This window comes from Hyphomonas beringensis, from assembly GCF_000682755.1.
GTDB classification, from domain to species: Bacteria; Pseudomonadota; Alphaproteobacteria; order Caulobacterales; family Hyphomonadaceae; genus Hyphomonas; species Hyphomonas beringensis.
The window spans coordinates 1-49,406 of record NZ_AWFF01000039.1 but is presented as its reverse complement, the minus strand read 5'-3'; the positions used below and the strand labels follow the sequence as shown (position 1 = coordinate 49,406).

The following is a 49,406-nucleotide window of genomic DNA, read 5'->3' as shown; positions in this document are numbered from 1 at the left end:
CCGGCTTTCGCCGGGGTGAGCGGACATGAGGCTGCTGCCATCAAGCGCCACTGTGAGGGCCTTGCTTGGCTCCCATTTGAACTGGTCCTGCTGTTTCTGTTTGGCGAGTGCGGCTTCGCGTTCAGCCTTAGTGTCGCCAATGTGCACGAGCACGACGCGCCCGTTGGGAGTCAGTCCGTAGAGAAAGTTCGCCCGCGCCCCTTTCGCCCACAGCACATAGAGACGGAGCATCACCATCTGGATCCAGATCCAGAAGCTATACTGCTCCAGCTCTGGCGGCAGCTGGCAGGAGATGGGGGCGAACAGGCGATCCATGGGACATAGTATATCCCGGCACAGAGGGGTGTCGGAAAACTATTTTCCGGTTTCAATATCTGCACCAGAACGCGGACCAAAAAATGTGGGAAACGCCCCTGCCCCTATCGGTCATGAGGGCGCTTCGGTGGAGCACCCCGCCTAGCCCTTTGGCACGCCGGCGACCGTGGCGGCGAGTTCTTCCGGGGCGACATCCTTGTCGGAGCGGGCGATGACGCTGAACGAAGCATCGGCCTCAAGGATGACGGATTCGGCCTCTTCCACATTGGTGAGGCCATTCTCGCGGAGGGCCGAGAGCACTTCCGGTTTTGTAAGGCGTTCCTGACGAATATTCTCGTCCAGGAATTCCCCCTTGTAAACGAGGAGGCGCGGCTGGGCCTTCACGATTCCGGCAAAAGCCTGGCTGCGGGCCAGAATGAAGGTGAGGATCCACTGGATCAGCAATAACAGGCCGATGGCGAACAGGGCCTCAAGAATGGTGAGGGACGAACTCGTCACGCCGGCTGCGGCGATCGACCCCAGCGCCACACTGACCACCCAGTCGAAATTGTTCATCTGTGAGGTCGAGCGCTTTCCGGCGAGGCGGATGAAGGCGATGATACTGAGATAGATGATCGGCGCGGCCATGGCGATGCGGGCCATATCCTGCCAGCCATCATAGAAGACATCAGAGACATTCATTTTGGAGCCTTTTCCCGGTCGTCTGGCGACACGTCAGGTGTGCGAACGCGCAGACCTTCCCCACGCCCGTTTCTGCCCAATCAACAAGGCGTGAGCGGTCCGGTTCCACGTTTGGCGGAATTGATTTCCCCTGCCCTTTTTCGGAGACGGCACCGCCATTATGAAACCTGGTTAATCAATGCCTTGAAACTGCCCCGACCTCTTCCATATCCCGGTCGTAATTCTTACTTATGTTATTCCGTGATGACATTCATGCGGATTACCGGGGGCGACGTCGCCGCAAAGCGGGACTAAACGTCTCAAGGAAACCTGATAGTCGGAACGACTGCCGCAAAGCGGGGTTGGTCTGCAAAGGAGGAACAAGGATATGGCGAACAAGATTTCCGCCAGCGCAAACATCACGCTCAGCCCCGAACAGGGCCTGAGCCGGTACCTCACCGAAATTCGCAAGTTCCCGATGCTTGAGAAGAATGAGGAATTCATGCTCGCACGGCGCTGGCGCGAGGATGAAGATACGCAAGCGGCTGAAAAGATGGTGACCTCTCACCTGCGTCTCGTTGCGAAGATCGCAATGGGCTATCGCGGTTATGGCCTGCCGATGGCCGAGGTGATCTCCGAAGGCAATGTGGGCCTGATGCAGGCCGTCAAGAAATTCGACCCGGACAAGGGCTTCCGCCTGGCAACGTATGCCATGTGGTGGATCCGCGCCGCGATCCAGGAATACATCCTGCGCAGCTGGAGCCTCGTGAAGCTCGGCACCACCGCCGCGCAGAAGAAACTGTTCTTCAATCTGCGCCGCCTGAAAGGCGAAATGAAGGCTCTGGACGAGGGTGATCTTCGCCCTGAACAGGCTCGACTTATCGCTGAGAAGTTGAACGTCACCGAAGCCGAAGTGTTCTCGATGAATGGCCGGATGTCCGGCTCCGATGCCTCGCTCAACGTGCCGATGGGCACGGATGGCGACATGGAGTGGCAGGACTGGCTGGCCGATGACGAGCCGAACCAGGCCAGCGAGTTCGCCGACCAGCAGGAATTCGATGCCCGCATGGAATTGCTAACTTCGGCGATGGAAGACCTGAACGAGCGTGAGCGTCACATTCTGACCGAGCGCCGCCTGTCGGAAGAGCCGAAGACCCTGGAAGAACTCTCCGAGGTCTACAATGTCTCCCGCGAACGGATCCGCCAGATCGAAGTGCGCGCGTTCGAGAAGCTGCAAAAGGCCATGAAGCGCATGGCCAAGGATCAGGGCCTGCCGGTCAATCCCGGCGCAGCAATGAACTGATCACTGATTATCGCTGGCATGGGGTCTGACCGGTCCCATGCCTGCCTTTCCCGGCCTGGAATTTACGGCCCCACCCGGCGTCTAATCGATAGCGGGCTCTGCCTCAAAACCTCCGATCACGATATCCCTGATTTTCCAGAGGTCTTTTGAATCTGACCATATGGTCAGTAGACAGCCATAGCCGGTGGACAGGTCATCCGGAGTCGCCTCAACAGGGTCTACCGTGAACTGAGAGAGGCAGATGATGTCTCCGGAGCGCGCCGAAACCGGAGTGGTTTCACAGACATTTGCGCCCTCCGCACGCGCCGCAAAAGTCGGCTGCTGGACATAGGTACATACAGGCGAACTGAGTGATTGGGCCTCTTGCGGGCTGATGCCTTCACGGAAGGTCTGCATCGTGTCCAGATTGACTTTCTGCAGCATGGGCTCAGCCGCCCCGACCTCCCTCTCCCCGCTCAGAACCCCGTTCACCTCTGACTGCAGAGCGGCAACATGTTGCAGAGCGCGCGCATGATAGCTGAACCGCCATACCGCCAGCGCAAGCACCGATACGACGAGTACGACAACCACAATGGCTGCCGGATGGTCCCGTAATAGATTTGTCGCCTGCTTCATGGGGCCCCATAGCGCCAGTGAACATTCATCATGCAGCGCTTGTACGCGGAATCCTCTATCTTTGATAGACAGGGATTTTACTTAAATTGAATTTCTCTCGCCATGGACGAATAATCAGCATTTATGACTGTTTCGCCCGGGAACTGGCCGGCAGGGATCTCGTTTATTGGTCATGACTGAAAGGAGGCCCCCAATGGCACTCAAGACGTATATGACACTCATGCTTGCTGGCGCTGTCGGCTCCGGCCTTGTCGCCTTTGCTGACCCGCCGCGCCACGCGAAAGGCGAGGCTCTACCGCCGGGACTGGCGAAACAGGGCAAGGTTCCGCCCGGCCATGCAAAGAAGATGTGGAAGAAAGGCGAATATCTGCCGGTCGACTATCGCGATGACTATTTCGAGGACTGGCGCAGCTATGATCTGGAACCGGCCCCACCGGGCTATCGCTGGGTGGTCGTGGATCAGGACGCCTATCTCACACAGGTCGCGACCGGCCTGGTGGCAGATGCGGTGATCAATCTGCTGAACTAGATGCGCCCTCAGAGACATTGACGCCCCGGAGGACCGTAAATCCTGCCGGGGCGTTTTTTATTCTGTGTCCGTCTCTGCGGGGGCGGAGGGATCTTCCGCCTGAGTGTCGGCCGGATCGGCCTGGTCGGCCAGGACACTCTCATCCGAGAACCAGACATTTAAGCCCAAGACTTTCCAGACTGCGTCATCCTTGACCCAGTCGATCGTGACGATACCGGGCGACTGCTCCGTCTCGATCGTCAGGGTACAATCGGCGAAAGTACCAGACTTGTCCTTGTCAATATCTGCCGAGGTTCGCATGTTGCAGCCTGGCACGCCGTACTCCGTCACCTGACCAAAACTCCGGATGTAACGATCCACCTCGTCGATCTCTGCCTGAGTCACGTCCAGGCGCCGGGAATAGATAGGATCATCAGGGGGCGGCACCCCTTCCTCCATCACACGCTCAGCGAAATCACGGCTTGCTTCGGAGCGATCGCTGAGCGCCTGGAACAGTGAGACCCCACCCCGGACGCAGGTTCCCAGCAAGACAAGTGCGAGTACAATGCCCCCAACAATCCACCATAGCTTGCGTGACTTGCGTTCTGGCGGGGCATACTGGTAGTCCGCTGCGCCGGGTTTGTTCTCTGTCATGATGGCCCCACCCGTAATATTCAGTACAAGAGATGACAGGATAGAGGGATGACGATGCAATTGGCAATAGAAGTTGACCGGGCCGATGATCCGAGGTTGCAAGCCTATACATCCATCCGCGAGAAGGACCTGACCTCAGGCCATGGCGCGCGCTTCATCATTGAGGGCAAGGTAACACTGGAAACTGCCCTGCGACGCGGACGGTTCAAACTGGGAAGCCTTTTCCTGGCCAAAAGCCGTCTGGAGCCGCTCGCCGATTTGCTGGCGCAAGTTCCGCAGGATGTGCCGATCTATGTGGCACCACAGGACGTGATGGATGCCGTGGCCGGGTTCCCGATGCATCGCGGTGTGCTGGCCTGCGGCATCAAGGGGGACATCCCCTCCCCTGCAGAGTTCCTGTCGCAAGGCATCAGAGCGGCCGCTCCGTCCACCCTGTTGATGCTGTCGGACCTCTCCAATCATGACAATGTCGGCGCATGCTTTCGCAATGCCGCCGCCTTTGGGGCGGATGCCGTACTAATGGATGCGCAATGCTGTGACCCGCTCTATCGCAAAGCGATACGCGTTTCGTCCGGCGCGAGCCTGTGGCTGCCCTATGCCCATGGCGGTACGGGCATGGACATGGTGAACGCCGCCAAGGCCGAAGGCTATGAGGTGTGGGCGATGACGCCGCGCGCCGGGGCACGGATGCTGGGGACACTGAGGATTCCGGAGAAGCTCGCTATCCTGCTCGGCGCGGAAGGCCCCGGCCTGCCGGACGCATTGATATCCGCAGCAAGGCCGGTGCGCATTCCCATGTCATCAGGCTTTGACAGCGTGAATGTGGCAACCGCCGGGGCGATCACACTGGCACATGTATTTGGGCAGAGAACTTAGCCCACCCGCCTAGAAAACGCGGGGACGTTCCGTCTTTTCGACGTGGAGACCGCACTCGGTCTTCTGTTGACCGGCCCAGCGGCCCGCACGCGGGTCTTCCGGGTTGTCGGACGGCTTCGTGCATGGCCAGCAGCCAATGGACGGATATCCTTGGGCGACCAGCGGGTGACGCGGCAGATTGCGCTGACGGATCAGGATCTCGACATCTTCCGGTGTCCAGTTGGCCAGCGGGTTCACCTTGTAGCGACCATTGGCAAATTCGAAGACCGGCAGGGTCATCCGCGCGCCACCATGGAACCGCTTGCGGCCCGTGATCCAGGCTTCAAAGCCTGCAAGGGCGGGCTCCAGCGGGCGCACCTTGCGCAGGGCGCAGCAGGCATCCGGATCGGATTTCCAGAGATTGTTTTTAGGGTCCAGAACCTTGCGTTCGGTCTCGCTTGGCGGGATCTCGCGCACACCGGTCAGGCCCAGCTTCTCGATCAGCTCGTCCTTATAGTCCAGCGTCTGCGGGAAATGCATGCCGGTTTCGAGGAAAATGATCGGCAGATCCGGCTTCACATCAGCGATCAGGGCCAGCATGGCGACGCTTTCCGCACCAAAGCTGGAGACATAGGTGAGACCTTCCGGCCATTCACGGATCATGGCCGCCCGCAGAACCGTTTGAGCAGAAGCATCGCGCAGCTCGCCATTCAGGCGTGCCAGACGAGCCTCTGTCGCTTCGCTCTTGCGGATTGCGCTATCACCATATGGCATAAAGTTCAGCCTTTGTGTCTCTTGCGGTAAACCGGCACCTGGCCAGCCGCGGCAGGCTGGTAGACTTCGGTGTATTCGTTCAATGCTTCCACTACTTCATGTAAGTCAGCACGCGCTGTCTCGTAAGCATCAAAGCCTGAACGGTTCATATAGAATATCTGATCCCTAAGGACGTGTCCCACAGCGCGCAACTCACCAGCATAGTTGAAACGCCGACGTAGCAGCTGAGCCTGCGAATATCCACGCCCATCAGTGTATTTAGGGAAACTGATTTCTATCAGCTGAAGACGGTCCAGAAACTCTTCCAACTCATGCGGGTCGTCTTCCGGGTCCAATCGCACGCCGATATCAGTGTTGCGGGCGAGCAGAATCTCCCGCTCGCTGCGGAATCTGGCCAGCGACACGGTAATGCAGCCCCCTGGCGAGAGGTCCGCCTCATCAGGGACATAGGCCCAGATATCGTCAATCTCGGCGCCGTGTTTAATCAGCGGCATAAAGGGCCTCCTTGAAGGGGTCGTGGCCAAGGCGGGCCAGCGTCTCAATAAACAATTCGCTCTTGTCGGTGCGCAGATCGCGATAGGTATCGACGACCCGTTTCAGCGCGCCGGGCACGTCATCAGCTTTCAGGCCCGGGCCGGCAATGTCGCCAATGGCCGCCTTCTCGTCTGCGCGCCCGCCGAGGGTGATCTGGTAGAACTCCTCCCCTTTGCGGTCGACACCGAGAATGCCGATATGGCCGACATGGTGATGCCCGCAGGCATTGATGCAGCCGGAAATATTGATGTGCAGGCGGCCGATGTCTTCCTGATAGTCCGGATCGGCAAAAACCTCCTGCACCGCCTGCCCGACCGGAATGGAGCGGGCATTGGCGAGGTTGCAGTAATCCAGCCCCGGGCAGACGATCATGTCCGTGATCAGGCTTTCATTTGCCGTGGCAATGCCGGCAGCCTTCAGCTCGCGATAGATGGCCGGCAGGTCTTTCAGCGCAACATGAGGCAGGACCAGATTCTGCGCATGGCTGACGCGGATATCATCATGGGCGTAGGTTTCCGCCAGATGCGCCACAGTCATCATCTGCGCATCCGTGGCATCACCTGCGGCGCCGCCCACCGGCTTCAGACTGATCGTGACGGAGGCATGGCCCTCCACCTTGTGCGGATGCAGATTGATGCGGGCCCAGCGGGCAAACTCCTTGTCCTCTGCCTTCAGCGCCTCAAAGGCGGCATCGGGGCCAGAAGCAGGCGTCAGCTCAGGCGGGGCGAAATAGGCATGGATGCGTGCGATCTCTTCCGGTGGCAGGGCGATCTTCTCATGCTCGCGCTGGGCCGCATATTCCTCGCTGACCAGACGGCGGAATTCCTCCGCGCCAATCTCGCTGACCAGGATCTTGATGCGGGCCTTATACTTGTTGTCACGGCGGCCAAAGCGGTTGTAAACGCGCATGATGGCTTCGAGATAGTCGAGCAGCTCCGTCTCAGGAACAAATTCATTGACCAGGGCCGCGAGGTGCGGAGTGCGCCCCTGCCCGCCGCCGACATGGACCTCAAAGCCGACCACATCGCCACGCTGGCGCATGTGCAGGCCAATGTCATGGACGCGGATGGCGGCGCGGTCATGCTCTGCGCCCGTAACGGCGATCTTGAACTTGCGCGGCAGGAAGGCGAATTCCGGATGGAAAGTGCTCCACTGGCGAATGATCTCGCACCAGGGGCGCGGGTCCATGATCTCGTCTTTCGCAGCGCCGGCGAAATGGTCCGACGTAGTATTGCGGATGCAATTGCCGGAGGTCTGGATAGCGTGCATCTCCACCTCGGCCAGGCTCTCCAGCACATCGGGAATGTCTTTCAGGGCCACCCAGTTGAACTGGATATTCTGGCGCGTGGTGAAGTGGCCATAACCGCGATCATAATCGCGCGCGATGACCGCCAGACGGCGCAATTGGCGGCCATTCAGCTGGCCATAGGGAATGGCGACGCGCAACATATATGCGTGCAGCTGCAGGTATACGCCATTCTGCAGGCGCAGCGGCTTGAACTCATCCTCCAGCAATTCACCGGACAGGCGGCGGTTCACCTGCCCGCGGAATTGCGCGACCCGCTCGGACACGATCCGGGCGTCAAACTCATCATAACGATACATTACGCAGCCTCTTTTGCGTGCGGGATGCCGAGGGCCGCTTCAGTGCGGCTAACCCACCGCTCAACAGCGGCAAACTCGGAAATATTGAAGCCGCCCTCATGGGCAAGCCGTGTGTAGGCGACAAGGGCAATGTCTGCCAGCGTCATGTCGTCGCCGACGATCCAGTCCGTATACGTCAATTGCAGCTCCATGACACCGAGGGCGCGGCGGCCCTTGGCCATCAAGTTCGGATCAATCTCGTCATCGGACTTTTTGAGATAATGCTTCTGGAACCGGCGGACGGCAATGGCCGTCTCGTGGGAATATTGTTCCCAGAACAGCCAGCTCATCATCTGGGCGCGGCGGAACGGGGCCGACGGGATCAGATCGCTGCCGGCCTGCTCGGCGATGTACAGCATGATGGCATTGGATTGCGGCAAGGCGCGGCCATCGGGCCAGCGCGCCAATGGCACCTGGCCGACCGGGTTCACTGTCAGGAAGTCTTCCGTCTGCGTTCCGCCCGACAGAATGTCGACCTCAACCCAGTCATAGGGAATGCCCAGCAAATCCGCCGTCCATTTCGGCTTCATGCAATTGCCGGATATGGAATCCCCGTACAGCGTCAGGCGTGTGATCTCGCGCGTCGGCATCAGGCGGATTCCCCATAGGCGACCGTCGGGCCATTGGCCCGGATCGTCTCGCGCAGGGTCTCACGGCCGGTAATCCCGCCGCTTTCCGTCACTTCCATGAAGTAAGGGTCAGTGACAACGCCTTCCTGCTTCAGCGCGTCAGCCAATCGGGCCTCGGCCTCATCGCCGGTGAAGGCCGCGATCTGACCCACTTCCTTGGTCCATGACCCATCCGCCGCCATCCAGACCGTCTGGCCGGTCGCGGTTTCCCAAGCGGTGACCGCCTTCGGAGTTTCAGGTTTCAGCTTTGGGCGGACGGACGTCATGCGTAAATCTCCTGCGTGTAGCCGCCTGACAGGCCCACTGCCCCACTGGCGAAAGGCAGACCTGCCACTTCCCCGATGATCAGCAGGGCCGGTCCCTTGATTGCGTTTTGCTCGATCAGGTCTGGCAGTTCGGCCAGAATGCCAAAGACCTGGATTTCCGTAGACAGAGTGCCGTTCTCAATAACAGCGACGGGCGTATCGGGCGCGCGGCCCGCTTCGATCAGCTTGTCGGCAATGGTCGGTGCGGTGCCCACGCCCATGAAGACGGTCACCGTCTGGTGGGGTCTTGCGAGGCTCTCCCAGTCGAGATCCGGCACGCCGCCTTTTTTCGCATGACCTGTCACGAAGGTGAGGCTTTGCGCATGATCGCGGTGCGTCAACGGCACGCCGGCGCTGGCGGCGCAGCCAAGCGCAGAGGAGATGCCCGGCACGACAAAGGCTTCAATCCCGGCAGCCTGGATGGCTTCCAGCTCTTCCCCGCCCCGGCCGAAGATGAACGGGTCGCCGCCTTTCAGGCGCACGACGCGCTTTCCTTCGCGCGCAGCGCGGATCAGCAATTCATGGATCTCTTCCTGCGGCACGGAATGATTGCCCTTGCTCTTGCCGACCGGCACGCGGTCTGCGTCGCGGCGGATCATGTCGACAATCTCCGCGCTCACGAGGCGGTCATAGAACACGATGTCAGCCTGCTGCAGAAGGCGCAGCGCCTTGACGGTCAGCAGTTCCGGATCGCCGGGGCCTGCGCCGACCAAATGCACGATGCCGGTGCGGCGGCTGCCCTTCATGGCATCCCGCATGGCTTGTTCGGCTGCGTCCAGCTCTCCGGCATAGGCCAGTTCTGCGGGCTTTCCATTCAGGGCATATTCCCAGAACTCGCGGCGAGCCTTGGCATCCGGAATGGCCGCCTTGACCTCAGGCCGCAGACGCCCGGCGAGTTCTGCCAGCTCTCCCGTCCGCGCCGGCAGAAGGCGTTCCAGCTTGCTGCGCACGGATTTGGCCAAAACCGGCGCCGAGCCATTGGAGCCGATCGCGGCAACAATCTCTCCCCGGTCCAGAATTGACGGGACTGTGAAGTCGCACAATTCCGGCCGGTCAACGACATTCAGCGGCACGCCATATTGCCGGGCCCACTCAATGGAGCGTTCGGTATTGGCGCACAAACGGCAGGCAACAATGGCAAAACGGGCGACATCCAGTGCCGGACCCGCTTCGGACTGCGGCGCAATGGTGATGCGGCCCGCGAACTCCTCGGCAAAGCCAGGTTCAATGTCCTTGCCGATGATCACGGTGATCTGGGCGGACGTCTTGGCAAGCAGGCGCACCTTGCGGCGGGCTTCTTCGCCACCGCCGAACACGACGACACGGGCGTCGTCCATGTTAAAGAAAGCCGGGAACTGGCGCATGGGTGCGACCTCTTTTTAGGCGAGCTGATCAATCAGGTGCCAAAATGGCTCTTGACGCGGCAGACGCAACAGTGAACCCCTACAGCGATCCTTTAGAGAAACTATTCATGCCCGATCCTACTGACCGTCTACCGCCCCTGAACGCCCTGAGAGCCTTTGAAGCGGCTGCACGGCGCCTGTCGTTTACACAGGCTGCCGAGGAGCTGAATGTCACGCCCGGCGCGATTTCACAACAGATAAGACAGTTGGAAGAATATGCCGGAACGCCGCTGTTCAAGCGTACGGGGCGTTCAGTTTTGCTGACAGATGCCGCGCAGGCCAGCCTGCCGCTGGTGCGTGAGGCATTTGAGAGAATTTCTGAAGCCGGCCGCATCATGCAGGCCCCTGCCCGCAAGGGCCGGGTCATGGTCTCCTGCGCGCCGTCTTTTGCCGCGAAATGGCTGGCCCCGCGCCTGGACGGCTTTCACCGCCAGCATGAGGATACCGAGGCCTGGATCTCTGCCGATATGGGCCTGACGGACTTCACAACCGCCGATGCCGACTTCGCTATCCGCTATGGCCGCGGCAATTATGAGGGGCTGAAATCAGAAAAGCTGATGGATGAGACCGTACTTCCGGTCTGCTCGCCTGCCCTGCTGGAAGGCTCGGATGCCCTTCGCAAGCCGAGCGATTTACGCCACCACACGCTGATCCATGATGAGAGCAATGAGAACGATCCGTCCTGTCCGGACTGGGCGAGCTGGCTGCGCGCGCGCAATGTGAAGGATGTCGACGGCACCCGGGGCCCGCGCTTCAATCAGGCGATCCTTGTGATCGAAGCCGCCGCAGCGGGCCGCGGGGTTGCCCTGGCCAAGCGCGCCATTGCCGCCGCTGACCTTGCCTCCGGCCGCCTCGTCGCGCCCTTTGCCGATGGGTCCCACCTGATCGATTTCGGCTACTGGATCGTGCACCCCAAAGGCCGTCACCTGACGCCGGACGTACGTGATTTCATCAAATGGCTGAAAGCGGAAGCGACCAATAGCGAAGTGGTCGGCGTCTAGGGCTCGTTGCCCTCCCAGTCGACAATCCAGTCTTCGGTATCTTCCTCGAACACGGTGTCTTCGGAAACTGTGCGGCCGCGAATGGAGTGGCCTTCCTCGTGAATGCGCTCACGGTCTCCGCACACGAGATAATGCCATGACGGCAGATCCTTGCCCTCATGGATCAGGCGATAGGCGCAGGTCTTCGGCATCCAGCGGATTTCTTCCACTTTTTGCGGCGTGAGGATGACGCAATCCTCGACAATCTTCTTGCGGTTCTCATAGTCTGCGCACTGGCAGGTGCCACTGTCGAACAGGCGGCAATGCAGGCGCGTATAGGCAATCTCGCCCGTATCCTCATCTTCCAGCTTCAGCAGGCAGCATTTGCCGCATCCATCACAGAGCGACTCCCATTCCTGCCGGTTCATCTGGTCGAGCGTCTTGGTTTTCCAGAACGGCTCGCTCATGCCTGAATAGCAGCCCATTCAGGCGTCTTCTCGATCAGCGCGCTGGCAAACCAGCAGGACGACGAGACCGTCTCCCCTGCTGCGATGATGTCTTCCATGGCGCGCTTGACCAGTCGCTTGCCGATGCCACGTCCGCCAAGTTCTCCCGGCACAATGGTATGGGTGATGTGCTTGTGGCCCGCCTGAGGGCGCTCATAAGTGAGGTACGCCTCAACGCCATCCTGATAGAGGCTGTAGCGCTGATGGGTTTCGTCATGCGTGATATCTGCGGTGCTCATGCCAGAACGTCCTGCCATTCGGTGTGTTTTTCGATTTGCGCCTTGGCGAAGGGGCAAAGCGGAATGATCTTGATGCCATCCCGCCGGGCATCCTCCACGGCGCGCCTGACGAGCGCGATGCCGACGCCAAGTCCCCCCAGCTCTTTCGGCACGCCGGTATGATCGATGATGATGCGGCTGGTGCCCGCTTTCGAATAGGTCATCTCGGCCTCATGGCCATTAACGACCGATACATAGCGCCCGCCGGTGTCACCATCCTCGCGTTTGATATTGATCTCGGTCATGCCGTGCCTCGTCGCCTGTCTTGCGCCTTATTTGGCCCCGGCCTGAATTCGGCGCAAGGAAAAGCCGCCCCGTGAAGGGCGGCTTTCGCAGTCTGGCCAATAAGGCCTAGTCTTTCAGGGCGTCTTTGACGTCACCGGCCGTGTCGCGAACTTCGCCTTCGGCCTTGTCCATCTTGCCTTCAGCCTGAAGCTTTTTGTTGTCGGTCATTTCACCGGCAGTTTCCTTGACTTCACCTTCAGCCTTCTTGGCAGCGCCTTTGATATGTTCCTTGTCCATATTTCATCTCCTTCTTGCTCTTTACTCGCCGCTTTCTAGCGCGGTCATACAATCAACGCGCGGAAACGCTGAACGATCCGATTAAATCCCGGAGAGGTTTCAGTTCTGCCATGAGGCCTGTTCAAACGGGGCCTTCGAGGATACCCCATCGCACATGACCCGCCTGCTGAAACACCCCACCATCGACTGGAAGGATGATGGCACCCCCGTCGCCCGGGAGGCCGGTGACGTTTACTTCACAGCAGGCGACGGCCTTGCCGAAACGCGCGCGGTGTTCCTGAAAGGCTGTGGCCTGCCAGAGGCCTGGGCCGGACGCGACCAGTTCACCATTGCCGAAACCGGCTTTGGCACGGGGCTGAACTTTCTGGCACTGGCAGAGCTGTGGGCGGCGCACCGCCCTCACCCTGCGGCCTGGCTGCACTTTGTCAGCTTCGAAGCCTATCCGATGACGCAGGAAGATGCAGCGCGGGCACTGGGCGAATGGCCGGAACTGTCCGAGCTGTCAGACCGGCTGCTGAAAATCTGGCCTGCGCCAGTCATCGGCGTGCGCCACCATGTCTGGGAAGACCTTGGCATCACGCTGACGCTTCACATGGGCGACATTCATGAGATGCTGCCGGCCAGCCGGTTCAAGGCAGATGCCTGGTTCCTGGACGGGTTCAGCCCCGCCAAGAATGAAGACATGTGGGCAGAGGATTTGTATGGCCTCATCGCGCAGAGGTCTACGCCCGGTGCTAGCATAGGCACATTTACCGTGGCCGGATCAGTCCGGCGCGGGCTGGCCAGTGCAGGCTTTGACGTGGCCAAGGCACCTGGGCATGGCCGCAAGCGGGAAAGGCTGGAAGCACGGCTGACCACGCCGCCTGCTCCGCATCCGGACGCTTATGGCCTGCGCGCGCCATATCCAGAGAATTCTTCTTCCGCTTTCCAAAGCATTGCCATTCTGGGCGCAGGGATTGCCGGGGCATCCGCCGCGCGGGCCCTGACTGCGCGCGGTGCGGATGTGACCGTATTCGACCGAGCCGGCCCCGCCAGCGGCGCAAGCGGCAATCCCATCGGCCTGATGATGCCGCGGCTGGATGCGGGCGACACCGTGCAAGCCCGGCTGTTGATCGATGCCTATCTGGCTGCACGCGAAGCCTATCGCGGGCTGGATGGCGCGCACGAGACAGATGTGCGGCAAATGCCGAAGGATGAGACCGAGCGCGCGCGATTTGAAAAACTGCTGGCCGATCCACCCCTGCCGCTGGAGGATCTGGAAGCCATTTCCGGCGGCGGACTGCTGCACAAGCGCGCCCTGATCGTGGAACCGCGCAAAGTGGTGACAGGTCTGCTTGAGGGCATCACATTGGGAACGGGTCCGGTGGATGTTTCTCTGGCAGAGCGCCGTGTGAATGGCCACCGCTATGACGCGATTGTTCTGGCCAATGCCATGGGCATGCTGGAACAGATCAACTGGCTGGGCCTCGAAGGCCGCCTGGGACAGGTCGAGCATCTGACCGGCGCGGCAGAGGTGGCGCCGGATGCGATGGCAAGTGGCCATTATGCGCTGGCCCTGCGCGACGAAAGATTATGGGGCGCGACGTTTGAGAAAATTCCGGCTGGCATAGCGCCAGAGGTTTCGGATGCGGCGCGAGACACCAATGCCGAGGCGCTGCGGCTTCTGTCCCCCTGGTGGAAGGGCGATGCAAAACGCCACCCCATCACCTCCCGCGCGGCCATCCGCGCGACAACGGCGGACCGCCTGCCCCTGATCGGCACTGTGACTGACCGGGATGCGGCGATTGAAACATTTGAGGGCGTACGAAAAGGACGCCCTGCCGATGCGGACGCCCCATTACTACCGGGTATTTTGATGGTGAACGGCTTTGGTGCGCGTGGCTTTACCTGGGGCCCATGGGCCGGGCAGATCATTGCCGCCCAGCTTCTCGGTGGACCATCACCCGCCAGCGTTCAGGCTCTGGAGGCCGTCAGCCCCATGCGCCTGATCCTGAGAGCCTTACGGCGCAGTGAAATCTGAGTTACCAAAGGCGCGGGCAATACTGAGACGTACACCCCCGTCTTCATGAGGAGAGAAGGTCATCTGGAGCCCGCCGAACTCCAGAGCCATGCTTCCTTGCGTGGCTGCGCCAATCGCGATCATCGTCAGAATGATCAGGGAGACACCTCCCAGCAGCCAGTTATTTGTCAGTAGCGTCCCCTTACGCATTTTTCCGGTCCTTCTCGTCGGATATTGAGGGTTATGTCTGGAAGCTGCGGCTGCCTCTAGTTACCGCGCTCCAGGTCCCGGAACTCTTTGCGCAGGCGCCACTCGTCAGATGTGACCTTGCGTTCGATATCCCGGAGACGTTCATCGAGATCCATGAATGTGTATTTCAAGTTCCCGAAGGTGACGCGCGGGCGGTCATTCACATTCCGCCAGAAGACATCTTCTTCCGGAGACATGGGGCGACCGCCCAAGGGCGTACGCGGCGTGATCATCCACAGAACGATGTAGAGGATGATCGCGAGCGGCCCCATGATGAAGAAAAATCCGAGCACGGCCAAAATGCGTACAAGGACAGGTTCCCAGCCGAAACGCTCGGCCAGGCCGCCACAGACACCGGCAATTACCTTGTCCTGGCGGGAGCGGTAGAACCGCTTGGGGTTAGGGGAACCGTACCTGTCTTGATAGGCAGGATCACGGTCAGGGCGGGGATGGCGGGACATAAGCTTAGGTCCTTAGTCGTCAAAAGTGGGTCTGGAAGAGCGGGGCGGACGGCGCTGGCCGTCCTGTTCGCTCTGCTCAAGGAGGGCTTCGAGGGTCTCGATCCGGCGCTCCATGGCGCGGGCCGATCTCCAGAGGTCCTCCATCATCCGCTCATCATCCGGCATCAGGGTTTTTTGCTGCCGCCACTTCGTAATGTAGTGGAAGATCATTCCCGGCAGGACAATGAAGAGCGAAACGATCGCAATGACTGGCAGAAACTCGTCCATCACGCGGCCTCTTCAACCGAAGAGCCCTGCTTGGTGCGAGCCTGGGCAATCAGCCCGGGGGCACACACCAGCGTCATGAAGCCAGTCAGGCAGGCGAGAGAAAACAGCATCTATCAACCCTCCACTTTCTTCGTGGACGCCTTCGCGGAAGACTTCGCACGCTTGGCTTTCAGGGCTTCAAGCTCCTTCTCGACGCTCTCGTCGCGCTCCAGGGCGGCGAACTCGGCGGCCAGATTTGGCTCATGACCCTTGATCGTGTCGGCATAGGCTTCCATCTCGTCGACCTTGCGCTCAATATTGTTATAGCGCGCGAGGGCTTCATCGACCTTGCCGTCATAGGTTTGCGACCGCATGCGGATCCGCTGTTCGGCGGCTTCGCGGCGCATCATCAGGGCACGATGCTTTGCCTTGGCCTCATCCAGCTTGGCTTGCAGCTTGGACAGATCGTCCTGGCGCTTTTCAAAGGCTTCTTCAGCCGCAGCCATCGCAGACTTGCGGCGTTCGATCTCGCCTTCGGCCTTCTGCTTGGCGCTCAGCGCGCCGCGGGCCAGATCTTCACGACCCTTGTCGATGGCCAGTTCTGCCTTGGCAGCCCACTCATCACGGGTTTTCGTGAAGTGAACGATCTCGCGTTCCATTTCTTTCTTGTCCGCCATGGCGCGGGCCGCTGCAGTGCGGACCTCAACCAGCGTATCTTCCATTTCCTGGATGATCAGGCGGGCGATTTTTTCAGGGTTTTCGGCACTGTCGAGCATCGCGTTGATGTTCGAGTTGATGATGTCGCCGAGACGGGAAAACAGACCCATTTTTAAAGTCCTTTCGTATCTGGGGGGAGGATTAGAAGAACAAGCCGCCGAGAAGCACACCGGCACCGAAAAACATCCAGCTTTCGGCTGGGCGTGTGGAAAGCCAGCGGCCAAAGCGGCCAGCATCCGAGCGGGTTTCTGAAGTGTTGTAACGGTCGTCCATTTCAGTTTCGTCCTTCTGGGTTGAGCAACGCCCTGTCGCTCTGAGCCCTTCTTTCATTTCAAGGACCGTGCCAGTTTCGAATTAATTTTATAAGTCATTGATTTTTATAGGTATATAAGTTTTCCGCGAGTGCGCATTAAAACTAATTTTGTCAATTCCACTAAATTTATGTGTGGATTTAGTTTCTATATTTAGCTATTTTGACGAAATGATTAGTGATAATACCCAACTCATTGGTGAAGCGCCGGCTTGGCTGAGTGCGCAGGAGCATGTTTCGCGTGTCGCGCCACTCGACAGGCCCATCCTCGTCATCGGAGAACGCGGGACCGGCAAGGAATTGATCGGGGAGCGCCTGCACTTCCTGTCGAAACGCTGGGACGGCCCCTTCATCAAGGTGAATTGCGCGGCCCTTTCCGAAACGCTGCTGGACTCAGAGCTCTTCGGCCATGAGCGCGGCGCATTCACGGGCGCTACCGAGATGCGGCGGGGCCGGTTTGAGCTGGCCGATGGCGGCACGATCTTTCTGGACGAAATCGCCACCGCGAGCGCGCAGGTGCAGGAAAAGCTGTTGCGCGTGATCGAATACGGCGAATTTCAGCGCGTGGGCGGCTCCAAAGTCCTCACCACGAATGTGCGCATCATTGCCGCCACGAATGCCGATCTGCCCTCCATGGTCGAGCGCGGCGAATTTCGGGCAGACCTGCTGGACCGACTGGCCTTTGACGTGATCACTCTGCCGCCACTGCGCGCGCGCCCCGGAGATGCAAGCCTGCTGGCCGATCATTTTGCGCGGCGTATGGCAATCGAAATGGCGCAGGACTTTCCGGGCTTCGCGCCCTCCGCCGTCGCCGCCATGGAAGCGCATGACTGGCCGGGCAATGTCCGGGAACTGCGCAATTTTGCCCAGCGGCTGGCGCACCGCTCGATGATGCTGTCGCCGGATGAACCGGTGCTGTTTGATCAAAGCGCGCTGGACCCGTTTGACTCGCCCTGGCGGCCCAAATCCGGGCGCGCCCCCAAGGCCTCGCCCGCCCTGAAAGCTGATCCGGACCGCATTCGCCAGGATGAAACCATTCCGGCAGACTTCCCGTCGCAAGTGGCCGCCTTTGAGATGCAATTGATTGATGAGGCCTTGAGCCTGTCAGAGGGCCATCAAGGCAAGGCGGCAGATTTTCTTGGCCTGACCTATCACCAGTTCAGGGGCCTCTTGAAGAAGCATGACTATGGCAAGAATCCCGGCAAGGCAGACCCTCCAGGCAAAGGGACACCTCTCAAGGGCCCCATTCGCGGCATGTAGGAAGATCAGCAGCACTCCGGCTTGCACATATCTCTCAGCTCACAGATCAACTTTGGAACATTCACGGGCTTTGGATGCACCAATATGTCAGAAAATTCCGGCGGCAGCTGCCACGCATAATTGCCTGACAAGAACATGAAGGGAATATCCTTATCCTTTAGAGCATTCGCAACCGGGAAGGACGCCGTGCCATACAGGTCAATATCCAGAATAGCCGAGCAGATGTCATGCGTCTCCAGTGCGGTAAGCGCGGCCTCTACACTGCCAGCCGGGCCTTTGACATCATAGCCCTGTCCCTCCATCTGGATCTTCAGATCATAGGCAATCAGGAAGTCATCTTCGACAATAAGCACTGAGCGCTTCATGCCACACCCTCCACCGGGAACTGAAAGCGAGCATTCAGCCCTTCCTCTGCATACTCGATATGGGCCTGCCCACCGAGTGAGTGGGACAGACTTTCTTCGATCAGCACACTGCCAAAGCCTTTCCGCTCTGGCGGAGAAGCTTTCGGGCCGCCTCTCTCGCGCCAATCCACGATGACTTCCGTACGGCCATCCTTGCCGAGTTTTGCACTCCAGCTGACAGACACACTGCCGGTCTCATTCGACCAAGCCCCGTATTTCACAGCGTTCGTCGCCAATTCGTGCAGGATCAGACCGAATGCATAGGATGCTTCCGGCCCCAGAATGATCGGCGGCCCGGACATGGTAACCCGCTCGGCCTGCGGGGACGTATAGGGAGAGACCTGCTCACTGACTAATTGCGCAACATTCGCAGAGCTTCGGGTCGTGGCAATAAGCAGGTCATGACAGGCCGCAATGGCCCGCAAGCGTCCTGAGAAAGACTCCCGGAACGCCTCAATCGAACTTTCCACATGCATTGTGTGAGAGGCGATCGCCTGAACCATGGCAAGAGAATTCTTCACGCGGTGGCTGAGTTCCCGTACAAGCATCTCGCGCTGCGATTCAGCCAATTTCCGCTCAGTAATATCAATGCCAGACGGAATGATCTCAGTCACACGGCCCGCCTCGTCAAAGCAGGGCGCAAGCTGAAAATCAACGGGAATGCGCTTGCCGTCTGCACCGCAAATCTCCACGTCGAAACGCATCTGTTCACCAGCGGCCGCCCGCATGACTGCGTCACGAATACTGGCTTGTACATCCGGATCATAGCTCCACCAGGCACATTCCCAGAATTTCTTGCCGACAACATCCTGGCGCTGAAGCCCCCCAGCCATCAGGGACGGCTTGTTTGACTCAAGAACAGTGCCGTCAGGCCTCAGCAGGCCGACCAGGGCGACGACATTGTCCAGAATTCTGCGTTGACGGTCCTGGCTTTCGCGCAGCCTGATCTCGGCATCCTTGTGCTCGGTAATATCCTGAAAAGACACCGCAAAGCCATCATCAACCTTTGCGGCAGTGATCCGTAGCCAGACTATGCCATGAGTTTGCCTAGGGTAACTGATTTCGCCCTGCCAGGTCTCGCCGGTTTCCACCACTTTCTTATAGGCATCAAACAGACCGAGACTGCGATTTGACGGCATCACCTCCAGCAGACGAGCACCGATAAGGTCCGCTTTGGATTGCCGCGAGATCATCTCCCCTGCCGGATTTACGAAATCCCAGACAAAGTCGACAATCTCGTTCGCTTGATCGCGCAGGCTGTGCAGGAGCATGAAGCCGTCGGGACTGGTCTGCTGGTAGCCACGAAACCTGGCTTCACTCTCATCCAGCGCTTGCCGAACACGCTTTTGCTCCGTGATGTCATCCAGTACGGAGATGAAATAGCGTACCTTACCCTCTGTATCACGTATGCAGCTGACGCTCAGATTCACCCAGACGATGTGGCCCGCTTTGTGAAAATAGCGCTTTTCCAGCTTGTAGCCTTCGCGTCGCCCCTCCCGCACCTCTTTCAGGAAATCCAGATTGGTATCCAGATCCTCCGGATGGGTGATATCCTGAAATCTCAGCGCCTCAAGCTCAGCCGGGGTATAGCCGAACATCTCGGCGACCCGCTTATTCATACGCAGCCATTGTCCTTCGGGTGAAATATAGGCGATGCCTACCGCCGCATTTTCGAAGGCATTCCGGTACAGGATGTCGCCTTCCTCCATCATGGGCGAAAAGCTCATATTGTGCGCGTAGGAAGAAGGCATATGCAGGAACAATCGTATGAAACTATCAGGAAACCGCATCCCCAAGTCTGGTAAAGCATGTCGGCAAGTAATTACCGCCATCCTAAAACATCCCCCGAACAGCATTTCGGGCTGCGTCTTACTGCGAAAAGCCAAGGATACAGGACAAATGCCGTGCGGGATGTCCCGTATTTCCCGTACAAAATTTAAGGTTCAGGAGAGCGGATATTCAGGGAGCAAGTCTTGAGACGTGGCCGGGCCAGCCCCAAGTCAAATACAAGGCCGATTAGATTCGCTTCCGGCCAAATTCTGGGTCATAATCAGACCCTTACAACAATGAAGGAGTCCGCCCGTGCAGATACAGATTACTGGCAAGCATATGGATCTCGGAGAAGCTCTGCGGAGCCGTATTGAAACCGGACTGGAGGCGGCCGTCAGTAAATACTTCACCCGAACGGGAGACGCCCGCGTTTTCGTATCCCAGCAGGGCCCGTTTGTTGAAGTAGACTGTAATGTACACCTGCCTTCCGGCATTATCCTTCAATCCACAGGCAAGGCGGAAGAGCCCTATGCCGCGCTGGAAGACAGCCTGAACAAGATGGAAAAGCGCGTGCGCCGCTACAAGCGCCGCCTTAAAGACCATCATTCCGGCACATCCGCGCCCATGCCCTCTGAACTGGCCTCGGAATCCGTGTTCAAGGTCAATGGCTATGACACCGATGAGGACGAGTCCCCCGAAGTGACCGATGATACGCCACTCACCGTAGCTGAAACCTCGGTTTCGATCCGGACGATGAGCGTTTCAGAGGCAGTTATGCAGCTTGAACTGCAGGAAGTTCCGGCAATCATGTTCAGAAATGCTGGCCATGAAGGCCTGAATATGGTCTACCGCCGCCCAGACGGGCATATTGGTTGGGTAGATCCGGAGAATGCCCGGAAGACCTAAGCCGGAAGACGGAAAGCAACTTCATGGCCACTGATCTGACGTCCCTGCTGGAAGGCGGGGTAATCATACCATCGTTCGAGGCGACCAGCCGGAAACAGGCCATTCATGCCCTGGCAGAAGCCTTGGCTGAAAAAGTGGGCCTCAGCGCGCGCCTGATCGAAGATGCCGTTATGGAGCGTGAACGCCTGGGATCAACGGGCGTGGGAGAAGGCGTTGCCATCCCCCACGCACGCCTGGAAGGCATCGAAACGCCCACAGGCGGCTATATGCGGCTGGTTCACGGCGTAGACTTTGAAGCCATTGATGAGCGTCCGTGCGACCTCATCTTCATGCTTCTGGCCCCGAAAACAGCTGGCGCAGACCATTTGCGGGCCCTGGCCCAGGTCAGCCGCGCCTTCCGCCAGAGCACTGTGCGTGATGCGCTGAGAGAGGCCTCGACGGAAGAACAGGTCCGCGCGATTGTCTGCCGCGAAGCTGCAGATACGCCAGCCTGACGCCGACCGTAATATCAGACACAAAGAAAAAGCCCGCCGGATCGAACCGGCGGGCTTTTTCTTTGTGTCACAAGGCATTAGCCTTTCTCCTCATCTCGGCAAACGCGAAACGACGTCGTGATATTCGGCCAGGGTTTCCTCGAAAATCTGTGCGACAGACTTCACCTGTGTGATCCGGCCCGCCACCTGACCGGTCAGCGCGATACCGGCTTCAAGGTCGCCGCCAAAATAGACATCCTGGGTATTGGCAAATTCTCCGAAAATATTCTCCACCCCCTCCTTCTGGATCCGGTCGGTCCGCTCTGTCCGAAGTGCGCGTAGCGCTGGCCCCGGTCCGGACCGGTTGAGGAAGACCGTATCGGTGGCCTCCGCCTTCACGATCGCCTCTTTCCAATTGGAGTGAACAGGGCTTTCCTCCGATGACAGGATACGCGTGCCCATCAGCACGGCCTCTGCACCCAGCGCGAAAGCCGCAGCCATGCTGCGCCCATCCGTAATGCCGCCAGCCGCGACAACCGGTACATCAACATGCTCACAGACCAGCGGGATCAGCACCATGGAGGCGACATCCTTCGGATTCTTGAAACCGCCCCCTTCCCCGCCTTCCACGATCAGACCGTCCACGCCCGCCTCAATCGCCCGCAGGGCGCCCTGCAGCGAGGGGACAACGTGGAACACGGTGAGGCCGGCTTCCTTCAACATGCCGGTATACTTCATCGGGTCGCCCGCAGACGTGGTGACGAATTTGATCCCCTGATCAATCACGAACTGGACGATATCGGGATCACGCACAAAAGCCTGCGCGACATTCACGCCGAACGGCTTGTCCGTTAGCGTCTTCATCTTCTTGATCTCTTCCCGCACGGCGTCCAACTCGCCCGAAGATGTCTCGATAATGCCCATGCCCCCGGCATTCGAGACGGCAGAGGAGAGCTGGGATCGGGCAATCCAGCCCATGGCGGCCTGAATGATCGGCTTTTCGATGCCGAGCATCTCTGTGATACGTGTCTTTACCGGGGCTGACGCCATGTGAACTCTCCCTTTTTTATGGGAGTAAAGGAAGGTCGATTGGCTGGCGCGGCAAGCCCTCGCCTTGCGTCAGTCTGACCGGGTCGTCAGAAAGTCATTGAGATCCGGCACACGGCCAAAGGCAATCTTTGCCCCGGCATAGCCGCCCGGCGGTTCCTTGCGCGGCCCCAGCGAGACAATACAGGCTCCATTGCGCGCATTCAGGGCGTCCATCGCATCCGTCACCCGTTCCCAGCGCGAACGGCTGGAGACCTGGTCGGCATGCTCAAACAGGTCCGCGCTGACCTCCCCTGGCCGGCTGATTGTGTGCAGCACGACAGACAGCTTCTTCAGCCGTCCACCGTCCAGTGCCTCCACCCCGACATCAAAGATCTCGCACGCCTTCTGCAGGAAGGTGTGATCATCCCGCGCCGGGAAGAAAGACATGTCCCCACCCCAGCGCCGACCGTCCTGTGCCCTGAGAGAGACATGGACACCCGCCGCCAGATAGGCCTCCCGCCGCAAACGCCGCGCCGCCTTGGCCGTCAGCAGGCGCAGGCAGTCCCGCGCCTTTACCGGATCGCGCCATTCCATCGACAGAACGCGGCCATGGCCAAACATGCGCCGCTCCGTCTCTGGACGCGACACCGCATAGCCACGCAACTGGGCCCAGAGCCGCTCGCCCTCCACACTGTTCCAGATGGCGCGCGCCTGTTTCGGCGAAAGATTCCACAATTGCTCCACCGTATGCACGCCAGCCTGAACCAGCCGTACATGCATGCGGCTGGAAATACCCGGCAGGTCTGTCAGCTCAAGATCAAACAAGGGGCCCGGCAAATCTTCCGGGCGCAGCATCACAAAGCCATCAGGCTTGTTCATCTCCGCGGCCACCTTGGCCAGGAACTGGTTCGGCGCAAGCCCGATAGAGGCCGTCAGGCAGGCCCCGATATTCTCGCTGAGCCCGCGGCGGATGGCCATTGCAATGTCCTGGCCTCGCGCCCGCTCGGCTCCCAGCAGGCTGCACTCCATCTCATCCACAGACCAGACCTTGCGTACCGGAACATGGCGATCGAGTTCCTCAAGAATCTTGTGGTGCAGGCGCACATATTCATCATGCCGGGCCAGCGGTAGGGCCACGTCGGGACATAATTGGCGCGCCTCCCGAACCGAGGTACCACGTCTCAAACCATGAGCTTTCGCCAGGTAGCATCGCGCGATAAGGGAAGTATGCTCAGAGGCAAGCGGCACAACGCCTACCGGACGCCCACGCAGCTCCGGCCGAAGCAATTTTTCAGCATTGGCAAAGAAAGCATCAAAATCGATGTATAGAGACTCAATCTCGGTCGGTTGGCGCATGCTGGTAACCAGGAAAACATATCTAGAACACAAAGAGAACATTTTAGCACTATGAGTCAAGCATCCATCTTCGTCCTGAAAGGACACCCCGCATGATCCTGAGAGCGCCTACGCCGGAAGAACTGCCCGGCCTGTCAGATTTGTGCCTCAGATCCCAAGCCAGCTGGGGCTATGACGGCAAGATGCTGCAGGCCTTCCGGAAAAGCCTGACCCTGAAACCTGAAGAGCTGGAAACAGACGCCCTGATGGTCGCCGAGGATAAACGCGGCGTGGCGGGCATGGTGCAGCTGTCCATGAATACTGAGACGCTGGCCCAGGTGAAGAAATTGTATGTGGCGCCAGACCGGCTGGGAGAGGGCACAGGCAAGCTGCTATATGTCTGGGCCTGCCGGACAGCGCAGGGAACTGGCGCAGAGGATTTGCTGATCGTCTCTGACCCGCAGGCGGCAGGCTTTTACGAGCATATGGGTGCAGTCCGCATCGACAAGACAGAACCGAGCCCCATTCCCGGCCGTGCCCTGCCCTGCCTGATCCATAAATTGCAGACCCCGACATGACAGATGTACGCATCCTGGTCGATGCCGATGCCTGCCCGGTCAAGGACGAAATCTACAAGGTGGCCCTGCGCCACAAGGTGCCCGTCGTGATCGTGGCCAATTCCTATATGCGCATTCCCGAGCACACGCTGATTTCGCGCAAGATGGTGACCGACAGTTTCGATGCCGCAGATGACTGGATCGCTGAACAAGCCGATGCGGCCAGTATCGTGATCACGGCGGACATCCTGTTGGCCGACCGCTGTCTGAAGGCAGGCGCGCGGGTACTGTCGCCGACCGGCAAGCCCTTTACGGACGCCTCAATCGGACCGGCTATTGCAGTTCGCGCGATCCATGCCGACCTGCGCGCAGGCCTGGGCGATGGCATTGCCCGCGGCCCGGCCCCCTTCTCCAAGGCAGACCGCTCGCGTTTCCTGTCCGCCCTCGACACCGCGCTCCAGGCTGCGCAACGCGACCAGGGCTGATCGTTTCGTCACTTCAGGCACTTGCCCTTAACGCCTGTCATGCTACAGCCTCGCCATGAACGGCATCAAATTACACAAGGGTGACCTGCCCGCAGGACTGGACTTCGGACCGGTCGTGGCAGTCGACACCGAAGCGATGGGGCTGAACCTTCGCCGCGACCATCTCACACTCGTGCAGATCTCCTCCGGAGACGGCAGCGCGCATCTGGTGCAGCTAAGCCGGGACTATGACTGCCCGAATCTGAAAAAGCTGCTGAGCGATCCGAACATCCTCAAGATCTTCCACTTTGCCCGCTTTGACGTGGCCATGATGAAACGCTGGATGGATGTCGATTGCGGCCCTGTCTGGTGCACCAAGATCGCCTCCAAGCTGGCGCGCACCTATACAGACCGGCATGGCCTGAAGGATGTGGCGCGCGAAATCGCTGGCGTGGACATGTCCAAGGCACAGCAAAGCTCAGACTGGGGTGCAGACGACCTGACAGATGCGCAGCTGCAATATGCAGCGTCTGACGTGCTGCACCTGCACAAGATCAAGGCTGGCCTGGAAGACATGCTGAAACGCGAAGGCCGGCTGGAACTGGCCGAAGCCTGTTTCGCCTTCCTGCCTATTCGCGCACGGCTCGATATTGCCGGCTGGGACGAAACAGACATTTTCGCCCATAGCTGACACTATTGTCATGCCTTCGCCGCTTTCGTTAGTGAGTGTAGGCCGCTAAACAGGTTTTTGAACTTTCACAGCAGGCACTCCCCGCAGGCATGGACGCCGTAAAGCACCACGATCCGGCATCATTATGGGCCCCGCGCCGCCAGTTAACCCTGGCGCAGGCGCGCCAACGGTCACAACGTGTCCGCTATCTGCGCCTGGCTTTCACGGCATGTGCCGCCATCGCGATCGGCCTGTTCCTCGGCTACATCATCCGCAGTGCCATCGCGAAGGACACCTCCCCTGTGCAGGTGTCCGAGGATGAAACCGTCACCATGCTGAACCCCCGCTTCTCAGGCCGGGATTCGACCGGACAGAGCTTCCAGATCACGGCAGACGCAGCACGGCGCCGCCGCGCGACAGGCTCTCTGGTAGATCTGGTCAATCCCGTTCTGATTGACGAAACCGGCAGCGAGATCAGCGCCCCGTCGGGCATGTATGACCGCGATTCCGGCATTCTGGAACTTTACGAGGATGTGCGCATCTCTGACGCGAACGGATATACGTTCATGACATCCGGCGCTCGCGTCTTTGTCGGCGAAGGCCGTGTCGAGGGCCTATCTCCCTTGCAAGGCAGAGGGCCTCTTGGCGATATCAGTTGCGACACGTATGAAGTTCTTGAAGATGGCAACCGCGTCGTCTGCAAGGGAAATGTCAAAACGGTGATCTATCCTGCTCCAAAGGAGACACCCGTAACAGGTGAAGGTGAAGCTGATGGCTCTCAATAAGGTTCTTGTTGCCCTGACGGCCCTGACAGCCATGGCCATGCCGGCCGCGGCGCAGATCTCCTCACAGGGCGGTCCGATCTATCTGAACTCCGAACGCACAGAAAGCCTGGAGCGGGAACGCAAGGTCCTGCTGATCGGCAATGTCGACATTCAGCAGGGCGATGCCCGTCTGCGCGCCGACACGGTGACGCTGATCTTCGCCGAGCGGGCCGCGGCCGAAGACAGCGCATCAGGCGGCCTGGGCGGCGGTTTCGGCCAGATCCAGACCATGCTGGCGGAAGGCAATGTGTTCTATATCACGCCGGAAATGAAGGCGAAGGGCAATCGCGGCAGCTATGATGCGGCCAGCGATACCATCACAATGACCGGCAATATTGCCCTCATGCGCGAGCGCGATGTGGCCGAGGGCGAAGTGCTGACCGTTGAAGTCGGCAAGCGCCGTACGACGCTGGATGGCGGCAATGGGCGCACCCGCATGGTGATCGAGCCAGAGAACAAATCCAGCGGAAACTGAACAAATTTAAGCAGGATCGTGAAGCCGATCTTAAGTATGTAAGAGTAAGCCCTTCTCCGGGTGGCAAAAATCCCGGAACATGAAGGAAGTAGTGTAGAGATGACCGAGTCGGCCGAAGGCCTTGTCGTTGAGAATATTGCCAAGTCTTTTGGCAAACGACAGGTCGTGCGCGACGTCTCTCTCAGCCTTCAGCGCGGGGAAGTTGTCGGCCTGCTCGGACCCAACGGGGCCGGCAAGACGACCTGCTTTTACATGATCATGGGCCTGATAGGCGCCGATTCGGGAAAAATCTCGATCGACGGTGAAGACGTAACCCGTCTGCCCATGTACCAGCGCGCACGCCTTGGCGTGGGCTATCTTCCGCAGGAAGCCTCGATCTTTCGGGGCATGAGCGTGGAAGAAAATGTATTGGCCGTTGCGGAACTGGTCGAAAAGGACCGCGCGGCGCGAATGGCACAGGTCGATAGCCTGCTCAGCGAATTGCATGTGGAACATCTGCGTGGCCAGGCGGCCACGTCCCTGTCCGGAGGCGAACGCCGCCGGGTGGAGATTGCCCGCGCGCTCGCATCCCGTCCGAGCTTCATGCTACTGGATGAACCGTTCACCGGTATCGACCCGCTCGCCATTTCCGACATTTCCGAACTTGTCCGCTATCTGAAGCAGCGCGGCCTGGGTGTTCTGATCACAGACCACCAGGTACGTGAGACGCTGCAGATCGTGGACCGGGCCTATGTGATGTATGAAGGCGAAGTCCTGTTCAACGGCACACCGCAAGATGTGCTGACGAATGAGGAAGTGCGCAGGGTCTATCTGGGTGAACAGTTCGCCGCTTGAGGAAAGGCGCGGGCTTAGAGAATGAAACAGTCACTCGACATGCGCCAGGGCCAGTCCCTGGTAATGACGCCGCAGCTTCAGCAGGCGATCAAACTGTTGCAACTCTCCAACCAGGAACTGACAGAGTTCGTGGAAGCCGAAATCGAGCGCAATCCCCTGCTGAACAAGGCAGAGGAAAATGATGGCGGCAACGGTGAGACAGATAGCTCCAGCAAGAACGACCAACTGTCCCTAGACGATTCCTCCGGCCTCGGAGAAGCGCGCGAACAACTGGATGCCCCCGGCGAGGATGTCTACGAACCGGGCACCGGATCTGACGCAGCCATGCCCGCCGGTAATAGCGGCCCTTCCGCCAAGGCCGACTGGTCTGGCGTTGGTGGCAACAGCTCGGGCGAAGATTTTGACTACACAGCCAATCTCAGCTCAGAAGTCTCCCTGCACGAACATCTGCACACACAATTGAATTTTGCCGGCCTGTCTGCGGCTGACCGCCTGATTGCGGCGCGCCTGATCGATGAAACAGACGATAGCGGCTATATGCGCGGCGAACTGGAGGATATCGCAGAGGCGCTTGGCGCAGATGTCGCGAACGTCGAAGCGGTCCTGGAAGTCTGCCAGGGTTTTGACCCGACAGGCGTCATGGCGCGCTCGATTCCCGAATGCCTCAGCCTGCAGCTGAAAGAGCGCGGCCGGTATGACCCAGCCATGCAGGCCATGGTCGAAAACCTGCAAATGGTCGCCAGGCATGACCTCAAGGCCCTCGCAGAGGTCTGCGGTGTCGGCAAGGAAGATCTGCTCGACATGATGTCAGAGCTGCGCCAATTGTCCCCCAAGCCGGGCTCCGGCTTTTCCAGCGATGCATCTGTCGCCGTGACACCGGATGTGTTCGTCCGGGAACTGCCGAATGGCACGTTCGCCGTGGAACTGAATTCAGACAATCTTCCCCGCGTGCTGATGGACAAGGCCTATTATGCCGAAGTCACAGCGCTGCCGATGCGGGAAAAGGAAAAGGAATTCATTTCAGAATGCGCGGCGTCTGCCACCTGGCTGGTCAAATCTCTAGATCAGCGTGCACGCACCATTCTGAAGGTGGCGAGTGAGATTGTGCGCCAGCAGGATGCCTTCTTTGCGCATGGGGTCGCCCATCTGCGGCCGCTGAACCTGAAACAGGTCGCAGATGCCATCGAGATGCACGAGTCGACCGTCAGTCGCGTTACAACCAACAAATACATGTCGACACCGCGCGGCTTGTTCGAGCTGAAATACTTCTTCTCAGCCGCCATCCCCGCGACAGGGGGCGGCGAAGCGCACTCGGCCGAGGCTGTCCGTTACCGGATCAAACAGCTGATTGATGGCGAAGATGCCGATGATGTGCTCTCCGACGACCAGATCGTGGAAATCCTCACCGGCTACGGCGTCGAAATCGCCCGCCGCACGGTCGCCAAATACCGCGAAAGCCTGCACATCCCCTCAAGCGTCCAACGCCGCCGGATTAATCGGGCGAGCGCCTGAGCCCACTTTACTCGATTGCAGATGTATCGGCCTGCGGCTCGAACATACGGTTCAGATAGGCCGCGAGGCGGACGCCGCCCTTGCTCATCTGCTCATTGAGGATCGGCCGGGCCATATAGGCATAGTCGTAGGACAGGATCTGGTTTTCCGGATAGATCGTATCCCGAATTGCCGCACTTTCATCTGCCCACTCTGCCGGACGGGCTGAAGCCCATTCAGACATCTGGTCCGGTGTGATCTTCTGTTCCAGCCATTTGGCCCATTCGGAGAAGGACAGCTCTTCATACTGAATTAGCTTCTCGTCCCACACTTCGTGCAGGTTTGAGATCTGGTCAAAAAAGACGACTTCCACCCAGTTGCCGCCCCGGTCTGTACCGTTGCCAGCATGAAGCGGCTGGTGAAGGTCCCCCACCAGATGAACGATGAAGCGCAGGGCCAATTGGCGGTCTTCCAGAGACGCATTGGGGTCCACGGCCAGGGCCCGGAACTTCTCCAGTGCGGTGATGGCATCGCCGCCTTCCGGCGCCGTGGTCTCCTCATAGGTCATGCCCTGCGGGATGGTGACATAGTGCCAGGGATTGGCTTCAGAGCGCCAGAATGTATCCGGATTGGAGCGCATGTAATCCGGCCAGTCGGCAGCCTCTGCCAAACCTTCAGCCCCGAGGATCTCTTCCACCGCTTCGGCAGCCGGTTCGCTCAGATAGGATTGCGCAACCTCGCCAATGATGCGGTGGCCGGTCTTGCCCCAAGCGGCCGCTGGAAGGGCCAGGGCGGCCCCAAGAATTGCACTGCAGATCAAACGGAGCATAGCGCCACCTCCAAACATCACATGTATGGCCAGAAAGGCTTATCTGGCGGTCACGTCAATTCCCTGACATGTGAAACTCTCGCGACTAAAGCCAGGCATCGAGGTCCAGCCGCTTTGGCAGGCTGGGTTGTGCGCCGGGCTTTGTGCAGGCAACCGCGCCCGCCACGACTGCGAAGTGCAACGCCTCTTCTGGCGACTTGCCCTCAATCAGGGCCACTGTCAGCGCCGAGGTAAAGGTGTCCCCTGCCCCGACAGAATCCAGGACGGTCACCTTGGGCGGCTCAGCCCGCGCGACTTCCTTGCCACCGCGCCACAGCGTTGCCCCTTCAGAGCCGAGCGAGATGGCGATCCATGCGTCCAGCCTGTGCAGGGCACCGCCATAGAAGGCCGCCTCTGTTTCATTTACGCTGATCAGGTCAGCGGCCGCCAGCAGCTCGTCTGGCACACCCATTGCCGGTGCCAGATTGAGGCTGACAAAGCCTGTCGCCTTGCGGGCGGCGGCCAGCAGCGTTTCCGGGCTGACTTCCAGCACGCCCATCATATGCTCGATGTCTAGGAATTCGATGTCCGCCGGGCGCAGGACGGTATTCGCGCCGGGGCATACAACGATCTGGTTTTCGCCGTCTGCTGACACAGCAATCAGGGCGACACCGGTCGTTTCACCATTCACATGCTGTACGCCGGACAGGTCCACATTGCCGGCCTGAAGCAGTTTGAGCGCTTCTTCCGCCATGTCGTCTGCGCCAACAGCGCCTGCCAGCCGCACCTCTGCGCCGAGCCGCCGGGCCGCGAGTGCTTGATTGGCCCCCTTCCCACCCGGATGGCGCGCGAGCTTTGCTCCGGTCACAGTCTCGCCCGGACGCGGCAGCTTGGGCCCGGTCGCCACGATATCCAGATTGATCGATCCGACGACGGTGATCATGCGGCCTCCACCAGACTTTTCAGAAGGTCAAAGAAACCATCCGCATCTGCCCGCGTCACCCATCTGTGCGGGCCTTCCGCGGTGCGGGAAACTTTGGTTTGCCCGAAGCGGACGCCGGAATTGGTCTCTACCGTGACGGCGACAGTCTTGCTGTCGAACAGCTCGGGTGCGAGCAGCCACGCAATGGTGGAGGGGTCGTGCATCGGCGTGCTCTTGCCCTTCCATTTCTGCTCCAGCGCATTCGCCGCTTCCAACAGTTTCACCAGAATGGCCGCGCGCTCTCCGGACATCGCGCGGAAGACATCCACTCTTTCCGGCAGAGCGCGCACCTGATGCGTCGCATCCAGCGACAGGATCGTGGCCGACACATCGGCACTGAGCACGATCTCTGCAGCATGCGGGTCTGCGAATACATTGAATTCGGAGAAAGGCGTGATGTTGCCGCCTTCGGTGTCCGCACCGGCCATGAGGATGAGTTGATCGATATTCCCGGCAATATCGGGCGCCATGACGATGGCGGTGGCCAGATTCGTCATCGGCCCGGTCACGACCACGGACAGCCCCTTTGGCCCGGCCGCACGCAATTGCTCGATCAGCACATTTACAGCATGGCCCGGTGCGAGCGGCGTCTTGGGATCAAACGGGTCGAGCCCCGCAATGCCGCTCTCACCATGGAATTCCTCCGCCGTGACGGGCGTGCGTACCAGAGGGCGTGGACATCCGGCATGAACGGAAACATCCGTGCGGCCCATCAGATCGCACATCATGCGCGCATTCCGGCTGGTCAGGTGCAACGGCACATTGCCGGCAACAGTGGTGATGGCCCGCACATCCAACGCAGGACTGGCCAACGCCATCATCAGCATGACGGCATCATCCACACCGGGATCACAATCTATGATGAGGGGTAATTTCGTCATATGGGTCGCCAGATCTTAAGTCTTTCACACTATACACAAGGCTATCCTGCCTAATGTTTAAGCAGGTGCTTGACCAGAGGATATCGCTTTTGCCCCAGATCGATGATGCCCTAATGGACCGACTGACAAAGGCCGCCATGGCTGCTCGGGAAAACGCCCATGCGCCCTATTCCAGCTTCAAGGTCGGGGCCGCTGTGCTGGACGAGCAGGGACGTATCTTTTCAGGCTGCAATGTCGAGAACGCCTCCTACCCGATGGGCACCTGCGCCGAGCCGTCTGCGCTAGGCGCCATGATCACAGCCGGGGGCAAACGCTGTTCCGTCGTCCTCGTCATAGGCGGTGAGGGCGGGCTCACCCCATGCGGCGGTTGTCGCCAGAAGATTGCGGAACTTGGTGGGCCGGACAGCCAGGTGCTCAGCCTCGCAGCAGATGGCAGCGGCCTGGAAAGCTGGACATTGGCAGAGCTGCTGCCGAGCGCCTTTGATCTGAAGCCTTAGGCTTTCTCAGCTGCGCGCCCAGCGGCCTTTGCCTGCAGATCTGCAATCGCATCCAGATATCGCTGACCCAGTTGAGGGCTCTCAACAGAAAGCCCCAGCGCCTCCAGTGCCATCTCTGCCGTCACCTTGGTTTTCCGGCGGCCTGTGAGACGCGCAACCATGCGACTATCTGCGATCAACTTGCCCTTGCTGTAAAACTCGTGCCGGAAGCAGATATAGCAATCTTCCCATCCGACCATCTGCGTACGCACTTCAAACTTCTGCGGGAACTTCATCATGCGATAGAAGGTAAGGGATTCATGCTGAATCACCGGTATCCAGCCGCGCTTACGGAAGGCTTTTAGTGCGCCTGTCCGCCCCATGAAATTCATGATGCCGAGGTCTGTGAAAGAGGAATAACGGGAGTTCGTCATATGACCCATCGGGTCCTGATCGCCCAGCCAGACAGCGGATTTGACGATGTGCACATCCAGCAGATTGGTGCGCTGGCTGGAGAAGAAGGCTGGCAGGAAAACGCGCAGGAAACGAAAGAACAAATTCATGCCGGGCATCCATCCCGTTTACCGTGTCTGCTTACAGACTGGCATGCTGTCTCTTTTCTCAGGATCATGTTCCTGTCCTCCCGGCCCGACTGGCAAAGCCCCCGCACTTAATGCCATGAATAGTGCAGCTCAGATGCCACCTCGCAAGAAGCACGCCATGATTCCGTAATGATTGCTACGCATCAAAGAAAAAGCCGGTACATTCTGTACCGGCTTGTAAGTTGGATGGAGAAGCACCAGAGCGTTGCTTCACAGATTCTATGCACCGGGCACCGAAAGGTTCATTTTTTGAAGGTTTTCAAGCGTTAACGCCCTCGACCGGTGCGTTAACCGTGCGCCGACCATAAAGGATCAAAAGCGCGACCAAGCCGATGGATGTGCCTTGGCTGGAAAAAAGCTCCAGCATGCCAGCAAAGAACCAGCTGGGAATGGATGTGCGCGTCTGTGCCTGAACGAGAATCTTGCCCTGTCCTGCGCCAAGCAGTTCTGCATTGGCTGTCTCGATCTTGGCCTGCAACTCATCCCGACGTTTTGCCAGCCCCAATTCGTTTTGCGCGTCACGATATGGCTTTTGATGTGTACGCCCGACCCTCTCAACCTCTGAGAGATAGCTTTCAAGCCCGTCCACAGTGCGCGTGCCAGCCGGAATGCCTTCAAGCTGGCGGCGCCAGTCGGCAATCTGACTTTCCAGGATTTCGCGATTGGAACTGGCCTGCACCTGCTCCAGCTCTGCAGCCTTGTTGTTGGCGGCGATATACATCTGCGTGCCGACGATGGATGTGCCTGCCCCCGCCAACGCGAAGAGAAGCGCGCGCACGCCCTCTTTCATGCGCCTGTTGGCCGTATGCCAGTAGAAGAAGGTAAAGCCACCAAAGGACACGACCGCCGCAATCACGCCCGTCCAGCCCCAGACTCCCGCCTGTAAAGGATCAGCAACGGAGCTTGAAAAGGCCTGGTAATTGGCAAAGCCACTGAGCCCCGCCGCCGACAGGCCAGCGCCAAGAAAGACGAGCGCCAGCAGCGTGATGATGATCTTCTCCCCCGTATGGCGTCCTTCCCGCGCGGCCTCTTTCGCACGCTTATGCTCCATCCTGATCTCTTCAGGTGTGCGAATGCGCTGGGCATCCTTCAACTGCAGCACTTTGGGCTCAGCCTTCTTCGCGACCGCCTGAACAGGCTTCGCCTTAACTGGTGTATAATCGGCATCGACGATACGGGTGACTTCCAGCGGTTTTGGCTCGGCGGAACTGACCGGCACAAGAGCGCCGCCCTCCAGGGCCCGGACCAGGTCCCGCAAACTGCCAGACTGGTGGCAATTGGCGCAGTGAAATGTCTCGGTTTCAAGATTGAGTGTGAGGCTGTTTTCGCCGGACTCACGGCAATCCTCTGTCAGCAGGCAGGGGCTTTTCAGCTCGGCCTCGTCCTGGCTGGACTCGATATCAAGCCCCAGAGTGTGGAGCCGTTGCAAATCGTACAGGCGACGGTCATCCGCCATTCAGCCCCTCCCGCCCGGTTGGCCTTAACTATTCACAGCCTTGTACACGTTTTGTACCCCACTCGTCACCCCCACGCCACACTTGTCCTCACAACTGCGTCAGAGACGCATTTGCATCCTTTACGGAGCCCCGCCTGCGGCCTTACATATTAAGCGTCCGCTCAGCGGAAATTTATGAAAACAAGATCCGCGCGGGGGCGCGGACATTGAGGAGACACCTGAATGACTCTGCCTCGCTCGCTTGCCATTCCGAAGACGTGGAAAACATTCAATTTTCCAAGCTTCTTCTCGGCTATTGGCTATCCGGCTCTGGGCATAGCCCTGTTCATCACCATGGTGCTGCTGGGCGCTCTCTTGTCCTCGCTGACTTTCCATTGGTGGTATGTGCCTGTCGCGATTGCCACGATTGCGGCCTCCATCTTTGTCTGCAATGCCGGAATTGGTCCGCTGCACCGCATTCTGCAGCACCGCGCTGGCGAACTGGCCGTGCCGGGCCAGGTGCTGACCATGATCAATCTTGTCATCGCCATGCAGGGCAATGTGAAGGATTGGGTCAATTACCACTCCCAGCACCATCGCTTCTCTGACAAGCCCGGTGACCCGCACAACCCGTTTGAGTCCAAGCGCTGGGCCTGGGTTGGCTGGATTCTGTTCCGGGACAAGAAGGATATGGACCGTCCGCTGGCCATGTGGCTGAAGAACCAGCCGGTCATTGTCTGGATGGACCGCTTCTATAACGAGATCAGCCTGGTTGTGCATCTGGTCATCCCGGCTGTGATCTATCTGATCGTATGGCTGGCAGGCGGCTCACTTCTGCTGACCGCGCTGATCCATGCCAGCGTCGTGATCGGCCGCGCCATCCAGTTCCACGCCACGGTCTATGGCATCAATGTTCTGGGCCATCTGAAAACGCCTCTCTGGGCAGACCATCTGATCGGCCTGCTGACCGGCGGCGAAGCCTTTCATGATCACCATCATGATCAGCCGATCAGCGCCCTGCATCGTCCGCGCCGCGGCATCTGGAACCGGATCGTCGATTATAATGGCACGATCCTGCTGGCCATGGAAAAGATTGGCTGGGTCCGCAACCTGAAGATCGCTCCGCAATTTGCCTAAGGGAAGCGGCCTTTAAACGCCCGTACAAGACCAACACATCAGCCCGGAAGACACGTCGTCTTCCGGGCTGATTGCGTTAAAATGAACAGTCGTTCAGTTTTGCCGGGTACGGATGGTCTCGAATTCGCAATTACCATCCTAACAACTTCTTAATGCCACATGTGCGCCCCAATCCCGGGGGAAATTAATCTGCATAAGGGCTGGGGCCTGACAGATGCAAGATACTACCGGGAAGGGACGCACCCATGAAATCTCTCATCGCAACACTCGCCGCAGGCGCCGCATCGATCGCCATGATCGGGCCGGCCGCCGCAAAAATTCCAGCACCGGAACCTGATAAAGATCCGGGAGCGGTACATTCCTATATTCTGCTCGACCGTACAGGCTCCATGAGCAATATCTGGGACGAGGCGCTCAACTCCGTCAACGCTTATGCCGCCAGCGTCGGCGAGGCCGATGAAGGAGAGACGGAAGGCAGCGATATCGAAACGGACGTGACGCTCGCCATCTTTGATTATCAGGACGGCATGCAATTCGACGTGCTGCGCAAACAGGTAAAAGCCGAAGACTGGAACAATGTCAGCAATGACGAGGCCAATCCACGGGGCATGACTCCGCTGTTCGACGCCATTGGCCGTATGGTCTCCCTCGCTGAAGCCGACAAGCCGAAAAAGGCCGTGATCGTCATCATGACGGATGGGCTTGAAAACTCTTCCCGCGAACTGACCAAGGAGGGCGCGAGGGCCGCGCTGGAACGCGCCGAAGCAAAGGGCTGGGAAGTTGTCTTCCTCGGGGCGGAATTTGCCCGCTTTGACGATGCCGAAGCTGTCGGCGTCTCTGCTTCAAAACGGATGGCCGTCGGCCAGGGCTCCATGCAGGACAGCATGTCCGCGCTAGCCAAGAAGTCCCGTGCTTACGGCAAGGGCGAGGAATCAGAAATCATCTTCAATGAGGAAGATCGCGCAATTGCTGACGAGGAAGGCGTTAAACAACGCAAGGGACAGTAAAGGGGACGACCGGGGGCTGGGTTCCCTATCATTCTCGTATCCCACCCCCATTTAAAGGCCTGCCCTCCCCTGGGGCGGGCCTTTCTTTTATCTGGCAAATGCCCTAGTCGGCATCGCCATGGAATACGGCCTCAATATTGTTCCCGTCCGGATCAAGCAGGAAGGCCGCATAATAGCCCGGGTGATGGTTCCTCAAGCCCGGCAAGCCATTGTCATAGCCGCCAGCCTCCAGTCCCGCCTCATACCAGCGGTCAACCATGTCACGCCCATTGGCCTTGAAGGCGATGTGGACATTTGACTGGCTTTCACCCTGGTCGATCCAGAGCTCAGCGGCGGAAAAATGGGTTTCATCCGAGATATATTCGATGCCGAGTGTATCGAGTACGGCCTGGTAAAAGCGCTGACTGGCCTCAAGATCCGACACACGGATGTGAATGTGATCGATCAATCTGCTTTCGCGCTTTTCCATGGGTGAACTCCTTTTATGCCCAGAAGCTACGCCTTATGAGCTGTTGGGGTTCCCGTCAGATGCAATCCGTACACATAACCTGGATTAAAAAAGCCCGCTCGGATGAGCGGGCTTTTCCATATTCATGAAATGGTAGTCAGATCAGCGCGGGGCCATCCGGATTGCGCCATCGAGGCGGACGTCTTCACCATTGAAGTAGCCGTTGCGGATCATCTCTGTTGCAAGTGACGCGTACTCTTCCGGATTGCCAAGACGGGCCGGGTTCGGAACGGAGGCAGCCAGGGCCTGTTTCACATTGTCCGGAGCGCCCTGCATCAGTGGCGTGTTGAAGATACCCGGCAGGATCGTGTTGACGCGGATCAGCTCACGCGACAGATCACGGGCGATCGGCAAGGTCATGCCGACAACGCCGCCCTTGGAGGCGGAATAAGCCGCCTGGCCCATCTGGCCATCTTCAGCAGCGACGGACGCCGTGCTCACGATGGCGCCACGCTCACCTTCAATCGGGTCCAGCGTCATCATGCCAGCCGCAGATTTCGCGATGCAGCGGAAAGTTCCGACCAGATTGATCTGGATAATCATGTCAAACTTGTCGAGCGGGAAATGTTTGATTTCACCGGTTTGCTTGTCGCGACTGGCGGTCTTGACCGCGTTGCCGGTGCCAGCGCAGTTGACGAGGATACGCTCCTGGCCAATGGCCGCACGGGCCTTTTCAAAGCCAGCGTCAACAGAGGCGTCATCGGTGACATTGACCTTGCAGAAAACACCGCCGAGTTCCTTGGCGAGCGCTTCGCCCTTCTCCTCGTTCAGGTCAAACAGAGCGACCTTAACGCCATATTCCTTGGCCAGTTTTGTTGCCGTCGCGGCACCGAGACCTGAAGCGCCGCCCGTGATAACGGCGGAGATATTCGAATTGAGTTCCATGGGCCGCTGCCCTCCCTAGTTTTCGTTGATACGCACTTGGTCTATAGTGCTGGGAGGAGGACGCAATGTCTGACGCAGCGGAAATTATCAACACAATCAAGGGTGCTGACGGACGTTTCACGCCGCAGTCCATTGAGCGAAACGAACGTACAGCCCAAGGGCTGGTCCCGAAGCTTCTGAAAGTTGCGGGAAAAATCCCTTTTGCCGATGATCTGGCTGCGGCCTATTTCGCCGCGCGCGACCCGGATACGCCGCTAAAGGCAAAGGGCGTGCTTTTCGCAGCGGCAGCTTACTTCGTTATGCCTGTGGACCTGATGCCGGACTTCATCGCCGGTCTCGGATTTACCGATGACGCGACCGTGCTTGCGACCGCGCTTGGCATTGTCGGCATGCATGTGAAGGATATCCATCGCGGCATGGCACGGCGCCTGTTGCGGCTGCCCGAACCTGTAAAACAGGGCGACTGAGCGGCGTGCCTACTGCTGCCTATGTCCTGCTGAGTTCCCTTGCGCTGGGCACGTTGTATGGCGCCGTCTTCAGCTGGCGCAGTCACAGCCTGCTCAAACTGATCATCAAGACGGCCTCCACCGCCCTGTTGGCCTTGTGGGCCTATATGGTCGGCGGGCCGTTGCTGGTCGTGGCGGGTCTGGGCCTCAGCTCGCTCGGCGATTTCTTCCTGGAAGCAGACGAAGGCGACAAATTTCTTCTGCCGGGCATGGGCGCGTTCTTTGCGGCGCATGTTGCCTATATCGCCCTCTTCTGGGCCCTGCCACAAGCAGACCAGAGCTGGCTGATCCTGGCGGCGCAATCCGGCCTCATACTGTGCGGCGTGCTGTTCATTCGCTGGCTCGCCCCCTGGCTGCCGCCCAAGATGCGCTTGCCGGTCTTTCTGTATGGCGGTGTCATCCTGATGATGGGCGCAGCCGCACTGAGGCTGGATCCTATCTTCCTGCCGATCATGATAGGCGCCATGATGTTCATCGCGTCGGATGTCATCCTGTCGATCGAACTTTTCAAGCAGCCTGAAGGCGCTACTAGACGCCCCCTACCCTCCATTGCCCTCTGGTTTCTCTATTTCGGCGGCCAGGCCCTGATCGCCTGGGGCGCGAGCCCTATAACGGACTAAGAGCCGCTTTCTAGCGGGGCTTGTCCCCATTGATCGTAGCGCGTCGCATGTGGCGGCGGTGGCCATGATAGTCATTCAGCGCATAGTGCCAGACACAGCGATTGTCCCACATCGTCACGTCGCCGGCCTGCCAGCGGACGCGGCAGGTGTTGCGCTCTTCCTTTGAAACATCAAACAGATAGGCAAGCAGCGGGCGGCTTTCCTTGCGGCTCCACCCGGCAAAGCGCAGCGTGAAGGCCGGGTTGATGAACAGCCCCTTTCGGCCCGTTTCCGGATGGGTGCGGATGACCGGGTGCTCGTATTCCGGTGCATCGGGCGCAGATTTGGCATCCATCGACTGGCGCACGGCAGCGGAATAGCCGTCAGCGCCATATTCCTTGCTGGCCGTATGCACGGCGGTCATGCCTTCCAGCGTTTTCTTGAGGCCCGGCGACAGGCGGTCATAGGCTGCCTGCTGGTCCGCAAAAAGCGTGTCTCCCCCATAGGGCGGTACGTCGATGGCGTGCAGGATGGAGCCGAGGGCCGGTTCTTCCAGGAAGCTCATGTCGGAATGCCAGCCGCCGCCGAAATTGGTCTTTTCATCCGGCTCCTTGATGATCTCAAGGAGTTCCGGATGCCCGTCCATGCCCTTCACATAGGGATGGATGTTCAGCGTCCCGAACCGCCGGGCGAAATCTTTCTGCTGGTCTGGCGTCAGACCCTGCTGGCCGCGCAAAACGATCACCTTGTGGTCGAGGAAGGCCTGGTGGATGGCGTCGAACTCGGCATCAGACAAATCCTGCTTGAGATCCACACCATGGATCTCTGCGCCAAGGGTGCCGGTCAGTGGCTGGATGGTCATGCTCATTTCAACAGTGAACCACCGGGGCCTGTGGTTGGCAATCGCGTCTTGACCTTTCGCCTTCTGGCTGCTGTCGTCCACTCCTTTTGGAGGAACTGATTGCATGCGAGTTCAAGCTAGCCTGATTGCATTGTCAGTGCTCGTGGCGTGCGGCGATGCTGGTATTGCTTCGAGGTGGGGTGATGGGGTGCAGGTATTTGACCGCGCCCGCTACGATACTTTCCACGGCTTTGAACTTGAAACAAAAGCCCTATCCGGCAAATGGATCGTCGATTGTTCTGCGACTGTCAGCGCCAACGCGAATTTGAATCGGAATGAATGCGTTCTCAAGAATTGGGGCGGGCAAAAAATGGCCACCCTTGGGCCGATACCCGCGAAACGAGGATTGCGCATCGTCATCAGTAGTCGTCAGGCGCAATCAGAAATTACGACGATTGCATCCTCAGACTATCTGGAAGCCCCATATTTATTGAGTTGCGGGAATTTGAGTTTCCCACCAGATGCTGAAGAACCGCTTCAGCCCGTCAAGGGAACCCAGGTCAAGGCAATCACAGACTTCCTCAAAACCGAAAAGTGCACGTTGGGTTTCAGGACGCGTGAAGGCGAACATGCCTATGACGTTAACATTCCGACGGAAGGGTTCGCATCAGCGAGCAAATTTGCCGAAAAGTGGATTGCCGCAGACCATAGTAGATAAGCCAGCCTCGCATTCAGGTGGAGCTAATCCGCCTGGCACCGCATCTGTTGAAGTCACAGAAATGCCATTTGCGTACGCCTCAAAAATGTGAGACAGACGCGGCGGGCCAGCATCCCCCAACGGGTGCCAGCCTATCTGTGAGGATAGGAGTAAAACAGATGACGAATACCGTCCCCAAGCCGGATGTGCTGCCTGCATGTCCGCATTTTTCTTCCGGACCGACCGCTAAGCGTCCCGGATTCTCTCTCGAAAAACTCAGCACTGCTGCCCTCGGCCGTTCGCACCGCTCTGCCGATGCGAAGAAAAAGCTGAAGGAAGCGATCGAGCGCACGAAGACCATTCTGGGTCTGCCGGAAGGCTATCGTGTTGCCATCGTCCCGGCCTCTGACACGGGCGCAGTTGAAATGTGCATGTGGTCCATGCTCGGCGCGAAGCCGGTGGATGTCTTTGCCTGGGAAAGCTTTGGCCAGGACTGGGTCACCGACGCGACGAAGCAACTGAAGCTGACCGACTGCAACACCTATGTCGGCGAGTATGGCGAACTGCCGCCTTTCGAAAAGGCACGCGACGATGCCGACATCATCTTCACCTGGAACGGCACAACCTCTGGCGTACGCGTCCGCAATGCCGACTGGATCAAGCCAAACCCTGACCGGGTTGTGATCTGTGACGCGACCTCTGCAGCCTTCGCGCAGGACATCGAGTGGGAAAAGCTCGATGTGGTGACCTATTCCTGGCAGAAGATCCTCGGCGGGGAAGCGGCCCACGGCATGCTGATCCTGTCGCCCAACGCCGTGAAACGCCTGGAAACCTACACGCCGGACCGGCCGCTGCCGAAAATCTTCCGCATGACCAAGGGCGGCAAGCTGAACGAGGACCTCTTCCAGGGCGCCACGATCAACACGCCCTCCATGCTGTGTGTCGAAGACTATCTGCAGGCGCTCGACTGGTGCGAATCCCTCGGCGGCTGGAAAGCCCTGAAAAGCCGTTCGGACGAAAGCCTTGGCATTCTGACCGAATGGGTCGCCAAGACAGACTGGGTCGATTTCCTTTGTCCGGATGCGGATCTTCGTTCCAATACGGGCGTTACGTTCAAGATCGTTGATCCTCGTGTTGCTGACCTCGACGAAGCGGGCCAACGCGCTTTCGTGAAGGCGATGATGAAGCGTCTCGAAGCGGAGAATGCCTGCTTTGACGCTGCCGGATATGCAAAGGCCCCTCCGGGACTGCGCATCTGGTGCGGCGGCACGGTGGAACCGTCCGATGTGGCAAAGCTGACGCCGTGGCTCGACTGGGCCTTCGCGGAAGAAGCGGCCGCACTGTAACACCTGTCATCCCGGACAACCCATCGGATTGGTCCGGGACCTTTCCCCCGAATACATATTTGAACCCGGATTGCCTGAGGCATCCGGAGTGACACCCGAGGAAACTCAAATGCCCAAAGTCCTTATCGGAGACAAACTCTCCCCCGCCGCCGTGGAAATCTTCCACGCCCGCGGCATCGAAACCGTCACCAAAACCGGTCTGAACACGGAAGAACTCATTGCGGAGATTCCGGAATATGATGGCCTCGTCGTCCGCTCGGCCTGCAAACCGAATGCAGATGTCATGGCCGCCGCAACGAATTTGAAAGTCATTGGCCGCGCCGGTATCGGTGTCGACAATATCGACATCAAGGCGGCAACCGCCAAAGGCGTCGTGGTCATGAACACACCCTTCGGCAACGCCATCACAACGGCAGAACATGCCATCGCGCTGATGTTCGCCGCCGCCCGCCAGATCCCGGCTGCCAACGCCGAGACTCAAGAAGGCAAATGGCCGAAATCCGGCTATATGGGAACGGAAGTTTCCTACAAAACGCTCGGCCTGATTGGGTGCGGCAATATCGGGAGCCGCGTCGCAGAGCGCGCCATCGGCCTGAAAATGAAGGTAGCGGCATACGACCCGTTCCTGACCGAGGAACGCGCCGTGGAGCTTGGCGTCGAGAAAGTTGAACTCGACGAACTGCTCAAACGCGCAGACATTATTACGCTGCATGTTCCGCTGACGGAGCAGACCAAGAATGTGCTGAGCCGCGAAAACCTTCAGAAGACGAAAGAAGGTCTCATCCTGGTCAACTGCGCGCGTGGCGGACTGGTCGATGAGGAGGCTGTGAAGGACCTGCTGGAAAGCGGGCACATCAAGGCGGCTGCTTTCGACGTCTTCGCCGTGGAACCTGCCAAGGAAAACATTCTGTTCGGCACGAAGAACTTCATCGCGACGCCTCACCTTGGCGCCGCCACGACCGAGGCACAGGAAAATGTCGCGCTTCAAGTGGCTGAACAGATGGCAGACTATCTGCTGTCCGGTGCCGTCACCAACGCGCTGAACATGCCATCCATCACGGCCGAGGAAGCGCCACGCATCAAGCCCTTCGCAACGCTGGCGGAAAAGCTGGGCAGCTTTGCCGGCCAGATCTCCGACTTCGGCTATGATGAAGTGGTCATCGAGTATGAAGGCGAAGTCGCTGACCTGAACCGCAAGCCCCTGACGGCGGCCCTTCTGGCCGGACTGCTGCGCGCTTCACGCGGTGATGTGAACATGGTCTCTGCACCGGCAATCCTGGCCGATAGCGGCGTCAAGCTGACAGAAACCAAAACAGAAGACTGCCCTGTCTATGACAGCCTGATCCGTATCAAGGTGAAGACCAAGGCAACCAAGAACGCCCCCGAAGGCGGCTGGCGCACCCTTGCCGGCACCATCATCGCGGGCCAGCCACGTATTGTCGAAGTCAAAGGCATGGCGCTGGAAGGCGATTTCGCGCCGACCGTGCTCTATGTGAATAATCTCGACAAGCCGGGCTTTATTGGCGCTCTGGGACAAATGCTGGGCGAAGCTGGCATCAACATCGCCACCTTCCACCTTGGCCGCACCGAGGCCGGAGGCGAAGCGATTGCCCTGATCGGCATTGATGCTGTGCCGCAGGCAGATTTCATCGAGAAACTCGATGCCCTGCCCCAGGTTCGGTACGCGAAAGTGCTGACCTTCTAGGACTTGCACGTCTTTCATTCGAAAGACGCATAGATCCTATGTCAAAGGGGCGGATTTATTCCCATACAAATCCGCCCCATCTGACCCCTGTAAACATGAAAAGGGGTCCCCCATGACCAAGATCGCAATTGTCTATCATTCCGGCTATGGCCACACAGCCAAGGTCGCAGACCACGTCCTCAAGGGCGCCGCAGACACGGGCGCGGATGTCAGCCTCTATAAGGCAGAAGATCTCGCCTCCCCCGACGAAGGCCCGTGGGATGAACTGGCTGCTGCCGATGCCATCATCTTCGGCGCGCCGACCTATATGGGCTCTGCCTCTGCGCCGATGAAGCAGTTCATTGATGCCACCTCCAAAGCCTGGTTCACCGATGCCTGGAAAGACAAAATCGCCGCAGGCTTTACCAATTCCGGCTCCCTGTCCGGAGACAAGTCTTCGACGCTGAGCCAGTTCGCCACCCTCGCAGGCCAGCATGGAATGGTTTGGGTCAATTTCGGCATGAAGTCCGGCTTCAATGCTTCGAACCACGATTTCGATGGTGCCTTGAACCGAGCAGGCCATTTTCACGGTCTCGCAACCCAGTCCCTAACAGATTTGTCTGCAGAAGACGGTCCCGATGCGGCTGATTTGAAGACCGCAGAGCTGTTTGGTGAGCGTGTTGCGGAAGCCACAAAGCGCTGGGTTCGCGGAAAATCCTGATGGAACTTTCTTGACGGCGCGATGTTTCACTCCCTTCTGAAGGGAAACCTTACAAAGGGGAAAGATATGATTCGCGCCGCCACCCTCTCTATCAGCGCCGCCCTGCTCGCCGGTACCGCCTCTGCGGATATTTTTAGCGAAGCGCGGTTTGGCGTGATGCAGGAGAACATCTGCGTTCTGGATTGCGACAATGCGAACAAGGAGCCCGGGCAAAACATCAGTGGCGAAGTGCTGTTCACTTCTCCTGACTTTCTGAATGTGATCTGGAGCCCCAAGCCCTACGCAATGGCCAGTCTGAATACACAAGGCGACACCAGCTTTGGCGGCGTCGGCCTGCACTGGTCTTTCCCTTTCACCGAAAAATGGGCGTTTGAACCAAGCGTAGGCTATGTGGTTCACGACGGGGAGCTGGCGAGCCCCTTCCCCCAAGGCGACCCGCGCGGTGATGCCTTCACCGAAGAACACGTCTTGCTTGGCTCTCGCGACTTGTTCCGCACCACGTTTGGCCTGCACTATAAGTTCAATGAAATCTGGGGGGCAGAGGTGATGTACGAACATCTCAGCCATGGCCAGATTCTTGGCAATGGCCGCAATCAGGGCCTCGACAATATCGGCGTACGTCTGTCCTACAAATTCGACAATTAGGGCTCGCCTTGCGGCACCCCTTGTGAAACGCCGAAGGCATGACACTCTTCTCCGAAAATATAATCGGAGGAAACACGCATGCCGGAGAAGCATATTGTCATCATTGGCGCAGGCCTTGGCGGCCTGACCGCAGCCATCAAGCTGCAGGAAGCCGGATACAGCTATACCATTCTTGAGCAGGGTGACCGCGTTGGCGGAACCTGGGCCCAGAACACCTATCCAGGCTGCGCCTGTGATGTACCGGTCGCGCTGTACCAGCTATCCTTTGCACAATCGATGAACTGGAGCCGCATCTATCCTCAGCAGCCGGAAATCCAGGCCTATGCAGAAGAGATCACCGACCGCTTCCAGCTGCGTCCCAGCCTGCACCTGAATGAGGGCGCTGAGAAAGCCATATGGAACGAAGACACACGCAAATGGACCGTCACCAGCGCGACGGGGAACACCTATGAAGGTGATGCAGTCATCGGCGCGCTGGGCCAGCTGAACCGCCCCTTCTGGCCGGATATTCCCGGCAAGGACAGTTTCAGCGGAGCCATCATGCATTCCGCCGAATGGGACCATTCAGTCGATCTGGAAGGCAAGCGCATTGCCATTATCGGCTCTGCCGCCAGCGCCGTTCAGATTATCCCTGAAGTCGCAAAGGTCTGCGCCAATGTCGGCGTCTTCCAGCGCTCTCCCAACTGGGTCGTGCCGCGTAATGACCGCTTCATCTCGCCTGAAGAAAAGGCGATGATGATGACCCAGCCCGAAAAAGCGATCGAGTTTGCCGAGATCAATCGCCGCCTGATCTATGAAAACTCGGACTATTTCTTCTGGCAGGCTTTTGAGTGGACCCCTGAGGGCCGCGCGGCTTTTACCCGACAGGCAACCGACCATTTGCACAATCAGGTGGAAGATGAAGACCTGCGCAAGAAGCTGACGCCGGACTATCCGGTCGGGTGCAGACGTATCCTTATCTCGGATGACTATTTCACCACGCTGACCCAGCCGCATGTCGATCTGATCACGCAGGGCATCGACGCGATTGTGCCCGAGGGTATCCGTACGAAAGACGGCACAATCCACAAATATGACGTGATCGCCTTTGCTACCGGATTTGAAACCACCGGCTGGCGCTGGTCTGTTGACGTCATCGGCCGCGACGGCGTCTCCATTACGGACAAATGGCAGGACGGGCCGGAGGCCTATCTTGGCATCACGGTTGCCGACTATCCGAACCTGTTCATCCTCTACGGCCCAAATACCAATCTTGGCCATAACTCCATCACCTTCATGCTGGAGCGGCAGGTGGAATATACGATCCAGGCTCTGCAGAAACTGGACGAGGCTGGTGCCACCGCCATGGCCCCGCGCCAAGAGGTGCAGGACGCTTTCAACAAGGATCTGCAGGAACAGCTAGGCAAGACCGTATGGGCCGATCCCGCCTGCAATAGCTGGTACAAGACCGGCTCCGGCAAAATCACCCAGAACTGGGCCAGCCACACACGCGCCTATGCCGATATCGTGGCAGAGGTGAAGCTGGAGGATTATGACCTCGTCTGACGCCTGGGGGTGCGGCAAAGGGATTTCACGCGCCCCCTTGCATTTAGCCGCCAAATCCTGCCCATGTCGCCGCGGACTTTGCAGGAGCAGGAATCATGGCCGGAGTAGTCGTTGTCGGGGCCCAATGGGGCGATGAGGGCAAGGGCAAGATCGTTGACTGGCTGTCCAGCCGGGCCGACGTTGTTGTGCGCTTTCAAGGAGGCCACAATGCCGGCCACACGCTGGTTATCGACGGCAAGGTCTTCAAGCTGGCCTTGCTGCCATCTGGCCTGGTCCGTGGCGGTAAGCTATCTGTCATCGGTAATGGCGTGGTCGTGGACCCCTGGCACATGCTCCAGGAAATCGAGGGCATTCAGTCACAAGGTGTCGAAGTCAGCCCGGAAACACTGGTCCTAGCTGACAATGCTTCGCTGATCCTCCCCTGGCACAAGGATATTGATGCCGCCCGCGAAGGCGCCCTTGGCGCCGGACAGATCGGCACCACCAAGCGCGGCATTGGCCCGGCCTATGAAGACCGCGTCGGCCGCCGCGCCATTCGCGTTGCTGACCTCGCAGATCCGGCCGCGCTGGACCTGAAGATCGAGCGCCTGCTCGCCCACCACAAGCCGCTGCGCGCGGGGGTTGGCCTGCCTGAACCAGATGGCGAGGCACTGAAGGCAGAGCTGTTGAAGATTGCCGACAAGATACTCGCCTATGCCCAGCCGGTCTGGAAGCTGCTGGACGAGCAAGTCCGCGCTGGAAAACGCATCCTGTTTGAAGGCGCACAAGGCGTCATGCTCGATGTCGACCATGGCACGTATCCGTTCGTCACCTCCTCCAATGTGGTGGCCGGCAATGCCTCTGCGGGTGCGGGTGTTGGCCCTGGCGCAATCTCTTATGTGCTGGGCCTTGCAAAGGCCTACACGACGCGCGTCGGATCAGGCCCCTTCCCCACCGAGCAGGACAATGAAATTGGCGAGCGTCTCGGCACCGTCGGCCGCGAGGTTGGCGTGAACACAGGCCGGGCTCGCCGCTGCGGATGGTTTGACAGCGTCATGGTACGCCAGGCCTGTGCCACATCCGGCGTCAATGGCCTCGCCCTGACCAAGCTGGACGTGCTGGATGGCTTTGATGAGATCAAGGTCTGCGTGGCCTACAAGCTCAACGGTCAGGAGATCGACTACTTCCCCGCCGGCCTCACCGATCAGGCAGCGGTGGAGCCCGTCTATGAGACCCTGCAGGGCTGGCAAGGCTCAACCGCAGGCGCACGTTCCTGGGCTGACCTGCCGGCAGAAGCGGTCAAATATGTCCGCCGCCTGGAAGAACTCGTAGGCAAGCCCTGCGCCCTCGTTTCCACCTCCCCCGAGCGGGAAGACGTCATCCTGATGAAAGACCCCTTTGAGGGCTGATCAACGCAGAGACAATGCGAGACGTCAGAGACCAAAGAACGTGTAGCTCTTTGGTCTTGATTGCCTATGCCTAATGGGTATGCCCTGTTACGCATATGACTGTAAGCTCACTTTCAGAGAATGAGCCTCGGCGGTGAAGCGCCGAGATGTCTTGTTATAATAAGGCCCCGCTATTTCACTCCGGCGGGTAGCCCCACCAGATCGGAAAGAACCCTTTTCCATGTCGAACTTTGCGCCAGACCCCATCCAGGCCCTGATCACCGCCATGAAGGCTGGTAATTTTGCAGATGCCTTGGGCCACGCTGAAACACTTATTCAGCGAGATCCCAACAACACCAATGCCCTGTATATGGCGACTGTTTGCTCACGAAAGCTGGAGGATTATCCTCGCGCAGAATCTCACCTGCAGCGCCTGAAAAATGTCCTGCCCGATTTTGGACGCGCCTACGAGGAAGAAGGCTATCTCAGGCTGGCACAGCGGCAACTCCCGCGCGCCAAGAAAGCTTTTGAAGCTGCCACAGTTTGCAACCCGGCCCTCGTGGCCAGCTGGCAAAAACTGGCCGAGGTGAGCAACGAGCTTGGAGACCAGCACACCGCTCGTGAGGCCGCCGCACAGGCCAATCGCCTTCGCAGTCTGCCAAGGGAGCTGGTTGCAGTGACGATGCAAATTCACGAAGGCCAGATGCAACAAGCTGAACGGATTGTCCGAGGCTACTTGCGACAGCATCCAAATGATCCTGAGGCGCTACGACTTCTGGCAGAGATCGCCTCATCACAAAATGTCCTGGATGATGCTGAAGCCTTTCTGGAAAAAGCCATCTCTATCGCACCGCAGACGAAGCAATTGCGTATCGATCTCGTGCAAGTGTTGCGCAAAAGGCAAAAATACGAGCAGTCTTTCGCTCAGGCAAAACAACTCTACGAACAGGATCCTGATAACCCTGTTATGCAAACCCTGTATGCTCTTGAGAGCATGCATTTCAGTGAGTTCGAACAAGCCATAGCCCTGTTCGATCAAGTACTGGAAAGTAAACCGGATGATGCGGAAACATATTCTAATCGCGCGCTCACTCTGAAAACTGTCGGGCGTACAGAGGAAGCCGTTCAGTCTTACAAACAGGCTGTTGAGGTGAACCCTCTTTACGGCCTCGCTTGGTTCGGCCTGGCAAATTTAAAGACGTATAAATTCGATGATCAGGATATTGCTGGCATGCGCGCTGCCCTCGATAATCCGGACATCAGCTATGAGTCCAAAGTGAATGTCCTATTCTCCCTCGCGAAGGCGCTGGAGAACAGGGCTTCTTACGATGCTGCGTTCAATGCCTATCAGCAAGGCAATGCCATGATCTTGCGGCAATCACGATACTCGGCGGACAAAACAGACGCAGAGTTCGAAGCACAAAAGAAATTCTGCACCAAAGAGACCTTCGCACGCCTAGAGAACTTTGGGTGCGAAGCCCCTGATCCGATTTTCATTCTGGGGCTACCTCGCGCAGGCTCTACGCTGATTGAACAGATCCTAGCCTCGCACAGCATGGTCGACGGAACCAAGGAACTACCCGACATCGTCTATATGGCCCAAACCCTGCGAGGCCACGCTGCGGCAAATACGAATCCCTATCCCAAAATTCTGAATGAGCTGGATGCAGCCAAGTTGAGGGAACTTGGGGAATCCTACATCGAGACCACTCGTGTGCACCGGCAAGGCGCTCCCTTCTTCACAGACAAGATGCCGAACAATTTCCGGCATATCG

Annotated in this window: 58 protein-coding genes and 1 pseudogene; 28 read left to right on the top strand and 31 right to left on the bottom strand. The window is 58.8% G+C overall.

All coding sequences use genetic code 11. The features are described 5' to 3' along the window. Together HY29_RS09895 and HY29_RS09890 are read right to left on the bottom strand one after the other, a co-directional pair. On the bottom strand, positions 1–315 hold a 315-nt coding region (locus HY29_RS09895), incomplete at its 3' end, for a hypothetical protein (protein ID WP_034796373.1). A gap of 141 nt (positions 316–456) precedes the next feature. Beyond that, positions 457–996 carry a DUF421 domain-containing protein gene (locus HY29_RS09890; RefSeq protein ID WP_051601394.1) on the bottom strand — a complete coding sequence of 180 codons (540 nt, stop codon included), beginning with the start codon at positions 994–996 and terminating at the stop codon, positions 457–459. Positions 997–1,363: 367 nt separating this feature from the next. Here HY29_RS09890 and rpoH point away from each other — a divergent pair, with 367 nt between their 5' ends. Further along, entirely contained in the window at positions 1,364–2,278 is a 915-nt protein-coding gene (rpoH, locus tag HY29_RS09885) for an RNA polymerase sigma factor RpoH (RefSeq protein ID WP_034796372.1), read from the top strand. 81 nt (positions 2,279–2,359) lie between these two features. On the opposite strand, the gene HY29_RS09880 is transcribed toward rpoH, so the two are convergent. Next, a complete protein-coding gene (locus HY29_RS09880) occupies positions 2,360–2,893 on the bottom strand; it encodes a hypothetical protein (protein ID WP_034796371.1) in 534 nt (177 codons plus the stop codon). Positions 2,894–3,086: 193 nt separating this feature from the next. Between HY29_RS09880 and HY29_RS18475 the strand changes: the two genes are divergently transcribed. Next, a complete protein-coding gene (locus HY29_RS18475) occupies positions 3,087–3,422 on the top strand; it encodes an RcnB family protein (protein WP_051601393.1) in 336 nt (111 codons plus the stop codon). A gap of 57 nt (positions 3,423–3,479) precedes the next feature. Here HY29_RS18475 and HY29_RS09870 read toward each other — a convergent pair whose 3' ends face one another. Then, entirely contained in the window at positions 3,480–4,055 is a 576-nt protein-coding gene (locus tag HY29_RS09870; RefSeq protein WP_034796370.1) for a hypothetical protein, read from the bottom strand. A gap of 48 nt (positions 4,056–4,103) precedes the next feature. On the opposite strand from HY29_RS09870, the gene HY29_RS09865 reads away from it, so the two are divergent. Beyond that, on the top strand, positions 4,104–4,931 hold the full coding sequence (locus HY29_RS09865) for a TrmH family RNA methyltransferase (RefSeq protein WP_206741948.1): 828 nt from the start codon (positions 4,104–4,106) through the stop codon (positions 4,929–4,931). Between the two features lie 9 nt (positions 4,932–4,940). Here HY29_RS09865 and HY29_RS09860 read toward each other — a convergent pair whose 3' ends face one another. Genes HY29_RS09860 through cysG form a run of 6 tightly spaced genes read right to left on the bottom strand, consistent with a single transcriptional unit; the run spans position 4,941 to position 10,160 of the window. Beyond that, a complete protein-coding gene (locus HY29_RS09860) occupies positions 4,941–5,684 on the bottom strand; it encodes a phosphoadenylyl-sulfate reductase (RefSeq protein ID WP_051601392.1) in 744 nt (247 codons plus the stop codon). Positions 5,685–5,689: 5 nt separating this feature from the next. Then, positions 5,690–6,178, bottom strand: a complete 489-nt coding sequence (locus HY29_RS09855) for a DUF934 domain-containing protein (RefSeq protein WP_034796369.1) — start codon at positions 6,176–6,178, stop codon at positions 5,690–5,692. Beyond that, positions 6,165–7,823 carry a nitrite/sulfite reductase gene (locus HY29_RS09850; RefSeq protein WP_034796368.1) on the bottom strand — a complete coding sequence of 553 codons (1,659 nt, stop codon included), beginning with the start codon at positions 7,821–7,823 and terminating at the stop codon, positions 6,165–6,167. Before HY29_RS09850 ends, HY29_RS09855 begins: the two co-directional genes overlap by 14 nt. After that, complete coding sequence (locus HY29_RS09845) at positions 7,823–8,452, bottom strand: glutathione S-transferase family protein (protein ID WP_155838280.1); 630 nt, start codon at positions 8,450–8,452, stop codon at positions 7,823–7,825. The genes HY29_RS09850 and HY29_RS09845 overlap by 1 nt, the downstream gene beginning before the upstream one ends. After that, positions 8,452–8,757, bottom strand: coding sequence for a DUF2849 domain-containing protein (locus HY29_RS09840; RefSeq protein WP_034796366.1), 306 nt, complete (start codon positions 8,755–8,757; stop codon positions 8,452–8,454). The genes HY29_RS09845 and HY29_RS09840 overlap by 1 nt, the downstream gene beginning before the upstream one ends. After that, complete coding sequence (gene cysG, locus HY29_RS09835) at positions 8,754–10,160, bottom strand: siroheme synthase CysG (RefSeq protein WP_051601391.1); 1,407 nt, start codon at positions 10,158–10,160, stop codon at positions 8,754–8,756. The genes HY29_RS09840 and cysG overlap by 4 nt, the downstream gene beginning before the upstream one ends. Before the next feature lie 107 nt (positions 10,161–10,267). Here cysG and gcvA point away from each other — a divergent pair, with 107 nt between their 5' ends. Then, positions 10,268–11,200 carry a transcriptional regulator GcvA gene (gene gcvA / locus HY29_RS09830; protein ID WP_034796365.1) on the top strand — a complete coding sequence of 311 codons (933 nt, stop codon included), beginning with the start codon at positions 10,268–10,270 and terminating at the stop codon, positions 11,198–11,200. On the opposite strand, the gene HY29_RS09825 is transcribed toward gcvA, so the two are convergent. The 4 genes from HY29_RS09825 to HY29_RS18835 all read right to left on the bottom strand — a co-directional run bounded on the left by HY29_RS09825 (position 11,197) and on the right by HY29_RS18835 (position 12,485). Further along, entirely contained in the window at positions 11,197–11,664 is a 468-nt protein-coding gene (locus tag HY29_RS09825) for a YcgN family cysteine cluster protein (RefSeq protein ID WP_277813019.1), read from the bottom strand. The two genes, gcvA and HY29_RS09825, sit on opposite strands and share 4 nt — an antisense overlap. Continuing rightward, a complete protein-coding gene (locus tag HY29_RS09820; RefSeq protein ID WP_034796363.1) occupies positions 11,643–11,924 on the bottom strand; it encodes a GNAT family N-acetyltransferase in 282 nt (93 codons plus the stop codon). The genes HY29_RS09825 and HY29_RS09820 overlap by 22 nt, the downstream gene beginning before the upstream one ends. Continuing rightward, positions 11,921–12,208 carry a GNAT family N-acetyltransferase gene (locus HY29_RS09815; RefSeq protein WP_034796361.1) on the bottom strand — a complete coding sequence of 96 codons (288 nt, stop codon included), beginning with the start codon at positions 12,206–12,208 and terminating at the stop codon, positions 11,921–11,923. The genes HY29_RS09820 and HY29_RS09815 overlap by 4 nt, the downstream gene beginning before the upstream one ends. A gap of 106 nt (positions 12,209–12,314) precedes the next feature. Next, positions 12,315–12,485, bottom strand: coding sequence for a CsbD family protein (locus tag HY29_RS18835; protein WP_081811326.1), 171 nt, complete (start codon positions 12,483–12,485; stop codon positions 12,315–12,317). Between the two features lie 154 nt (positions 12,486–12,639). Here HY29_RS18835 and mnmC1 point away from each other — a divergent pair, with 154 nt between their 5' ends. Next, positions 12,640–14,505: an FAD-dependent 5-carboxymethylaminomethyl-2-thiouridine(34) oxidoreductase MnmC1 gene (gene mnmC1, locus HY29_RS09810; RefSeq protein WP_034796359.1), complete on the top strand. Its 1,866-nt coding sequence runs from the start codon at positions 12,640–12,642 to the stop codon at positions 14,503–14,505. Here the strand turns inward: mnmC1 and HY29_RS09805 are convergent. The 5 genes from HY29_RS09805 to HY29_RS19820 all read right to left on the bottom strand — a co-directional run bounded on the left by HY29_RS09805 (position 14,485) and on the right by HY29_RS19820 (position 16,430). After that, positions 14,485–14,694, bottom strand: coding sequence for a hypothetical protein (locus HY29_RS09805; RefSeq protein WP_034796356.1), 210 nt, complete (start codon positions 14,692–14,694; stop codon positions 14,485–14,487). The two genes, mnmC1 and HY29_RS09805, sit on opposite strands and share 21 nt — an antisense overlap. A 56-nt stretch (positions 14,695–14,750) precedes the next feature. Continuing rightward, a complete protein-coding gene (pspC, locus tag HY29_RS09800) occupies positions 14,751–15,194 on the bottom strand; it encodes an envelope stress response membrane protein PspC (protein ID WP_034796354.1) in 444 nt (147 codons plus the stop codon). A 12-nt stretch (positions 15,195–15,206) separates the two neighbouring features. Next, a complete protein-coding gene (gene pspB, locus HY29_RS09795) occupies positions 15,207–15,461 on the bottom strand; it encodes an envelope stress response membrane protein PspB (RefSeq protein ID WP_051601390.1) in 255 nt (84 codons plus the stop codon). Positions 15,462–15,574: 113 nt separating this feature from the next. Next, entirely contained in the window at positions 15,575–16,267 is a 693-nt protein-coding gene (pspA, locus tag HY29_RS09790) for a phage shock protein PspA (RefSeq protein ID WP_034796352.1), read from the bottom strand. 31 nt (positions 16,268–16,298) lie between these two features. Next, positions 16,299–16,430, bottom strand: coding sequence for a hypothetical protein (locus HY29_RS19820; RefSeq protein ID WP_267895808.1), 132 nt, complete (start codon positions 16,428–16,430; stop codon positions 16,299–16,301). 208 nt (positions 16,431–16,638) lie between these two features. Here HY29_RS19820 and pspF point away from each other — a divergent pair, with 208 nt between their 5' ends. Next, positions 16,639–17,727 carry a phage shock protein operon transcriptional activator gene (gene pspF, locus HY29_RS09785; protein ID WP_034796350.1) on the top strand — a complete coding sequence of 363 codons (1,089 nt, stop codon included), beginning with the start codon at positions 16,639–16,641 and terminating at the stop codon, positions 17,725–17,727. 5 nt (positions 17,728–17,732) lie between these two features. On the opposite strand, the gene HY29_RS09780 is transcribed toward pspF, so the two are convergent. Both HY29_RS09780 and HY29_RS09775 read right to left on the bottom strand, forming a co-directional pair. Continuing rightward, positions 17,733–18,092, bottom strand: coding sequence for a response regulator (locus tag HY29_RS09780; RefSeq protein ID WP_034796349.1), 360 nt, complete (start codon positions 18,090–18,092; stop codon positions 17,733–17,735). Next, complete coding sequence (locus tag HY29_RS09775) at positions 18,089–19,858, bottom strand: PAS domain S-box protein (protein WP_162176710.1); 1,770 nt, start codon at positions 19,856–19,858, stop codon at positions 18,089–18,091. The genes HY29_RS09780 and HY29_RS09775 overlap by 4 nt, the downstream gene beginning before the upstream one ends. A 355-nt stretch (positions 19,859–20,213) precedes the next feature. On the opposite strand from HY29_RS09775, the gene hpf reads away from it, so the two are divergent. Beyond that, the gene (hpf, locus tag HY29_RS09770; RefSeq protein WP_034796344.1) at positions 20,214–20,807 is read left to right on the top strand and encodes a ribosome hibernation-promoting factor, HPF/YfiA family; all 594 of its coding nucleotides are present in this window, start codon (positions 20,214–20,216) and stop codon (positions 20,805–20,807) included. A 23-nt stretch (positions 20,808–20,830) separates the two neighbouring features. After that, positions 20,831–21,301, top strand: coding sequence for a PTS sugar transporter subunit IIA (locus HY29_RS09765; RefSeq protein WP_034796342.1), 471 nt, complete (start codon positions 20,831–20,833; stop codon positions 21,299–21,301). Between the two features lie 90 nt (positions 21,302–21,391). Here the strand turns inward: HY29_RS09765 and HY29_RS09760 are convergent. After that, positions 21,392–22,333, bottom strand: a pseudogene (locus HY29_RS09760) (NAD(P)H-dependent flavin oxidoreductase); the annotation flags it as partial. A gap of 66 nt (positions 22,334–22,399) precedes the next feature. Continuing rightward, a complete protein-coding gene (locus HY29_RS09755) occupies positions 22,400–23,665 on the bottom strand; it encodes a Y-family DNA polymerase (protein ID WP_034796337.1) in 1,266 nt (421 codons plus the stop codon). A gap of 92 nt (positions 23,666–23,757) precedes the next feature. On the opposite strand from HY29_RS09755, the gene HY29_RS09750 reads away from it, so the two are divergent. The 7 genes from HY29_RS09750 to rpoN all read left to right on the top strand — a co-directional run bounded on the left by HY29_RS09750 (position 23,758) and on the right by rpoN (position 28,980). Continuing rightward, positions 23,758–24,222 carry a GNAT family N-acetyltransferase gene (locus HY29_RS09750; protein ID WP_034796336.1) on the top strand — a complete coding sequence of 155 codons (465 nt, stop codon included), beginning with the start codon at positions 23,758–23,760 and terminating at the stop codon, positions 24,220–24,222. Next, a complete protein-coding gene (locus HY29_RS09745) occupies positions 24,219–24,686 on the top strand; it encodes a YaiI/YqxD family protein (RefSeq protein ID WP_034796334.1) in 468 nt (155 codons plus the stop codon). The genes HY29_RS09750 and HY29_RS09745 overlap by 4 nt, the downstream gene beginning before the upstream one ends. A 55-nt stretch (positions 24,687–24,741) precedes the next feature. Beyond that, a complete protein-coding gene (locus HY29_RS09740; RefSeq protein ID WP_034796332.1) occupies positions 24,742–25,356 on the top strand; it encodes a ribonuclease D in 615 nt (204 codons plus the stop codon). An 89-nt stretch (positions 25,357–25,445) separates the two neighbouring features. Then, a complete protein-coding gene (gene lptC / locus HY29_RS09735; protein ID WP_051601389.1) occupies positions 25,446–26,120 on the top strand; it encodes an LPS export ABC transporter periplasmic protein LptC in 675 nt (224 codons plus the stop codon). Further along, the gene (locus HY29_RS09730) at positions 26,107–26,634 is read left to right on the top strand and encodes an LptA/OstA family protein (protein WP_034796330.1); all 528 of its coding nucleotides are present in this window, start codon (positions 26,107–26,109) and stop codon (positions 26,632–26,634) included. The genes lptC and HY29_RS09730 overlap by 14 nt, the downstream gene beginning before the upstream one ends. A gap of 99 nt (positions 26,635–26,733) precedes the next feature. Then, on the top strand, positions 26,734–27,468 hold the full coding sequence (lptB, locus tag HY29_RS09725) for an LPS export ABC transporter ATP-binding protein (RefSeq protein ID WP_051601388.1): 735 nt from the start codon (positions 26,734–26,736) through the stop codon (positions 27,466–27,468). Between the two features lie 21 nt (positions 27,469–27,489). Next, the gene (gene rpoN / locus HY29_RS09720) at positions 27,490–28,980 is read left to right on the top strand and encodes an RNA polymerase factor sigma-54 (protein WP_034796328.1); all 1,491 of its coding nucleotides are present in this window, start codon (positions 27,490–27,492) and stop codon (positions 28,978–28,980) included. Positions 28,981–28,987: 7 nt separating this feature from the next. Here rpoN and HY29_RS09715 read toward each other — a convergent pair whose 3' ends face one another. The 3 genes from HY29_RS09715 to HY29_RS09705 all read right to left on the bottom strand — a co-directional run bounded on the left by HY29_RS09715 (position 28,988) and on the right by HY29_RS09705 (position 31,630). Next, positions 28,988–29,788 (bottom strand): S1/P1 nuclease, encoded by an 801-nt coding sequence (locus HY29_RS09715; protein WP_034796383.1) that lies wholly within the window; start codon positions 29,786–29,788, stop codon positions 28,988–28,990. 85 nt (positions 29,789–29,873) lie between these two features. Further along, positions 29,874–30,710 (bottom strand): ribokinase, encoded by an 837-nt coding sequence (locus HY29_RS09710; protein ID WP_034796326.1) that lies wholly within the window; start codon positions 30,708–30,710, stop codon positions 29,874–29,876. After that, the gene (locus HY29_RS09705) at positions 30,707–31,630 is read right to left on the bottom strand and encodes a nucleoside hydrolase (RefSeq protein WP_034796323.1); all 924 of its coding nucleotides are present in this window, start codon (positions 31,628–31,630) and stop codon (positions 30,707–30,709) included. The genes HY29_RS09710 and HY29_RS09705 overlap by 4 nt, the downstream gene beginning before the upstream one ends. Before the next feature lie 53 nt (positions 31,631–31,683). On the opposite strand from HY29_RS09705, the gene cdd reads away from it, so the two are divergent. Next, entirely contained in the window at positions 31,684–32,127 is a 444-nt protein-coding gene (gene cdd, locus HY29_RS09700; protein WP_162176709.1) for a cytidine deaminase, read from the top strand. Here the strand turns inward: cdd and HY29_RS18470 are convergent. Both HY29_RS18470 and HY29_RS09690 read right to left on the bottom strand, forming a co-directional pair. Continuing rightward, positions 32,124–32,669, bottom strand: coding sequence for a thioesterase family protein (locus tag HY29_RS18470; RefSeq protein ID WP_162176708.1), 546 nt, complete (start codon positions 32,667–32,669; stop codon positions 32,124–32,126). The two genes, cdd and HY29_RS18470, sit on opposite strands and share 4 nt — an antisense overlap. A gap of 298 nt (positions 32,670–32,967) precedes the next feature. Beyond that, positions 32,968–34,164, bottom strand: coding sequence for a hypothetical protein (locus HY29_RS09690; RefSeq protein WP_034796321.1), 1,197 nt, complete (start codon positions 34,162–34,164; stop codon positions 32,968–32,970). A 222-nt stretch (positions 34,165–34,386) separates the two neighbouring features. Between HY29_RS09690 and HY29_RS09685 the strand changes: the two genes are divergently transcribed. Together HY29_RS09685 and HY29_RS09680 are read left to right on the top strand one after the other, a co-directional pair. Next, a complete protein-coding gene (locus HY29_RS09685; protein WP_034796318.1) occupies positions 34,387–35,280 on the top strand; it encodes a stearoyl-CoA 9-desaturase in 894 nt (297 codons plus the stop codon). A gap of 245 nt (positions 35,281–35,525) precedes the next feature. Beyond that, positions 35,526–36,287 carry a vWA domain-containing protein gene (locus tag HY29_RS09680; protein WP_034796316.1) on the top strand — a complete coding sequence of 254 codons (762 nt, stop codon included), beginning with the start codon at positions 35,526–35,528 and terminating at the stop codon, positions 36,285–36,287. 103 nt (positions 36,288–36,390) lie between these two features. On the opposite strand, the gene HY29_RS09675 is transcribed toward HY29_RS09680, so the two are convergent. Together HY29_RS09675 and HY29_RS09670 are read right to left on the bottom strand one after the other, a co-directional pair. Beyond that, positions 36,391–36,756 (bottom strand): VOC family protein, encoded by a 366-nt coding sequence (locus HY29_RS09675; RefSeq protein WP_034796314.1) that lies wholly within the window; start codon positions 36,754–36,756, stop codon positions 36,391–36,393. Between the two features lie 141 nt (positions 36,757–36,897). Further along, complete coding sequence (locus tag HY29_RS09670) at positions 36,898–37,680, bottom strand: SDR family NAD(P)-dependent oxidoreductase (RefSeq protein ID WP_034796312.1); 783 nt, start codon at positions 37,678–37,680, stop codon at positions 36,898–36,900. Positions 37,681–37,745: 65 nt separating this feature from the next. Between HY29_RS09670 and HY29_RS09665 the strand changes: the two genes are divergently transcribed. Together HY29_RS09665 and HY29_RS09660 are read left to right on the top strand one after the other, a co-directional pair. After that, positions 37,746–38,147 carry a YkvA family protein gene (locus tag HY29_RS09665; RefSeq protein WP_034796310.1) on the top strand — a complete coding sequence of 134 codons (402 nt, stop codon included), beginning with the start codon at positions 37,746–37,748 and terminating at the stop codon, positions 38,145–38,147. A gap of 5 nt (positions 38,148–38,152) precedes the next feature. Further along, positions 38,153–38,806 (top strand): lysoplasmalogenase, encoded by a 654-nt coding sequence (locus HY29_RS09660; protein WP_051601384.1) that lies wholly within the window; start codon positions 38,153–38,155, stop codon positions 38,804–38,806. Positions 38,807–38,816: 10 nt separating this feature from the next. On the opposite strand, the gene HY29_RS09655 is transcribed toward HY29_RS09660, so the two are convergent. Then, positions 38,817–39,647: a TauD/TfdA dioxygenase family protein gene (locus HY29_RS09655; RefSeq protein WP_241765179.1), complete on the bottom strand. Its 831-nt coding sequence runs from the start codon at positions 39,645–39,647 to the stop codon at positions 38,817–38,819. 103 nt (positions 39,648–39,750) lie between these two features. Between HY29_RS09655 and HY29_RS09650 the strand changes: the two genes are divergently transcribed. From HY29_RS09650 to HY29_RS09615, 8 genes are all read left to right on the top strand, one after another. Beyond that, positions 39,751–40,344: a hypothetical protein gene (locus tag HY29_RS09650; RefSeq protein WP_034796308.1), complete on the top strand. Its 594-nt coding sequence runs from the start codon at positions 39,751–39,753 to the stop codon at positions 40,342–40,344. A gap of 158 nt (positions 40,345–40,502) precedes the next feature. Beyond that, positions 40,503–41,669 (top strand): phosphoserine transaminase, encoded by a 1,167-nt coding sequence (locus tag HY29_RS09645; protein ID WP_051601383.1) that lies wholly within the window; start codon positions 40,503–40,505, stop codon positions 41,667–41,669. Positions 41,670–41,778: 109 nt separating this feature from the next. Next, positions 41,779–43,374, top strand: a complete 1,596-nt coding sequence (serA, locus tag HY29_RS09640) for a phosphoglycerate dehydrogenase (RefSeq protein ID WP_034796306.1) — start codon at positions 41,779–41,781, stop codon at positions 43,372–43,374. A 112-nt stretch (positions 43,375–43,486) separates the two neighbouring features. Then, entirely contained in the window at positions 43,487–44,074 is a 588-nt protein-coding gene (locus HY29_RS09635) for a flavodoxin family protein (protein ID WP_034796304.1), read from the top strand. A 66-nt stretch (positions 44,075–44,140) separates the two neighbouring features. After that, positions 44,141–44,719, top strand: coding sequence for an acyloxyacyl hydrolase (locus HY29_RS09630; protein WP_034796374.1), 579 nt, complete (start codon positions 44,141–44,143; stop codon positions 44,717–44,719). Positions 44,720–44,797: 78 nt separating this feature from the next. Beyond that, positions 44,798–46,264, top strand: a complete 1,467-nt coding sequence (locus tag HY29_RS09625; protein ID WP_034796302.1) for a flavin-containing monooxygenase — start codon at positions 44,798–44,800, stop codon at positions 46,262–46,264. 95 nt (positions 46,265–46,359) lie between these two features. Further along, entirely contained in the window at positions 46,360–47,652 is a 1,293-nt protein-coding gene (locus HY29_RS09620; protein WP_034796300.1) for an adenylosuccinate synthase, read from the top strand. A 220-nt stretch (positions 47,653–47,872) separates the two neighbouring features. Continuing rightward, positions 47,873–49,406, top strand: a 1,534-nt coding sequence (locus HY29_RS09615; protein ID WP_034796297.1) for a tetratricopeptide repeat-containing sulfotransferase family protein, incomplete at its 3' end; no start/stop codon positions are given.

What these genes read in the sequence shown, in the direction of transcription:
- HY29_RS09845 (WP_155838280.1), bottom strand. Translation starts at nt 8,452, where the DNA reads ATGCCGACGCGCGAGATCACACGCCTGACGCTGTACGGGGATTCCATA.
- HY29_RS09880 (WP_034796371.1), bottom strand. Translation starts at nt 2,893, where the DNA reads ATGAAGCAGGCGACAAATCTATTACGGGACCATCCGGCAGCCATTGTG.
- mnmC1 (WP_034796359.1), top strand. Translation starts at nt 12,640, where the DNA reads ATGACCCGCCTGCTGAAACACCCCACCATCGACTGGAAGGATGATGGC.
- lptC (WP_051601389.1), top strand. Translation starts at nt 25,446, where the DNA reads ATGGACGCCGTAAAGCACCACGATCCGGCATCATTATGGGCCCCGCGC.
- pspA (WP_034796352.1), bottom strand. Translation starts at nt 16,267, where the DNA reads ATGGGTCTGTTTTCCCGTCTCGGCGACATCATCAACTCGAACATCAAC.
- HY29_RS09645 (WP_051601383.1), top strand. Translation starts at nt 40,503, where the DNA reads ATGACGAATACCGTCCCCAAGCCGGATGTGCTGCCTGCATGTCCGCAT.
- HY29_RS09775 (WP_162176710.1), bottom strand. Translation starts at nt 19,858, where the DNA reads ATGAGCTTTTCGCCCATGATGGAGGAAGGCGACATCCTGTACCGGAAT.
- pspF (WP_034796350.1), top strand. Translation starts at nt 16,639, where the DNA reads ATGATTAGTGATAATACCCAACTCATTGGTGAAGCGCCGGCTTGGCTG.
- HY29_RS09620 (WP_034796300.1), top strand. Translation starts at nt 46,360, where the DNA reads ATGGCCGGAGTAGTCGTTGTCGGGGCCCAATGGGGCGATGAGGGCAAG.
- HY29_RS09650 (WP_034796308.1), top strand. Translation starts at nt 39,751, where the DNA reads ATGCGAGTTCAAGCTAGCCTGATTGCATTGTCAGTGCTCGTGGCGTGC.
- HY29_RS09680 (WP_034796316.1), top strand. Translation starts at nt 35,526, where the DNA reads ATGAAATCTCTCATCGCAACACTCGCCGCAGGCGCCGCATCGATCGCC.
- HY29_RS09705 (WP_034796323.1), bottom strand. Translation starts at nt 31,630, where the DNA reads ATGACGAAATTACCCCTCATCATAGATTGTGATCCCGGTGTGGATGAT.
- HY29_RS09820 (WP_034796363.1), bottom strand. Translation starts at nt 11,924, where the DNA reads ATGAGCACCGCAGATATCACGCATGACGAAACCCATCAGCGCTACAGC.
- HY29_RS09655 (WP_241765179.1), bottom strand. Translation starts at nt 39,647, where the DNA reads ATGACCATCCAGCCACTGACCGGCACCCTTGGCGCAGAGATCCATGGT.
- HY29_RS09865 (WP_206741948.1), top strand. Translation starts at nt 4,104, where the DNA reads ATGACGATGCAATTGGCAATAGAAGTTGACCGGGCCGATGATCCGAGG.
- HY29_RS09780 (WP_034796349.1), bottom strand. Translation starts at nt 18,092, where the DNA reads ATGAAGCGCTCAGTGCTTATTGTCGAAGATGACTTCCTGATTGCCTAT.
- HY29_RS09850 (WP_034796368.1), bottom strand. Translation starts at nt 7,823, where the DNA reads ATGTATCGTTATGATGAGTTTGACGCCCGGATCGTGTCCGAGCGGGTC.
- HY29_RS09750 (WP_034796336.1), top strand. Translation starts at nt 23,758, where the DNA reads ATGATCCTGAGAGCGCCTACGCCGGAAGAACTGCCCGGCCTGTCAGAT.
- gcvA (WP_034796365.1), top strand. Translation starts at nt 10,268, where the DNA reads ATGCCCGATCCTACTGACCGTCTACCGCCCCTGAACGCCCTGAGAGCC.
- HY29_RS09690 (WP_034796321.1), bottom strand. Translation starts at nt 34,164, where the DNA reads ATGGCGGATGACCGTCGCCTGTACGATTTGCAACGGCTCCACACTCTG.
- HY29_RS09670 (WP_034796312.1), bottom strand. Translation starts at nt 37,680, where the DNA reads ATGGAACTCAATTCGAATATCTCCGCCGTTATCACGGGCGGCGCTTCA.
- rpoH (WP_034796372.1), top strand. Translation starts at nt 1,364, where the DNA reads ATGGCGAACAAGATTTCCGCCAGCGCAAACATCACGCTCAGCCCCGAA.
- HY29_RS09860 (WP_051601392.1), bottom strand. Translation starts at nt 5,684, where the DNA reads ATGCCATATGGTGATAGCGCAATCCGCAAGAGCGAAGCGACAGAGGCT.
- HY29_RS09890 (WP_051601394.1), bottom strand. Translation starts at nt 996, where the DNA reads ATGAATGTCTCTGATGTCTTCTATGATGGCTGGCAGGATATGGCCCGC.
- HY29_RS09755 (WP_034796337.1), bottom strand. Translation starts at nt 23,665, where the DNA reads ATGCGCCAACCGACCGAGATTGAGTCTCTATACATCGATTTTGATGCT.
- cysG (WP_051601391.1), bottom strand. Translation starts at nt 10,160, where the DNA reads ATGCGCCAGTTCCCGGCTTTCTTTAACATGGACGACGCCCGTGTCGTC.
- HY29_RS09815 (WP_034796361.1), bottom strand. Translation starts at nt 12,208, where the DNA reads ATGACCGAGATCAATATCAAACGCGAGGATGGTGACACCGGCGGGCGC.
- HY29_RS09745 (WP_034796334.1), top strand. Translation starts at nt 24,219, where the DNA reads ATGACAGATGTACGCATCCTGGTCGATGCCGATGCCTGCCCGGTCAAG.
- HY29_RS09825 (WP_277813019.1), bottom strand. Translation starts at nt 11,664, where the DNA reads ATGGGCTGCTATTCAGGCATGAGCGAGCCGTTCTGGAAAACCAAGACG.
- HY29_RS09805 (WP_034796356.1), bottom strand. Translation starts at nt 14,694, where the DNA reads ATGCGTAAGGGGACGCTACTGACAAATAACTGGCTGCTGGGAGGTGTC.
- HY29_RS18470 (WP_162176708.1), bottom strand. Translation starts at nt 32,669, where the DNA reads ATGAATTTGTTCTTTCGTTTCCTGCGCGTTTTCCTGCCAGCCTTCTTC.
- pspB (WP_051601390.1), bottom strand. Translation starts at nt 15,461, where the DNA reads ATGGACGAGTTTCTGCCAGTCATTGCGATCGTTTCGCTCTTCATTGTC.
- HY29_RS09685 (WP_034796318.1), top strand. Translation starts at nt 34,387, where the DNA reads ATGACTCTGCCTCGCTCGCTTGCCATTCCGAAGACGTGGAAAACATTC.
- HY29_RS09840 (WP_034796366.1), bottom strand. Translation starts at nt 8,757, where the DNA reads ATGACGTCCGTCCGCCCAAAGCTGAAACCTGAAACTCCGAAGGCGGTC.
- HY29_RS09665 (WP_034796310.1), top strand. Translation starts at nt 37,746, where the DNA reads ATGTCTGACGCAGCGGAAATTATCAACACAATCAAGGGTGCTGACGGA.
- HY29_RS09855 (WP_034796369.1), bottom strand. Translation starts at nt 6,178, where the DNA reads ATGCCGCTGATTAAACACGGCGCCGAGATTGACGATATCTGGGCCTAT.
- HY29_RS09630 (WP_034796374.1), top strand. Translation starts at nt 44,141, where the DNA reads ATGATTCGCGCCGCCACCCTCTCTATCAGCGCCGCCCTGCTCGCCGGT.
- serA (WP_034796306.1), top strand. Translation starts at nt 41,779, where the DNA reads ATGCCCAAAGTCCTTATCGGAGACAAACTCTCCCCCGCCGCCGTGGAA.
- cdd (WP_162176709.1), top strand. Translation starts at nt 31,684, where the DNA reads ATGTTTAAGCAGGTGCTTGACCAGAGGATATCGCTTTTGCCCCAGATC.
- HY29_RS18475 (WP_051601393.1), top strand. Translation starts at nt 3,087, where the DNA reads ATGGCACTCAAGACGTATATGACACTCATGCTTGCTGGCGCTGTCGGC.
- lptB (WP_051601388.1), top strand. Translation starts at nt 26,734, where the DNA reads ATGACCGAGTCGGCCGAAGGCCTTGTCGTTGAGAATATTGCCAAGTCT.
- HY29_RS09635 (WP_034796304.1), top strand. Translation starts at nt 43,487, where the DNA reads ATGACCAAGATCGCAATTGTCTATCATTCCGGCTATGGCCACACAGCC.
- HY29_RS09870 (WP_034796370.1), bottom strand. Translation starts at nt 4,055, where the DNA reads ATGACAGAGAACAAACCCGGCGCAGCGGACTACCAGTATGCCCCGCCA.
- HY29_RS09740 (WP_034796332.1), top strand. Translation starts at nt 24,742, where the DNA reads ATGAACGGCATCAAATTACACAAGGGTGACCTGCCCGCAGGACTGGAC.
- HY29_RS09730 (WP_034796330.1), top strand. Translation starts at nt 26,107, where the DNA reads ATGGCTCTCAATAAGGTTCTTGTTGCCCTGACGGCCCTGACAGCCATG.
- HY29_RS09715 (WP_034796383.1), bottom strand. Translation starts at nt 29,788, where the DNA reads ATGCTCCGTTTGATCTGCAGTGCAATTCTTGGGGCCGCCCTGGCCCTT.
- rpoN (WP_034796328.1), top strand. Translation starts at nt 27,490, where the DNA reads ATGAAACAGTCACTCGACATGCGCCAGGGCCAGTCCCTGGTAATGACG.
- HY29_RS09625 (WP_034796302.1), top strand. Translation starts at nt 44,798, where the DNA reads ATGCCGGAGAAGCATATTGTCATCATTGGCGCAGGCCTTGGCGGCCTG.
- HY29_RS09710 (WP_034796326.1), bottom strand. Translation starts at nt 30,710, where the DNA reads ATGATCACCGTCGTCGGATCGATCAATCTGGATATCGTGGCGACCGGG.
- HY29_RS18835 (WP_081811326.1), bottom strand. Translation starts at nt 12,485, where the DNA reads ATGGACAAGGAACATATCAAAGGCGCTGCCAAGAAGGCTGAAGGTGAA.
- HY29_RS19820 (WP_267895808.1), bottom strand. Translation starts at nt 16,430, where the DNA reads ATGGACGACCGTTACAACACTTCAGAAACCCGCTCGGATGCTGGCCGC.
- HY29_RS09765 (WP_034796342.1), top strand. Translation starts at nt 20,831, where the DNA reads ATGGCCACTGATCTGACGTCCCTGCTGGAAGGCGGGGTAATCATACCA.
- HY29_RS09675 (WP_034796314.1), bottom strand. Translation starts at nt 36,756, where the DNA reads ATGGAAAAGCGCGAAAGCAGATTGATCGATCACATTCACATCCGTGTG.
- pspC (WP_034796354.1), bottom strand. Translation starts at nt 15,194, where the DNA reads ATGTCCCGCCATCCCCGCCCTGACCGTGATCCTGCCTATCAAGACAGG.